This is a genomic window from Pseudomonas rhodesiae (genome assembly GCF_013285305.1).
GTDB classification, from domain to species: Bacteria; Pseudomonadota; Gammaproteobacteria; order Pseudomonadales; family Pseudomonadaceae; genus Aquipseudomonas; species Aquipseudomonas rhodesiae.
In genome coordinates, this window is record NZ_CP054205.1 from 5,216,396 (window position 1) to 5,274,066 (window position 57,671).

The 57,671-nt window shown below is 61.0% G+C and carries 54 protein-coding genes (1 of these 54 cut by a window edge); 27 read left to right on the top strand and 27 right to left on the bottom strand.

Annotated features, from left to right (window positions below; all coding sequences use genetic code 11):
• Positions 1-129 precede the first annotated feature (129 nt).
• Both HRH33_RS23590 and HRH33_RS23595 read right to left on the bottom strand, forming a co-directional pair.
• Positions 130-891: a YdcF family protein gene (locus tag HRH33_RS23590; RefSeq protein ID WP_167418192.1), complete on the bottom strand. Its 762-nt coding sequence runs from the start codon at positions 889-891 to the stop codon at positions 130-132.
• A gap of 99 nt (positions 892-990) precedes the next feature.
• Positions 991-1,308 (bottom strand): hypothetical protein, encoded by a 318-nt coding sequence (locus tag HRH33_RS23595; protein WP_094065985.1) that lies wholly within the window; start codon positions 1,306-1,308, stop codon positions 991-993.
• Between the two features lie 262 nt (positions 1,309-1,570).
• Between HRH33_RS23595 and leuS the strand changes: the two genes are divergently transcribed.
• The 5 genes from leuS to HRH33_RS23620 all read left to right on the top strand — a co-directional run bounded on the left by leuS (position 1,571) and on the right by HRH33_RS23620 (position 7,618).
• Positions 1,571-4,177, top strand: coding sequence for a leucine--tRNA ligase (leuS, locus tag HRH33_RS23600; RefSeq protein WP_167418191.1), 2,607 nt, complete (start codon positions 1,571-1,573; stop codon positions 4,175-4,177).
• Between the two features lie 88 nt (positions 4,178-4,265).
• Positions 4,266-4,877: an LPS-assembly lipoprotein LptE gene (locus tag HRH33_RS23605; protein WP_094065983.1), complete on the top strand. Its 612-nt coding sequence runs from the start codon at positions 4,266-4,268 to the stop codon at positions 4,875-4,877.
• 39 nt (positions 4,878-4,916) lie between these two features.
• Positions 4,917-5,954, top strand: a complete 1,038-nt coding sequence (gene holA, locus HRH33_RS23610) for a DNA polymerase III subunit delta (RefSeq protein WP_167418190.1) — start codon at positions 4,917-4,919, stop codon at positions 5,952-5,954.
• Between the two features lie 112 nt (positions 5,955-6,066).
• Complete coding sequence (gene arfA / locus HRH33_RS23615; RefSeq protein ID WP_003176285.1) at positions 6,067-6,231, top strand: alternative ribosome rescue factor ArfA; 165 nt, start codon at positions 6,067-6,069, stop codon at positions 6,229-6,231.
• Between the two features lie 61 nt (positions 6,232-6,292).
• Positions 6,293-7,618 (top strand): lytic murein transglycosylase, encoded by a 1,326-nt coding sequence (locus HRH33_RS23620; protein WP_167418189.1) that lies wholly within the window; start codon positions 6,293-6,295, stop codon positions 7,616-7,618.
• A 553-nt stretch (positions 7,619-8,171) separates the two neighbouring features.
• Here the strand turns inward: HRH33_RS23620 and HRH33_RS23625 are convergent.
• The 13 genes from HRH33_RS23625 to HRH33_RS23685 form a co-directional block, all read right to left on the bottom strand.
• Complete coding sequence (locus HRH33_RS23625; RefSeq protein WP_167418188.1) at positions 8,172-9,092, bottom strand: S66 peptidase family protein; 921 nt, start codon at positions 9,090-9,092, stop codon at positions 8,172-8,174.
• A 152-nt stretch (positions 9,093-9,244) separates the two neighbouring features.
• Entirely contained in the window at positions 9,245-10,246 is a 1,002-nt protein-coding gene (lipA, locus tag HRH33_RS23630) for a lipoyl synthase (protein ID WP_162276709.1), read from the bottom strand.
• Between the two features lie 26 nt (positions 10,247-10,272).
• Positions 10,273-10,920 carry a lipoyl(octanoyl) transferase LipB gene (gene lipB / locus HRH33_RS23635; RefSeq protein WP_034100909.1) on the bottom strand — a complete coding sequence of 216 codons (648 nt, stop codon included), beginning with the start codon at positions 10,918-10,920 and terminating at the stop codon, positions 10,273-10,275.
• Positions 10,920-11,195, bottom strand: a complete 276-nt coding sequence (locus HRH33_RS23640; RefSeq protein WP_034100910.1) for a DUF493 domain-containing protein — start codon at positions 11,193-11,195, stop codon at positions 10,920-10,922. The genes lipB and HRH33_RS23640 overlap by 1 nt, the downstream gene beginning before the upstream one ends.
• 84 nt (positions 11,196-11,279) lie before the next feature.
• The gene (locus tag HRH33_RS23645; protein ID WP_034100911.1) at positions 11,280-12,437 is read right to left on the bottom strand and encodes a D-alanyl-D-alanine carboxypeptidase family protein; all 1,158 of its coding nucleotides are present in this window, start codon (positions 12,435-12,437) and stop codon (positions 11,280-11,282) included.
• Positions 12,438-12,622: 185 nt separating this feature from the next.
• Positions 12,623-13,621 carry a septal ring lytic transglycosylase RlpA family protein gene (locus HRH33_RS23650; protein ID WP_034139421.1) on the bottom strand — a complete coding sequence of 333 codons (999 nt, stop codon included), beginning with the start codon at positions 13,619-13,621 and terminating at the stop codon, positions 12,623-12,625.
• Complete coding sequence (gene mltB / locus HRH33_RS23655; protein WP_094065980.1) at positions 13,621-14,631, bottom strand: lytic murein transglycosylase B; 1,011 nt, start codon at positions 14,629-14,631, stop codon at positions 13,621-13,623. Before mltB ends, HRH33_RS23650 begins: the two co-directional genes overlap by 1 nt.
• Positions 14,632-14,648: 17 nt before the next feature.
• Positions 14,649-15,752, bottom strand: a complete 1,104-nt coding sequence (gene rodA, locus HRH33_RS23660) for a rod shape-determining protein RodA (protein ID WP_015886065.1) — start codon at positions 15,750-15,752, stop codon at positions 14,649-14,651.
• Between the two features lie 31 nt (positions 15,753-15,783).
• A complete protein-coding gene (mrdA, locus tag HRH33_RS23665; RefSeq protein WP_034100915.1) occupies positions 15,784-17,682 on the bottom strand; it encodes a penicillin-binding protein 2 in 1,899 nt (632 codons plus the stop codon).
• A 15-nt stretch (positions 17,683-17,697) separates the two neighbouring features.
• Positions 17,698-18,165, bottom strand: coding sequence for a 23S rRNA (pseudouridine(1915)-N(3))-methyltransferase RlmH (rlmH, locus tag HRH33_RS23670; protein ID WP_003176297.1), 468 nt, complete (start codon positions 18,163-18,165; stop codon positions 17,698-17,700).
• A 9-nt stretch (positions 18,166-18,174) separates the two neighbouring features.
• On the bottom strand, positions 18,175-18,669 hold the full coding sequence (gene rsfS, locus HRH33_RS23675; RefSeq protein ID WP_034100916.1) for a ribosome silencing factor: 495 nt from the start codon (positions 18,667-18,669) through the stop codon (positions 18,175-18,177).
• Positions 18,670-18,738: 69 nt separating this feature from the next.
• Positions 18,739-19,383: a nicotinate-nucleotide adenylyltransferase gene (gene nadD / locus HRH33_RS23680; protein WP_034115210.1), complete on the bottom strand. Its 645-nt coding sequence runs from the start codon at positions 19,381-19,383 to the stop codon at positions 18,739-18,741.
• The gene (locus HRH33_RS23685; RefSeq protein WP_167418187.1) at positions 19,383-20,648 is read right to left on the bottom strand and encodes a glutamate-5-semialdehyde dehydrogenase; all 1,266 of its coding nucleotides are present in this window, start codon (positions 20,646-20,648) and stop codon (positions 19,383-19,385) included. Before HRH33_RS23685 ends, nadD begins: the two co-directional genes overlap by 1 nt.
• Positions 20,649-20,822: 174 nt before the next feature.
• Here HRH33_RS23685 and HRH33_RS23690 point away from each other — a divergent pair, with 174 nt between their 5' ends.
• Together HRH33_RS23690 and HRH33_RS23695 are read left to right on the top strand one after the other, a co-directional pair.
• Positions 20,823-21,506 (top strand): DNA-3-methyladenine glycosylase, encoded by a 684-nt coding sequence (locus tag HRH33_RS23690; RefSeq protein ID WP_167418186.1) that lies wholly within the window; start codon positions 20,823-20,825, stop codon positions 21,504-21,506.
• A 30-nt stretch (positions 21,507-21,536) separates the two neighbouring features.
• A complete protein-coding gene (locus HRH33_RS23695) occupies positions 21,537-22,853 on the top strand; it encodes a bifunctional DedA family/phosphatase PAP2 family protein (protein WP_167418185.1) in 1,317 nt (438 codons plus the stop codon).
• On the opposite strand, the gene HRH33_RS23700 is transcribed toward HRH33_RS23695, so the two are convergent.
• The 3 genes from HRH33_RS23700 to HRH33_RS23710 are packed head-to-tail and all read right to left on the bottom strand — an operon-like array spanning position 22,850 to position 24,537.
• Positions 22,850-23,440, bottom strand: coding sequence for an LON peptidase substrate-binding domain-containing protein (locus tag HRH33_RS23700; RefSeq protein ID WP_034139426.1), 591 nt, complete (start codon positions 23,438-23,440; stop codon positions 22,850-22,852). The two genes, HRH33_RS23695 and HRH33_RS23700, sit on opposite strands and share 4 nt — an antisense overlap.
• Positions 23,441-23,461: 21 nt before the next feature.
• The gene (locus HRH33_RS23705; protein ID WP_034100922.1) at positions 23,462-24,178 is read right to left on the bottom strand and encodes an LrgB family protein; all 717 of its coding nucleotides are present in this window, start codon (positions 24,176-24,178) and stop codon (positions 23,462-23,464) included.
• Positions 24,175-24,537 (bottom strand): CidA/LrgA family protein, encoded by a 363-nt coding sequence (locus HRH33_RS23710; RefSeq protein ID WP_034139427.1) that lies wholly within the window; start codon positions 24,535-24,537, stop codon positions 24,175-24,177. Before HRH33_RS23710 ends, HRH33_RS23705 begins: the two co-directional genes overlap by 4 nt.
• Positions 24,538-24,740: 203 nt before the next feature.
• On the opposite strand from HRH33_RS23710, the gene HRH33_RS23715 reads away from it, so the two are divergent.
• From HRH33_RS23715 to HRH33_RS23725, 3 genes are all read left to right on the top strand, one after another.
• Positions 24,741-25,196: a MaoC family dehydratase gene (locus tag HRH33_RS23715; protein ID WP_034100924.1), complete on the top strand. Its 456-nt coding sequence runs from the start codon at positions 24,741-24,743 to the stop codon at positions 25,194-25,196.
• A 105-nt stretch (positions 25,197-25,301) separates the two neighbouring features.
• Positions 25,302-27,020 carry a C13 family peptidase gene (locus HRH33_RS23720; RefSeq protein ID WP_167418184.1) on the top strand — a complete coding sequence of 573 codons (1,719 nt, stop codon included), beginning with the start codon at positions 25,302-25,304 and terminating at the stop codon, positions 27,018-27,020.
• A 29-nt stretch (positions 27,021-27,049) separates the two neighbouring features.
• Positions 27,050-27,691 (top strand): oxidoreductase, encoded by a 642-nt coding sequence (locus HRH33_RS23725; RefSeq protein ID WP_034100926.1) that lies wholly within the window; start codon positions 27,050-27,052, stop codon positions 27,689-27,691.
• 57 nt (positions 27,692-27,748) lie between these two features.
• Here the strand turns inward: HRH33_RS23725 and HRH33_RS23730 are convergent, their stop codons facing one another.
• Genes HRH33_RS23730 through HRH33_RS23745 form a run of 4 tightly spaced genes read right to left on the bottom strand, consistent with a single transcriptional unit; the run spans position 27,749 to position 31,972 of the window.
• Positions 27,749-28,033: a YceK/YidQ family lipoprotein gene (locus HRH33_RS23730; RefSeq protein ID WP_034139431.1), complete on the bottom strand. Its 285-nt coding sequence runs from the start codon at positions 28,031-28,033 to the stop codon at positions 27,749-27,751.
• Positions 28,026-28,655, bottom strand: a complete 630-nt coding sequence (gene ubiX / locus HRH33_RS23735; protein ID WP_034100928.1) for a flavin prenyltransferase UbiX — start codon at positions 28,653-28,655, stop codon at positions 28,026-28,028. Before ubiX ends, HRH33_RS23730 begins: the two co-directional genes overlap by 8 nt.
• Positions 28,652-30,001: a UDP-N-acetylmuramate:L-alanyl-gamma-D-glutamyl-meso-diaminopimelate ligase gene (mpl, locus tag HRH33_RS23740; RefSeq protein ID WP_094065975.1), complete on the bottom strand. Its 1,350-nt coding sequence runs from the start codon at positions 29,999-30,001 to the stop codon at positions 28,652-28,654. The genes ubiX and mpl overlap by 4 nt, the downstream gene beginning before the upstream one ends.
• Before the next feature lie 57 nt (positions 30,002-30,058).
• Positions 30,059-31,972: a sigma-54-dependent Fis family transcriptional regulator gene (locus HRH33_RS23745; protein WP_167418183.1), complete on the bottom strand. Its 1,914-nt coding sequence runs from the start codon at positions 31,970-31,972 to the stop codon at positions 30,059-30,061.
• Between the two features lie 273 nt (positions 31,973-32,245).
• Between HRH33_RS23745 and exaC the strand changes: the two genes are divergently transcribed.
• From exaC to HRH33_RS23830, 17 genes are all read left to right on the top strand, one after another.
• Complete coding sequence (exaC, locus tag HRH33_RS23750) at positions 32,246-33,766, top strand: acetaldehyde dehydrogenase ExaC (RefSeq protein WP_034115221.1); 1,521 nt, start codon at positions 32,246-32,248, stop codon at positions 33,764-33,766.
• A 146-nt stretch (positions 33,767-33,912) separates the two neighbouring features.
• Entirely contained in the window at positions 33,913-35,346 is a 1,434-nt protein-coding gene (gene eat, locus HRH33_RS23755) for an ethanolamine permease (protein ID WP_034100934.1), read from the top strand.
• Between the two features lie 62 nt (positions 35,347-35,408).
• Positions 35,409-36,803, top strand: coding sequence for an ethanolamine ammonia-lyase subunit EutB (locus tag HRH33_RS23760; protein ID WP_034100935.1), 1,395 nt, complete (start codon positions 35,409-35,411; stop codon positions 36,801-36,803).
• Positions 36,800-37,636 carry an ethanolamine ammonia-lyase subunit EutC gene (eutC, locus tag HRH33_RS23765; RefSeq protein WP_167418182.1) on the top strand — a complete coding sequence of 279 codons (837 nt, stop codon included), beginning with the start codon at positions 36,800-36,802 and terminating at the stop codon, positions 37,634-37,636. The genes HRH33_RS23760 and eutC overlap by 4 nt, the downstream gene beginning before the upstream one ends.
• A gap of 89 nt (positions 37,637-37,725) precedes the next feature.
• A complete protein-coding gene (locus tag HRH33_RS23770; protein ID WP_167418181.1) occupies positions 37,726-38,184 on the top strand; it encodes a GNAT family N-acetyltransferase in 459 nt (152 codons plus the stop codon).
• Between the two features lie 386 nt (positions 38,185-38,570).
• Entirely contained in the window at positions 38,571-39,227 is a 657-nt protein-coding gene (locus HRH33_RS23775; RefSeq protein ID WP_123479421.1) for a DedA family protein, read from the top strand.
• A 6-nt stretch (positions 39,228-39,233) separates the two neighbouring features.
• Positions 39,234-40,049, top strand: a complete 816-nt coding sequence (locus HRH33_RS23780) for a M90 family metallopeptidase (RefSeq protein ID WP_034139435.1) — start codon at positions 39,234-39,236, stop codon at positions 40,047-40,049.
• Positions 40,050-40,158: 109 nt separating this feature from the next.
• The gene (ppa, locus tag HRH33_RS23785; RefSeq protein ID WP_003176323.1) at positions 40,159-40,686 is read left to right on the top strand and encodes an inorganic diphosphatase; all 528 of its coding nucleotides are present in this window, start codon (positions 40,159-40,161) and stop codon (positions 40,684-40,686) included.
• Between the two features lie 214 nt (positions 40,687-40,900).
• Positions 40,901-41,674, top strand: coding sequence for a LexA family transcriptional regulator (locus HRH33_RS23790; protein ID WP_034100940.1), 774 nt, complete (start codon positions 40,901-40,903; stop codon positions 41,672-41,674).
• A 450-nt stretch (positions 41,675-42,124) separates the two neighbouring features.
• Entirely contained in the window at positions 42,125-42,757 is a 633-nt protein-coding gene (gene ycaC / locus HRH33_RS23795; protein WP_034100941.1) for an isochorismate family cysteine hydrolase YcaC, read from the top strand.
• A gap of 250 nt (positions 42,758-43,007) precedes the next feature.
• Positions 43,008-47,624: an RHS repeat-associated core domain-containing protein gene (locus tag HRH33_RS23800; RefSeq protein ID WP_173603564.1), complete on the top strand. Its 4,617-nt coding sequence runs from the start codon at positions 43,008-43,010 to the stop codon at positions 47,622-47,624.
• 1 nt (position 47,625) lies between these two features.
• Complete coding sequence (locus tag HRH33_RS23805) at positions 47,626-47,940, top strand: hypothetical protein (protein WP_034100954.1); 315 nt, start codon at positions 47,626-47,628, stop codon at positions 47,938-47,940.
• A gap of 340 nt (positions 47,941-48,280) precedes the next feature.
• The gene (locus HRH33_RS23810; RefSeq protein ID WP_167418212.1) at positions 48,281-49,420 is read left to right on the top strand and encodes a Fic family protein; all 1,140 of its coding nucleotides are present in this window, start codon (positions 48,281-48,283) and stop codon (positions 49,418-49,420) included.
• A 74-nt stretch (positions 49,421-49,494) separates the two neighbouring features.
• Positions 49,495-49,737 (top strand): exodeoxyribonuclease VII small subunit, encoded by a 243-nt coding sequence (locus HRH33_RS23815; protein WP_003194556.1) that lies wholly within the window; start codon positions 49,495-49,497, stop codon positions 49,735-49,737.
• Positions 49,734-50,621: a (2E,6E)-farnesyl diphosphate synthase gene (ispA, locus tag HRH33_RS23820; protein WP_167418213.1), complete on the top strand. Its 888-nt coding sequence runs from the start codon at positions 49,734-49,736 to the stop codon at positions 50,619-50,621. Before HRH33_RS23815 ends, ispA begins: the two co-directional genes overlap by 4 nt.
• A gap of 111 nt (positions 50,622-50,732) precedes the next feature.
• Complete coding sequence (gene dxs / locus HRH33_RS23825) at positions 50,733-52,631, top strand: 1-deoxy-D-xylulose-5-phosphate synthase (protein ID WP_034115241.1); 1,899 nt, start codon at positions 50,733-50,735, stop codon at positions 52,629-52,631.
• 84 nt (positions 52,632-52,715) lie between these two features.
• Complete coding sequence (locus tag HRH33_RS23830) at positions 52,716-54,605, top strand: TonB-dependent receptor domain-containing protein (RefSeq protein WP_167418214.1); 1,890 nt, start codon at positions 52,716-52,718, stop codon at positions 54,603-54,605.
• A 7-nt stretch (positions 54,606-54,612) separates the two neighbouring features.
• On the opposite strand, the gene HRH33_RS23835 is transcribed toward HRH33_RS23830, so the two are convergent.
• The 5 genes from HRH33_RS23835 to thiL all read right to left on the bottom strand — a co-directional run.
• On the bottom strand, positions 54,613-55,401 hold the full coding sequence (locus tag HRH33_RS23835) for a cobalamin-binding protein (protein WP_167418215.1): 789 nt from the start codon (positions 55,399-55,401) through the stop codon (positions 54,613-54,615).
• Positions 55,398-55,817, bottom strand: a complete 420-nt coding sequence (locus HRH33_RS23840; protein ID WP_034100960.1) for a hypothetical protein — start codon at positions 55,815-55,817, stop codon at positions 55,398-55,400. Before HRH33_RS23840 ends, HRH33_RS23835 begins: the two co-directional genes overlap by 4 nt.
• A complete protein-coding gene (gene ribA, locus HRH33_RS23845; protein WP_034100961.1) occupies positions 55,814-56,431 on the bottom strand; it encodes a GTP cyclohydrolase II in 618 nt (205 codons plus the stop codon). The genes HRH33_RS23840 and ribA overlap by 4 nt, the downstream gene beginning before the upstream one ends.
• Before the next feature lie 128 nt (positions 56,432-56,559).
• Positions 56,560-57,288, bottom strand: a complete 729-nt coding sequence (locus HRH33_RS23850; protein ID WP_167418216.1) for a substrate-binding periplasmic protein — start codon at positions 57,286-57,288, stop codon at positions 56,560-56,562.
• 66 nt (positions 57,289-57,354) lie between these two features.
• Positions 57,355-57,671, bottom strand: partial view of a thiamine-phosphate kinase gene (gene thiL / locus HRH33_RS23855; RefSeq protein WP_034100963.1) — the 3' portion only. The gene runs 649 nt beyond the window's last position; 317 of the gene's 966 nt are visible here — the last part of the coding sequence; its start codon lies off the right edge, out of view; it ends in the stop codon at positions 57,355-57,357.

Below are 57,671 nucleotides of genomic sequence, written 5' to 3' on the forward strand. Positions count from 1 at the left end.
CGGCCTACATATCTTACAAACAAAAAGACGTCTGACTGCTTGCGCCATAAGGCCAGTTAGAACATTGCGTTCATACCGAAAACTGACCTTCTCTAAATCAGCCCAACGGCTGATTTCTTATGACGCAATTCAGCGATAAAACAATCGATACCCCACCTGCCCGACCGCTTCGTTAATCAACTGCCCGCTCTGCCACACCGATTTGAATTCCGGCATCCAACCGCCCAGAGGACGGGCATTATCCACCCCCAAAAAACCGACCGGGGCCGGTACGACGGTGAAACCGGCCTTTTCAAAGCTCCACACCGAGCGCGGCATATGCCAGGCCTGGGTGACCACGACCACGCGCTTGATACCCTCGGGCAATAGAATCTCGGCACTCATCTGCGCGTTCTCCCAAGTGGTACGGCTGCGTTCTTCCTTCCAACGCACCGTGACGCCAAAGTCATCCTGCATCGACACCGCCATCAACTGCGCTTCGCTGGGGGGCGTGCCGTAATGCAAACCTCCGGTGGTCAGTACCGGCAACCCTGACGCTTTGGCCAAGCGCGCGGCGTAACGCTGGCGTTCCAACCCGATGCCCGTAGGCTGATCGGCGCCCCACGCGGGATCGCCTCGCTCACGCCCGGAACCCAACACCACGATGGCGTCGGCGCGTTGGGCCAGGGTTGACCAGTCCTCACGAGCCAATGGCGGCTCGGTCTCAAGCGCACGGGCGCCCCACTCCACCATCACGGGCAGGCTGATCAACCACATACCGCCCAGGCCCAGGGCAAAGCAGCAACCGGCCAACTTCGGGCGGCTACGGCGAAACCACCAGCCAAGCGCCAGCAGCAGCAAGAGAATGCCGGGCGGCAGGAGCAGTTGTTTGATGAAATAACGAATAGGCATCGGGCATCTCCACAGATGCCCGAAGCCTAAGGTGTAACGGGGTCTAGCGGCAATCTAGAAAGTTGCACGGTGAAATGGTGCTGTTCAGGGGGGAGCGAACTACTTGCAGCGGGCGGACCGGAATCTCTCCGGGCCACGACCGGCCGGCAAATCCTTGAGCCACACCACCTTGGCAGACTGCGTGGGCTCCTTGACTGGCGGGGTTACCGCCATGGGAGGCGCACTGCACTTGTTGCGTTCCAGATAAGCCTTGATCAGTTCCAATTCCGCGCGGCTCAAACCGCGCAGTTCCAACTCCACAGGCCGCTCATCACGCAATCGGCCCGCAGTTCTCGCTGCATCCAATGCACGACCCAATCGGTCGATCAGTCCTTCGTAGATTTCCGGTTTCGTTGCGATTCGCTGCGATTCAACCATCCCCTCACCTCATTGAAGAAAGACTTGCTCCCCAATAAACAGCGTAGCCCCCGTGGCTGCGCCTGCCCGGCGCCGCGACAGACGGCCTTGGCCGCGCAATCAGGGTTTCCCTCGATAGAGTGGGGTCATGTATGCTACGGCGCTTCCTGTAACTCCACTTCCCGCAGGGTTTGGGCACGGATGCGGCGCTTTTGGGTGTCGATCTACCCGGACAATGCACCGAAGAGGATTAGGCCACCCCTATTCAGTTCAAAAAGTAGCCATGCACGAACAATATCAGCCCCGTGAAATAGAAAATGCCGCCCAAGCCTTCTGGGACGAGCAGAAGTCCTTTGAAGTCAGTGAACAGCCAGGCAAGGAGACTTTCTACTGCCTGTCGATGTTCCCTTACCCCAGCGGCAAGCTACACATGGGGCATGTGCGTAACTACACCATCGGCGACGTGATCTCCCGTTACCAGCGCATGCAAGGCAAAAACGTCCTGCAACCCATGGGTTGGGACGCCTTTGGCATGCCGGCGGAAAACGCCGCGATGAAAAACAACGTAGCGCCCGCCAAGTGGACCTACGAAAACATCGCCTATATGAAGACCCAGCTGCGCAGCCTGGGCTTGGCCGTGGACTGGTCCCGTGAAGTGACCACCTGCAAGCCGGACTACTACCGCTGGGAGCAATGGCTGTTCACGCGCCTGTTCGAAAAAGGTGTGATCTACAAAAAGAGCGGCACCGTGAACTGGGACCCGGTCGACCAGACCGTACTGGCCAACGAGCAGGTGATCGACGGTCGCGGCTGGCGTTCCGGCGCGCTGATCGAAAAGCGCGAAATCCCGATGTACTACTTCAAGATCACCGCCTACGCCGATGAGCTGTTGTCGAGCCTGGATGATCTGCCGGGCTGGCCGGAACAGGTCAAGACCATGCAGCGCAACTGGATCGGCAAATCCAAGGGCATGGAAGTGCAGTTCCCGTACAACGTCGACTCCATCGGCGAAGCGGGCACCCTCAAAGTGTTCACCACCCGTCCCGACACCCTCATGGGCGCGACCTACGTCGCCGTGGCCGCCGAACACCCGCTGGCCACCCAGGCCGCGCAGAATAACCCTGAGCTGCAGGCATTCATCGCCGAATGCAAAGGCGGTAGCGTGGCCGAAGCCGACGTCGCCACCCAGGAGAAAAAAGGCCTGCCGACCGGGTTGTTCGTCGAGCACCCGCTGACCGGCGAGAAGTTGCCAGTATGGGTCGCCAACTACGTGCTGATGCACTACGGCGATGGCGCGGTAATGGCCGTGCCGGCGCACGATGAGCGCGATTTCGAATTTGCGACCCAGTACAACCTGCCGATCAAAACCGTAGTGCGCACCAGCTCGGGCGACAGCAACCCGGCACCATGGCAAGACGCGTATGGCGAGCACGGCACCCTGATCAACTCCGGCGAGTTCGACGGCCTGGACTTCGCCGGCGCCTTCGACGCCATCGAAGTGGCGCTGATCAAGAAAAACCTCGGCGCTTCGCGCACCCAGTTCCGCCTGCGCGACTGGGGCATCAGCCGTCAGCGCTACTGGGGCTGCCCGATCCCGATCATCCACTGCGCCAGCTGCGGCGACGTGCCGGTGCCCGAAGATCAACTGCCCGTAGTGCTGCCGGAAGACGTGGTGCCGGACGGCGCCGGTTCGCCCCTGGCGCGCATGCCCGAGTTCTATGAGTGCAGCTGCCCGAAATGCGGCCAGCCGGCCAAGCGTGAAACCGACACCATGGACACCTTCGTCGAGTCCTCGTGGTACTACGCGCGCTACGCCTCGCCTCACTACGAAGGCGGCCTGGTAGAAAAAACCGCAGCCGACCATTGGTTGCCGGTCGACCAGTACATCGGCGGTATCGAACACGCCATTCTTCACCTGCTGTACGCGCGCTTCTTCCACAAGCTGATGCGCGACGAAGGCCTGGTCACCTCCAACGAGCCGTTCAAGAACCTGCTGACACAAGGCATGGTAATCGCCGAGACCTACTATCGCCGCGAAGCCAATGGCGCCTACACCTGGTTCAACCCGGCGGATGTAGAGCTGGAACGCGACAGCAAAGCCAAGGTCATCAGCGCCAAACTGATCGCCGACGGCCTGCCGGTGGAAATCGGCGGCACCGAGAAGATGGCCAAGTCGAAGAACAACGGCGTCGACCCGCAATCGATGATCGACCAGTTCGGCGCCGACACCTGCCGTCTGTTCATGATGTTCGCCTCGCCGCCCGACATGAGCGCCGAGTGGTCCGACTCTGGCGTGGAAGGTTCGCATCGCTTCCTCAAGCGCGTCTGGCGTCTGGCCCATACCCATGTCAGCCAGGGTCTGCCGGCCAAGCTGGACGTGGCCGCGCTGAACGACGAGCAGAAAGCCATTCGCCGCAGCATCCACCTGGCCATCAAGCAAGCCAGCCAGGACGTGGGCCAGAACCACAAGTTCAACACCGCCATCGCCCAGGTGATGACCCTGATGAACGTGCTGGAAAAAGCCCCGCAGGTTACCGAGCAGGATCGCGCGCTGGTACAGGAAGGCCTGGAGACGGTCACCCTGCTGCTGGCCCCGATCACGCCGCATATCAGTCACGAACTGTGGAGCCGCCTGGGCCACAGCGACGCGGTCATCGATGCGCGCTGGCCGGTACAGGATGACAGCGCCCTGGTGCAGGACACGTTGCAACTGGTCATCCAAGTCAACGGCAAACTGCGTGGTCAGATCGACATGCCAGCCAGCGCCAGCCGCGAAGAAGTCGAAGCGGCCGCGCGCAGCAACGAGAATGTGCTGCGCTTTACCGAAGGCCTGACGATCCGCAAAGTGATCGTTGTGCCAGGCAAACTGGTCAATATCGTCGCCAGCTAATCGGATCGGGCGCAGGGCTTGAGCCCTGCGCCGAACTAAACCTTCAGGGCCGCGATAAGGCCCGCCTGGTTTCAAGGGGAGCAACAAAATGATCAAACGCAACTTGCTGGTTATGGGCCTTGCCGTGCTGCTGAGCGCTTGCGGCTTCCAGCTGCGCGGCACGGGCACCAATGACCTGTCCATCAAAGAATTGGACGTCAGCGCCCGTAACGCTTATGGCGAAACCGTGACGCAACTGCGTCAGGTCTTGGAAAACAGCGGCGTGCATGTCTACACCGGCGCGCCCTACAAGCTGGTACTGGTGGACGAGAAAGAAACCCAACGTAACCTGAGCTACGCCAGCGCAGGCCGTGCGTCGGACATCGAACTGAGCACCGTGCTCAGCTTTGAAGTGCAGGGCCGTGACCACCTGCCGTTGATGGATGACAAGATTCAGATCCAGAAGGTAGTGAGCCACGACGGCAACAACCTGGTGGGTTCGGATTCGGAAGTCGTTCAAGTGCGCAAGGAAATGCGTCGCGACCTGGTTCAACGCATGATGTTGCGCCTGCAACTGCTCACACCTGAACAGCTGGAAGTGCTGCAACGCACCGCTGACGACAAGGCCAAGGCGGAAGCCGACGCGCTTAAAGCGGCACAAGAGTACGAAGACAACACGCCGAAACAATCGCCTGTCGAAGTACCGGTACCAGTTGAGTAAGCCAGACGGGGCGCCCCTGGCGCCCCGTTCGCCCTGCCTATGAAACTCGCTCCCGCCCAACTCGCCAAACACCTGCAAGGTGGCCTCGCGCCTGTCTACATTGTCAGCGGTGACGACCCGCTACTGTGCCAGGAAGCCGCCGACGCCATTCGCACGGCTGCCCGCCAGCAAGGTTTCGATGAACGCCAGGTCTTCAGCGCGGATGCCAGCTTCGACTGGGGCACCTTGCTGCAAGCCGGTGCGAGCATGTCGCTGTTCGCCGAAAAACGCCTGCTGGAACTGCGCCTGCCTTCAGGCAAGCCCGGCGACAAAGGTGCCTCTGCCCTGATGGAATACTGCGCACGCCCCGCCGAGGATACGGTGTTGCTGATCAGCCTGCCCAAACTCGACGGCAGTGCGCAGAAAACCAAATGGGGCAAGGCGTTGGTGGAAGGCGCGCAGACCCAGTTCATCCAGATCTGGCCGGTGGACAGTAACCAATTGCCGCAATGGATTCGTCAGCGCCTGTCCCAATCGGGCCTGGCGGCGACTCAAGACGCGGTCGAGCTGATCGCGGCCCGGGTTGAAGGTAACTTGCTTGCCGCCGCCCAGGAAATCGAGAAGCTCAAGCTGATGGCCGAAGACGGGCAGATCACTGTCGAAACCGTGCAAAGCGCCGTGGCCGATAGCGCGCGCTTTGATGTGTTCGGGCTGGTGGATGCGATTCTCAACGGCGAACCTGCCCATGCCCTGCGCATGCTCGAAGGGCTGCGCGGCGAAGGGGTGGAGCCGCCGGTGATTCTCTGGGCCCTGGCCCGTGAGTTGCGGGTACTGGCCAATATTTCCCTGCAATACAGCCAAGGTACGCCGCTGGAAAAATGTTTCAGCCAGGCACGACCACCGGTATGGGACAAACGCAAACCCCTGATGAGCAAAGCCCTGCAACGGCACTCGGCGCAACGTTGGGCGCAGCTTCTGCTCGAAGCACAGCGCATCGATGCGCAAATCAAGGGACAAGCGGCCGGTTCGCCATGGATGAGCCTGAGTCGCTTGGCGCTGCTGATGTCCGGGCAACGCCTGACACTCCCCGCCGAATAGCCCTCCCATCTGTGGACCGCGTTAACATTTCAAAAACCTTGTCGGGCTTTACAGCGGCCAAACTTCGGCAGATGATTTGCGCCGTTGTAACCACCTACCGAGAGTACCGACCATGAGCAAAAAGCCATCCAAGCATGGCCCCAATAAGGCCAAATCCATCATCGCCCAGCCACTGTTCCGCAGCCGTCAGGAACGCGCCGGCAAGGGCAAAGGCAGCTACCGCCGCGAAGCCTTCCAGTCTAATAGCTGGGAGGCTTCTTACTTTCTGGCTGCCTGAAGGCAAGCGCCCCTCTGGCATGATAAGGTCTGCACCTGATTTGTAATCCCTGGACCTGTGCATGCCCTCTAGCCTTTCCCGTCGTTGGCACCTGCGCCAATTGATCGCTGCCTCCAGCCTCATTCTGCTCGTCGCCTGCGCGGAAAAACCTACCGCCGCCGACGCCCAGCCCTTGCAGACGCTTCAGCCCGCCCCTGTGGTAGCGCCCGCCGTTGTGGCTCCGCTGGCCGTGGACAACCTGGATATCCAACCGACCCAGACCTTCGCCGAATGGCAGGCTGGCTTTCGTGCAGAGGCGCTAAAGGCCGGTATCACCCCCGCTGTTTTCGATACTGCCTTTGCCAACGTCACGCCTGATATGGCGGTGATTCGCGCCGACCGCAGCCAGCCGGAATTTTCTCGCCCGGTGTGGGAATACCTCGACGGCGCCCTGTCGCCGGTGCGCGTGCGCAATGGCCAGGCGCTGCTGATCAAGTACGCCGATATTCTGCAACGCATCGAGCAACGCTACGGTGTCGACCGTCAGGCGCTGGTCTCGGTGTGGGGCATGGAGAGCAACTTCGGCCAGTTCCAGGGTAACAACTCGGTGATCCGCTCCCTGGCGACCCTGGCCTACGAAGGCCGCCGACCGGCGTTTGCCCAGGCACAATTGCTGGCGGCCCTGCAGATCATCCAGCATGGCGATATCGCAGCCGACCAGATGAAAGGCTCCTGGGCCGGGGCCATGGGCCAGACCCAGTTCATTCCCACCACCTACAACACCCACGCCGTGGACTTCGACGGCGACGGCCGCCGCGATATCTGGAACAGCCCGGCCGACGCCCTCGCCTCCACCGCGCACTACTTGCAAAGCTCCGGATGGCAGAAAGGGCAGCCGTGGGGCTTTGAGGTCAAACAACTGCCAAGCAACTTCGATTACGCCCTGGCCGACGGCGGCACGCGCAAGACCGTTGGCGAATGGCTGAAACTGGGCCTCCAGTTGCCGCCGGGCGCCAGCATGCCGCCCAATGTCGACCAACTGTCCGCCGCCCTGCTGCTACCTGCGGGCTACCGTGGGCCGGCGTTCCTGGTGCTGGACAACTTCCGCGCCATACTCAAGTACAACAACTCGTCGTCTTATGCACTGGCGGTTGGCCTGCTGTCCGAACGGTTCGGCGGTGGCGGTGTGATTCGTGGCGATTGGCCCAAGGATGAACTGCCCCTGAGCCGTTCACAGCGCATTGAGCTGCAAACGGTACTCAGCGCTAAAGGCTACGACGCGGGCAACCCGGACGGCATCATCGGCGCCAATACCCGCAAGGCCATTCGCGCGGCGCAACAGGCACTGGGCTGGCCGGCGGATGGGTATCCGACGGTGAAGTTGCTGGAGTCGCTGCAAAACCACTAGATCGGCTGATGGCGGCTAATGCTATCGGGGGCAAGCCCCCTCCCACAGTTGACCGAGTTGTCATGTCGATCACTGATCAATGTGAGAGGGAGCTTGCCCCCTCCCACAGCTGACCGAGTTGTCATGTCGATCACTGATCAATGTGAGAGGGGCTTGCCCCCTCCCACAGCTGACCAAGTTGTCATGTCGATCACTGATCAATGTGAGAGGGGCTTGCCCCCTCCCACAGCTGACCAAGTTGTCATGTCGATCACTGATCAATGTGAGAGGGAGCTTGCCCCCTCCCACAGCTGACCAAATTGTCATGTCGATCACTGATCAATGTGAGAGGGAGCTTGCCCCCTCCCACAGCTGACCAAATTGTCATGTCGATCACTGATCAATGTGAGAGGGAGCTTGCCCCCTCCCACAGCTGACCGAGTTGTCATGTCGATAACTGATCAATGTGAGAGGGGCTTGCCCCCTCCCACAGCTGACCGAGTTGTCATGTCGATCACTGATCAATGTGGGAGGGGGCTTGCCCCCGATGGCGGTTTAGCAAGAGACCCCAGATTCAGAGTGTAAAGACCACATCCTGCTCCAACATCACCCGCTGCTCCCCCGCATCCAGCCGCACCCACGCGCCCATCGGCAGGGTCAGGTTCGGATCGCAATGTCCACTGCGCCAGCCGGCCAGCACCGGAATGCACAACGGTTCAAATGTCTGTTTGAGCAGGCGCTGCAGCGCGACGTTATCCACTCCCGCCACGTCCCCGACCAGCACCCCAGCTACCTGAGCCAACTTGCCCGCCAGGCGCAAATGCGTGAGCAGACGATCGATGCGGTAGATCGGCTCGTTGACGTCTTCGATAAACAGGATGATGCCCTGCGCGTCGATTTCGTAAGGCGTGCCCATCACCGCCGCAATCATCGACAGGTTGCCCCCCAGCAAGCGCCCACAGGCGATGCCAGGCTCAATGGTGGTCAGCGGGTAGGCCGCAGGGTGCGTGATGAGGTTGCCCGCGCCCAGTTGACCACGCAGCAGGCTGAACAGTGAGGACTCGGTGGGTTGCTGCTTGTCGCCCAACAGGTCGGCATTGAGCATTGGCCCATGAAACGTCACGAAGCCCGCGTAGCGGTTGATGGCCAGGTGCAAGGCGGTGATGTCGCTGTAGCCGACGAAGGGTTTGGGGTTGGCGCGCAGCAGGTCGAAGTCCAGACAGTCCAACAGCCGTGGCGTGCCATAGCCGCCCCGCAGGCAGAAGATCGCATCGATTTCAGGGTCGGCGAAGGCGGCGTGCAGGTCATGCAAGCGCACCTCATCGCTGCCGGCAAGGTAGCCGTCGCGCTCATACACCCCTGGGAAAATCCGCAGGTCGTAGCCGCGGGTGCGCATCCATCGGCTGGCCTTTTCAACGTCCAGCGCTGCGGGGCCGGCGGGAGCGATCAGGGCGATGGTGCCTTCAGAACGAAGGGCTGGAACGGCGGTTGTCATACACAACTCTCCCTGGTTAACGCACAACGAAATGTGGGAGAGGGCTTGCCCCGATAGCGGTGGATCAGCCAGCACATGAGTGACTGACCTATCGCTATCAGGGGCAAGCCCCCTCCCACATAAGCCCCTCCCATTCCGGATTTAAACTCCGATCAGGAGATCAGGCTTGCCTTGACCAGCTTGGCCTGCTCGTCGGCGTGGTACGAAGAACGCACCAGCGGGCCCGATGCCACGTTTTTGAAGCCCATCTTGTAGCCTTCCTCGGCGAACCAGGCGAAGGTGTCCGGGTGCACGAAACGCTGCACCGGCAAGTGGTTACGCGATGGTTGCAGGTACTGGCCCAAGGTCAGCATGTCGATGTCGTGTTCGCGCATGCGCTTCATGACTTCGATCACTTCTTCATCGGTCTCGCCCAGGCCCAGCATCAGGCCGGATTTGGTGGGGATGTGCGGCATCATCTGCTTGAACTTCTGCAGCAGGGTCAGCGACCACTGGTAGTCCGAACCGGGACGCGCGGCCTTGTACAGGCGTGGCACGGTTTCCAGGTTGTGGTTGAACACATCCGGCGGCTCGGCGGCAGTGATTTCCAACGCCACGTCCATACGGCCACGGTAGTCCGGCACCAGGGTTTCGAGCACAACGTTCGGCGACAGTTTGCGAATTTCGCGAATGCAGTCGGCAAAGTGCTGGGCACCGCCGTCACGCAAATCGTCGCGGTCCACCGAAGTGATCACCACGTACTTGAGTTTGAGGTCGGCGATGGCGATGGCCAGGCTTTCCGGCTCGTTGACGTCCAGTGGCTTCGGCCGGCCGTGGCCGACGTCGCAGAACGGGCAACGGCGGGTGCAGATGTCACCCATGATCATGAACGTGGCGGTGCCGCCGGAGAAACACTCACCCAGGTTCGGGCAGGAGGCCTCTTCGCACACACTGTGCAGCTTGTGTTTGCGCAGCAGGGCTTTGATACGGTCGACTTCCGGCGAGACAGGGATGCGCACGCGGATCCAGTCAGGCTTTTTCGGCAGTTCGGTGGTAGGAATGATCTTTACCGGGATGCGTGCAACCTTCTCGGCGCCGCGCAGCTTGACGCCGGCTTCCACCTTGGCACGCGGGGCCGGGGCCGGACGCTCGGTTACGTCCAGTGTCGGGATCATGGTTTGCACTGCATCAGTAGTCATAGTCAGTCGATTCCGCCCGTGAGGGTCGTCTGCTCAGCATAGTCGAGGTGTTTGACGAGCTGCGCGCGCAGCCGGGCACTTACCTCGGCAAATTTAATCGGTGTCACATGCTCGCTCAGCTGTGTCATCGCTAACCCGGCATAACCGCACGGGTTGATGCGCCGGAAGGGCGCCAGGTCCATGTCCACGTTCAGGGCCAGGCCATGAAAGGAACAACCGTGGCGAATCCGCAGCCCCAGGGAAGCGATTTTCGCGCCATCCACATACACCCCCGGAGCATCGGGCTTGGCCGCGGCGGTGACGCCGTAACTGGCCAATAGCTCGATCAGGCACGCCTCGATACGGCTGACCAGATCACGCACACCAAACCCCAGCTTGCGCACATCCAACAGCAGGTAAGCCACAAGCTGACCGGGGCCATGGTAAGTCACTTGGCCACCCCGGTCGACCTGCACCACCGGAATCTCCCCCGGCAGCAGCAGATGTTCGGCCTTGCCGGCCTGGCCCTGGGTGAACACCGGTGGATGCTCCACCAGCCAGACCTCATCCGGCGCCGAGGTGCCGCGCTCGTTGGTGAAGCGCTGCATCGCATGCCAGACGGGCTCGTAGGCCATCTGGCCAAGTTCACGAAAGCCCAGGACCTGCGACATCACAACACCATGTGTACGAAGCCGGTGGCCCGCAGTTCACTGTTGATGTTGTAGAGCTGGTCCTGATCCGTCGCCACGATGTGCAACTGGATCGTGGTGTATTTACCGTTGGTACTGGAGCGCTCGTCCACACGGTTGTCGTTGATCGTGGCGTGTTTACGCACGATGTCGAGGATCTTGTCTTTGTTGCCAACACCGGTATCGCTGATCACCTTGACGGGATAATCCGTCACCGGGAACTCGATCTTAGGCGCCTTCACTTCTTTATCGGTCATGGCAGAACGGCCTCGTAAGCGGTAAGCCGTGGCGACGGCAAAGCCCCGCGTCGGTTCAACGCGGGGCTTTGCAGGTGCACACAATCAGTTGAACAAGCCGTAGAAGAATAGACGGATGCTATCCCACACGCGGCGGAAGATACCACCTTCGTCGACGGCGTCCAGGGCGATCAGGTCGGCGCTGTGCACCACCTTGTCGTCCAGTTTCACTTCGACTTTACCGATCACATCGCCCTTGGCGATTGGCGCGACCAATTGCGGATTCATGGTCATGCTGGCAGCGAGCTTTTTCAGCTGGCCTTTAGGCATGGTCAGGGTCAGGTCTTCGGCCAGGCCGGCCTTGACTTGGGAAGCCGCGCCTTTCCACACCGGGGCGGTCGCCAGTTCAGCACCCTTCTGGTAGAAGGTCTGGGTTTCGAAGAAGCGGAAACCGTAGGTCAGCAGCTTTTGCGTCTCGGCCGCACGGGCCTGTTCGCTGTTGGTACCGAACACCACGGCGATCAGGCGTTGGCCGTCACGTACCGCCGAGGACACCATGCAGTAGCCGGCCTCTTCGGTGTGGCCGGTTTTCAGGCCGTCGACGGTCTTGTCGCGCCACAGCAGCAGGTTGCGGTTAGGCTGTTTGATGTTGTTCCAGAAGAACTCCTTCTGGGAGTAGATCGCGTAGTGCACCGGGTCGACGCGGATGATCGCGCGCGCCAGGATCGCCATGTCATGGGCCGACGAGTAGTGCTCTGGGTTCGGCAGACCGGTCGGGTTCATAAAGTGGCTGTTGGTCATGCCCAGATCGGCCACGGTTTTGTTCATCATGTCGGCGAACGCGTCTTCGCTGCCGGCGATGTGCTCGGCCAGGGCGACGCTGGCGTCGTTACCGGACTGGATGATGATGCCGTGCAGCAGGTCGCTGACGGTGACCTGGGAGCCCACCTTGATGAACATCCGCGAACCGCCGGTACGCCAGGCGTTTTCGCTGACGGTCACCGGGTCGTTTTCGCCGATCTGGCCGCGACGGATTTCCAGGGTCGCGATATAGGCGGTCATCAGCTTGGTCAGGCTGGCCGGCGGCAGGCGCTGGTCACCGTTGTTCTCGACCAGCACGTTGCCGCTGGCCGCATCCATGAGCACCCAGGCCTTGGCGGCCAGTTGCGGTGAAGCCGGCACCATTTCAACCGCCCAGGCGGCCGGGGTGATGATCAGCGAGATAAGCAGGCACGTGCGTTTGGCTAAGGTGGTGATGTTCATCCGTCTCTCGAAATTGCTTATGGAAACTTGCCCTCGCGGGCAAAACTTATTCAGACAGCCCGCTACCAGACTGTCGCGTGTTCGGTTGCCCGCTCACCCCTTGCTCCCGGGTTTTTATTGTTCAAACGAGCCAACAACCAGAGTTCAAGCCCGCGTACGTGCCTGAACCATCAATCCGTTACTGCTTACTCGGCGGTGACCACACTGGGTTGCCCCAGGTTGGCCAGACGCACACTGTTCTGCACTTGCGCCACCTCGCTCGGCGAGCCGATCGGGCCCATCCGCACGCGGTGCAGGGTTTGCTGGTTGCGCACGATGGAACTGATGAAGACCGGCGCATTGACCATGCTGCTGAGTTTGGACCTTAACAGTTCCGCCGCATCCGGGTTGGCGAAAGCGCCGACCTGCAGGTACTGCCCGCCCGCCAGGGAAGCACCCGGCGCGGCCTGGGGCACGGCCACGGTGTCCGGGGCGTGCTGTTGCGGTGGCGGCGTCCACTGTTCGACCTTGCCGGCCGATGCGGTGATCTGTGGTTGCGGGGTCTGCGGCTCGTTGAGCATCAACGGCGCTGGCTTGCCACGCTGAGCCCAATACTGCGCCGGATCGATGCCTTCGACCTTGACCCGCGCGGTGCCGGTTTCGGCGTAGCCGAGCTTTTTGGCTGCAGCGTAGGACAAGTCGATGATACGGTCCGAGTAGAACGGCCCACGGTCATTGACCCGCAGGATCACCGTGCGGTGGTTGTCCAGGTTGGTCACGCGTACATAGCTGGGCAACGGCAAGGTCTTGTGGGCCGCGCTCATGCCGTACAGGTCATACACTTCGCCATTGGCGGTGTTCTGGCCATGGAACTTGGTGCCGTACCAGGAGGCCGTGCCGGACTGCACGTAGGTCTTGGATTCTTGCAGCGGAAAATAGGTCTTGCCCAGCACGGTGTACGGGTTGGCCTTGTAGGGGCCGGTGTGCAGGGTGGGCGTGGCATCCGGGATTTTCGAGACATCCACATCCCACCACGGCGCGCCGTCTTTGTGCGCGCGGTTGATGTCCAGGCCCGGTTGGGATCGAACCACCGCGCCGCCGGACTTCTGCGTCGGCGCGCGGCTGGTGGAACAACTGACAACCAGCAAGGACAACGCGGTGAACGCCACCAGCTTGAGCGGTTTATTGAACGGCGATGCCCGCATTACTTGTTGCCCCGTGCTTGGACCAGCATGTCTGACAGCTGATGCACGGCCATGGCGTACATCACACTGCGGTTATAACGCGTGATTGCGTAGAAATTCTTCAGGCCCATCCAGTATTCAGGGCCATTTTCGCCTTCCAGGCGGAATGCCGTTACCGGCGTGTCATCGTGTGGCGCATTCTGACTCGACCAACCCAGCGCCCGCAACTCCCCGACGGTCTTGGCCGGCTCAATCCCCTGGGTCAGGCCGTCGTCGGCGCGCTCCCCGGTGACATCCGCGCGGACCACCACCGGCTCGCCGGCAACCCAGCCGTGGCGCTTGAAGTAGCTGGCCACGCTGCCGATGGCATCGTCGGGATTGCTCCAGATATTGATGTGGCCGTCGTTGTCGAAATCCACCGCGTAGGCGCGAAAGCTGCTCGGCATGAATTGCGGCAAGCCCATCGCTCCGGCGTAGGAGCCCTTGAGGGTCAATGGATCGACCTGCTCTTCGCGGGCCAGCAGCAGGAATTCGCGCAGTTCCTTGCGGAAGAAGTCGGCACGGGGCGGGTAATCGAAGCCAAGGGTCGACAACGCGTCGATCACCCGGTAGCTGCCGGTGTTGCGCCCGTAGAAGGTTTCGATGCCGATGATCGACACAATCACTTGGGCCGGCACACCGTATTCCTGTTCGGCGCGGGCCAGGGCGGCCTCGTGCTCGCGCCAGAAGTCCACACCGCGGGCCACGCGGGCGTCGGTGAGGAACATCGGGCGATATTCTTTCCACTGTTTCACACGTTCAGCGGGGCGGGAAATGGCGTCGAGGATCGCCTGCTTGCGCTGCGCCTCGCGGAACACGCCCATCAACTGCTCACCGGCGAAACCGTAGTCGCGGGTCATTTCACCGACAAACTCGGCGACCTGAGGTGAACCATCGTAGTCACCGGCCAGGGTCTCCTGCGTTGCCCCCAGCAGCCCGATCAGGCCCATCCAGGACGCATGCCGAGTCGCCCAGCCGCGCATTACTTGCATTGACATCTTCACCTTATTCAAACCTGTGCGATCCACTTGCGATGCGTATGAATCGACATCAAAACCCCAAACGCTGACAGCAATGTCACCAGCGAAGTTCCGCCGTAGCTAATGAATGGCAACGGCACCCCAACCACCGGTAACAGGCCACTGACCATACCGATGTTGACGAAAACGTAAACAAAAAACGTCATGGTCAGCGCGCCGGCAAGCAATTTGCCGAACAGCGTCTGCGCTTGCGCGGTAATCACCAGGCCACGCCCGATCAACAACAGGTAGATCAGCAGCAACGCGCAGATCCCCACCAGGCCGAACTCTTCGCCCAGCACCGCGATGATGAAATCGGTGTGGCTCTCGGGCAGAAAGTCCAAGTGCGACTGGGTGCCCAGCAACCAGCCTTTGCCGAAGACCCCACCCGAACCGATTGCCGCCTTGGACTGGATGATGTTCCAGCCGGTGCCCAAGGGATCGCTTTCCGGATCGAGGAACGTCAGGATCCGTTGCTTTTGATAGTCGTGCATAAAGAAGAACCACATCGCCACCGCCACCGGCACCGCAGCGGCCAGCACGCTGAGGATCCAGCGCCAGCGCAACCCGCCCATAAACAGCACGAACGCGCCGCCAGCCAGGATCAGCAGTGAGGTGCCGAGGTCGGGCTGGCGCACAATCAGGATAAACGGTACGCCGATCAGGATCAGGCTGATGCCTACGTGTTTGAGCTGCGGCGGCAGGGTGCGCTTTGACAGGTACCAGGCGATGGTCGCCGGCATCAGGATCTTCATGAATTCCGACGGCTGGAAGCGAATCACCCCTGGGATATTGATCCACCGCGTCGCGCCCATGGCGTTGTGGCCCATCACGTCCACCACCACCAACAGCAACACCCCCGCCACATAGCCCAGCGGCACCCAGCGCGCCATGAAGCGCGGCTCCAACTGAGCGATCACCACCATCGACAACAGGCCCAGGCCGAACGACGACGCTTGTTTGATCAGCAGGTCCCAGTTCTTGCCACTGGCCGAATACAGTACAAACAGACTGCCGGCCGCGAGGGTCAGCAACAGGATCAGCAACGGGCCGTCGATGTGCATGCGTTGCAGCAACGTCGCACGGCGACGCATCACATCCTCGCTGGAGAGGATGCGGTCAAAATTACTCTTCACTGGCCGTAACCTCGGGGCTTGAAGGGGGGCCGCCATATTCAGGCTTGAGCCTGCCGTCCTCGGCCAGAAGCCAGGCGTCCATCACCTGGCGCACCACGGGCGCGGCGACGCCGGAGCCGGACTCGCCGTTCTCAACCATCACCGCCACCACGATTTTCGGGTCGTCCGCCGGCGCAAAACCGACAAACAAGGCGTGGTCGCGGTGACGTTCCTGAACCTTGGAACGGTCGTATTTCTCGCCTTGCTTGATCGCCACCACCTGGGCGGTACCACTCTTGCCGGCGATGCGATATTGCGCACCGATCGCCGCCTTGCGCGCTGTGCCGCGCGCACCGTGCATCACCTGCTGCATGCCGTGGTTGACCTTGGTCCAGTCCGACGGGTCGCGCAGCACAATGTCCGGGATCGGGTTGTCATCCACCGGCTTCTCGCCTTCGATGGTCTTGGCCAGGTGCGGACGGTTCCACACGCCCTTATTGGCCACCAGCGCCGTGGCCTGAGCCAGTTGCAGCGGCGTGGCCTGCATATAGCCCTGGCCGATCCCCAGGATCAGGGTTTCCCCCGGAAACCACGCCTGGCGGCGGGTCGCGCGCTTCCACTCCCGCGATGGCATCAAGCCTGGCGATTCTTCGAACATGTCCAGGGAAACTTTCTGGCCGAGGCCGAACTTGCCCATGTAGGCCGACAGCCGATCTATGCCCAGCTTGTGGGCAAGGTCATAAAAGTAAGTGTCGTTGGAGCGCATGATTGCGGTGTCCAGGTCGACATAACCGTCACCGGTACGGTTCCAGTTACGGTACTTGTGATCGTAATTGGGCAGCATGTAATAACCGGGGTCGTACACCCGGCTGGAAGCGGTCACCACGCCAGCGTCCAGGCCGGCAATCGCCACCGCCGGTTTGATGGTCGAACCCGGTGGATACAAACCACGCAGCACACGGTTGAACAACGGCCGGTCGATGGAATCACGCAGCTCGGCGTACGCCTTGAAGCTGATACCGGTCACGAACAGGTTCGGGTCGAAGCTGGGTTGACTGACCATGGCCAGCACTTCGCCCGTCTTCGGGTCCAGCGCCACCACCGCGCCGCGTCGGCCGCCCAGCGCCATCTCGGCCGCTTCCTGCAGCTTGATGTCCAGGCTCAGTACGATGTCCTTGCCCGGCACCGGGTCGGTACGCTTGAGCACGCGCAGCACACGGCCGCGGGCGTTGGTTTCAACTTCTTCGTAACCCACCTGGCCATGCAGCTCGGGCTCGTAGAAACGCTCGATGCCGGTCTTGCCGATATGATGGGTGCCGCTGTAATTCACCGGATCGAGGGTTTTCAGCTCTTTCTCGTTGATGCGCCCCATATAGCCGACGGAGTGAGCAAAGTGCGGCCCTTGCGGGTAGTGCCGCACCAACTGTGCCACCACTTCCACCCCCGGCAGGCGGAACTGGTTCACCGCGATCCGCGCGATCTGCTCTTCGGTCAGCTCGAACAGAATCGGCACCGGCTCGAATGGCCGGCGCCCCTGTCTCATGCGTTTCTCGAAGATCACCCGGTCTTCCGGCGTCAGTTGCAGGACTTCGACGATCACGTCGAGCACTTGCTGCCAATCGCCGGAACGTTCGCGGGTCATGCTCAGGCTGAAGCTGGGCCGGTTATCCGCCACGACAACGCCATTGCGGTCGAAAATCAGCCCACGGGTCGGCGGAATCGGCTGCACATGCACCCGGTTGTTTTCCGACAGCGTGGAGTGATAGTCGTACTGGATCACCTGCAGGAAATACAGGCGCGCAATCAACACTCCGATCAGCGCCACCACCATGATCGCGCCAAACACCACGCGCGCACGTACCAGACGTGCGTCTTTCTCATGGTCCTTGATGCGGATCGGCTGAGTCATCGGGAGGGGCGCAGACTATTTGTGGTAAGGGTGCCCGGACAGAACTGTCCAGGCGCGATACAGCTGTTCACCGATCAGAATCCTTACCAACGGGTGCGGCAACGTGAGTGCCGACAGCGACCAGCGCTGGTCCGCCCGCGCGCAGACTTCCGGCGCCAGCCCTTCGGGGCCACCGACCATGAAGTTGACCGTGCGCGAGTCCAGGCGCCAGCGATCCAGCTCCACCGCCAACTGCTCGGTGCTCCAGGGTTTGCCGTGCACTTCGAGGGTGACGATACGCTCATTGGGGCCGACCTTGGCCAACATGGCTTCGCCTTCCTGACGGATAAAGCGCGCCACGTCGGCATTCTTGCCCCGGGTGTTGAGCGGTATTTCCACCAGTTCCAGCGACAACTCGGCGGGCAGACGCTTGGCATACTCGTGCCAGCCTTCTTCCACCCACTTGGGCATGCGTGAACCGACAGCAATCAGACGCAGGCGCACAGCCGTTCCTTATTCCTGGTCTTTGTTGAGCTTGTCGAAGTGAGCGTGGCCCACTTCCGGGCTGTGGTGCTTGCCATCGGCGGCACGGCTCTGCTCGGCGCCTTTCCACAGACGCTCCAGGTCGTAGAACTGGCGAGCGTTGGAGGTCATCATGTGGACGATCACGTCGTCCATGTCCAGCAGCACCCAATCGCTGTCGCCCTTGCCTTCTTCACCCAACGGCTTGACGCCCTGGGCTTTGACGGCTTCGCGCACTTTGTCCAGCATCGCGCCGATCTGGCGGTTGGAGGTACCGGTGGCGATGATCATGTAGTCGGTGATGCTCTGCTTGTCGCGCACGTCCAGCACCTGGATGTCCTGGGCCTTCACGTCCTCCAGGGCCGCCACGGCGACTTTCACCAGCTCTTCGCCGACCAGTTCCGGACCGGTGTGGGCTTCTACCGGCAGAGGGGCGCTTTTGAACGTGCCTTTGCGCTTAACTTTGCTTACGTCTTTGTTGGTCATATAAAACTCGTTTTGCTCGTATGTTCGGGCGCTCGCTGTACGACTGTTCGTACCTTCAAGCACGCCTTTTCAGTTCGACGCACGGTAAAGCCCGTGCGCATCGATGTAGGCCAGGACCGCGTCAGGCACCAGGAACCGTACCGACTTACCGCTGGCCAGCAGTTGACGGATCTGGGTGGCGGACACCGCAAGCGGGGTCTGCCAGACGAATGCAATATTCCCGTTCGGCCCGGTCAGGGCCAAGGGGTCACTTACCGACCGCGCGGCCAGCAGGTTGCGCAAGGCATCCGGCGGTTCGCTGTCGGCATCCGGGCGTTGCAAAACCAGGATGTGGCAATGCTGGAGGAGATCCTCCCAGCGATGCCAAGAGGGCAGGCCGCAAAATGCGTCCCAGCCCAAAAGCAGAAACAACTGGTCGTCCGCGGCCAGTTCGGCGCGCATCAGTTCCAGGGTGTCGACAGTGTAGGACGGTTTATCGCGCTTGAGCTCGCGGTCGTCCACCACCAACGGTGCAATGCCTTCCACCGCCAGACGCACCATTTCCAGACGCTGCTGGGGCGACACTTGCGGCGTGTCGCGATGGGGCGGCCGGAAATTGGGGATCAGGCGCAGTTCATCCAGCGCCAGCGCGTCCGCCACTTCCAGAGCGCTGCGCAGATGGCCGATGTGCACAGGGTCGAAGGTACCGCCGAGCAGCCCAATGCGCTTAGCCATCAAGTGCGCACGTGCCCGTCGCCGAACACCACGTACTTCTCGCTGGTCAGGCCTTCCAGGCCCACCGGGCCGCGTGCGTGGAGCTTGTCGGTAGAAATCCCGATCTCCGCGCCCAAGCCGTACTCGAAACCGTCGGCAAAGCGCGTCGAGGCATTGACCATCACCGAAGCGGAGTCCACTTCGGTGAGGAAGCGCCGGGCATCGCTGAAATGCTCGGACACGATCGCGTCGGTGTGCTTGGAACCGTAAGTGTTGATGTGCTCGATGGCCTGATCCAGGTCGTCGACGATGCGGATCGACAGGATCGGCGCAGTGTATTCGGTGTACCAGTCCTGCTCGGTGGCTTCGATCACGTCCGTGCCCAGCAACGCGCGGGTACGCTCGCAACCGCGCAGTTCCACGCCCTTGTCGCGGTAGATCGCGGCCAACGGCGGCAATACGCGCTCGGCGATGCCGGCGTGCACCAACAGGGTTTCCATGGTGTTGCACGGCGCGTAGCGATGGGTCTTGGCGTTGTCGGCGATGCGGATCGCCTTGTCGATATCGGCCGCAATGTCGATGTACACATGGCACACGCCGTCCAGGTGCTTGATCACTGGCACCTTGGCATCGCGGCTCACGCGTTCGATCAGGCTTTTGCCGCCGCGCGGCACGATGACGTCGACGAATTCCGGCATGGTGATCAACGCACCAACGGCGGCGCGGTCGGTGGTTTCCACCACTTGCACCACTTCGGCCGGCAACTCGGCCACGGCCAGGCCCTGCTGGATGCACGCGGCGATGGCACGGTTGGAATGGATAGCCTCGGAACCGCCGCGCAGGATGGTGGCGTTGCCGGATTTGAGGCACAGGCTTGCGGCGTCGATGGTCACGTTCGGACGCGACTCGTAGATGATGCCGATCACGCCCAGGGGCACGCGCATCTTGCCCACCTGGATGCCGGACGGCAGGTAACGCATATCGCGGATTTCACCGATGGGGTCAGGCAGCTTGGCTACCTGACGCAGGCCTTCGATCATGTCGTCGATACGCGCCGGGGTCAGTGCCAGGCGGTCCAGCAGGGCCGGCTCCAGGCCATTGGCGCGGCCGTTGGCCAGATCCTGTTCGTTGGCGGCGGTCAGCTCGGAGCGCGAGGCATCCAGAGCGTCGGCGGCCGCCAGCAGGGCGCGATTTTTCTGCGCAGTGCTCGCACGGGCGATCAACCGCGACGCCTGGCGGGCAGCGCGACCCAGGCGGGTCATGTAGTCAAGAACGGACTCAGTCATGGTCGGGGAGTCTTGGCAAAGAGGAAAGCGGCAGATTATAGCCGTGACGCCGCCCGACTGACAGCGGTGAGGGGCGGATGGTCGAAATGAACTGTAAAAACCTGAGCTTCAGCCGTAATTAAGGTGGGAGTTGTTATCATCCGGTCACATTTAGCCGTAATAACTGCCGACGCCATGCCCAGTTCCGCTCTTCCAACCCCCGCCAGCGCCCTGCCCGACAGCTTCTTCGACCGCGATGCGCAAGTGCTCGCGCGTGAATTGCTCGGAAAAGTCATTCGCCACCGAGTCGGCGAAACCTGGCTTTCGGCGCGAATTATCGAAACCGAAGCTTATTACGCGGCCGAAAAGGGCAGCCACGCGTCCCTCGGTTACACAGAAAAGCGTAAGGCTTTGTTTCTGGATGGGGGGCACATCTACATGTATTACGCCCGTGGCGGCGATTCTCTGAATTTCAGCGCCCATGGCCCAGGCAATGCGGTGCTGATCAAATCCGCCTATCCATGGGTCGACGAAATCGCCAGCCCAGCCAGCCTGGCGCAGATGCTGCTGAACAACCCGGACGCCAAAGGTCTGCCCCGCCCTTCGCACAAGCTGTGCGCGGGCCAGACGCTGTTGTGCAAGGCGCTGGGGCTGAAGGTGCCGATGTGGGACGCCAAACGGTTTGACCAAGAACTGCTTTACGTCGAAGACGTCGGCCAGACCCCGACGCAGATCATCCAGACCACCCGCCTGGGCATCCCCAGCGGGCGTGACGAACACCTGATGTACCGCTTCGTCGATGCTGGCTACGCGCCTTATTGCACGCGGAACCCGTTGCGCCGAGGCCAGGTCGAAGGCCGCGACTATTTTTTGCTGTGAATTCCCAAGAACACCGATGGAGTGGATTGTATGGGCCAATGGCTCGATAGCATTACTGGCTGGCTGAGCATCAACCCTCAATGGCTGGCCGTGGCGGTGTTCATCGTCGCGTGCGTGGAGTGCCTGGCGATTGCCGGCTTGATCGTACCGGGCACGGTGCTGCTGTTCGCTATCGCCGCCTTGGCCGGTAGCGGCGCGCTGTCCTTGAGCGAGACGCTGCTGCTGGGTTTCCTCGGCGGCTTGCTCGGCGACGGGGTTTCCTACTTTCTGGGACGACATTTCCATCAGAACATACGGCGTTTGCCCGGCTTACGTCATCACCCCGAATGGATGAACGGCGCCGAGACCTACTTTCACAAATACGGGATCGCCAGCCTGCTGGTCGGCCGTTTTATCGGCCCGCTACGCCCCATGCTGCCGATGGTGGCCGGCATGTGCGACATGCCGTTCCCGCGTTTCGCCGGGGTGAGCATTCTGGCGGCGGCGGGTTGGTCGGTGGCCTATTTGCTGCCGGGCTGGGCGACCGGCGCCGCGTTCCGCCTGCCGTTGCCGCAAGGGTTCTGGCCGGAAGCGGCGGTGGTCGCAGGGTGCCTTGCGGTCGTGATCGGGCTAAGCCTGAATAGCAGCCTGCGGGGGCATCGTCGCGCCACGTTATGGATAGGCGGCGCCAGCCTGACGTTATTGATCGCGCTGTTTATCGGCTATCACTCGCTGGACAATTTTGACCATGGCCTGAGTGCGCTGGTGCAGGAGCATCGCAGCCCTTGGCTGGATGAAGTAATGGTGCGGATCACTCAACTGGGCGAATTCAAAAAAATGTTTTTCGCAAGTGCGGTGTTTACCGGCTTGCTGGTATTGGCGCGGCAATGGCGCCACGCGCTGTTTGTCGGTGCCACGCTGGCGGGGTCTGCGCTTATCAATACCGGGACCAAACTGTTTTTCGCCCGCGGCCGCCCGGAAATCCTCACAGACCCATTGACCAGTTTCAGCATGCCCAGCGGCCATGCGTCCGGCGCGTTCGCGTTTTTCCTGGCGTTGGCGGTCTTGGCCGGTCGCGGTCAGCCCACACGGCTGCGCCTGACCTGGATGCTGCTGGGCTGTATTCCGGCGGCGTTCATCGCACTGTCGCGGGTCTACCTCGGCGCCCATTGGCCCACGGACATCCTCGCCGGCACGTTGCTGGCAATGACGGTGTGCGCGTTCAGCCTGGGGCTTAGCGAATATCGAAGCCCCTTGCCCGCCATGCCACGGAAAACTTGGTGGCTGCTACTACCGGCGCTGGTGGCGGTGCTGAGTTTTATCGCGCTGGCCGGCACATCCCATGCCCTGTTGCGCTACGCCTATTAAGTGAACAGCTCGCCCTGAAGTTCGTCGAGCAGGAACTGGATCATATCCAGGCGCTGTTGCGGACTGTCCATTTCCAGCAGCTTGATCTTGTCGTCATCGGTGAACGGCAGCAAATACGCCAGCTGATTGGCCAACGCTTGTTGGCCCTGAGCGTTGGTGTCCATGTCCAATGAGGCGACCATCGGGTGTTCGGCCAGGACCTGAAGCAAGGCCAGCAGGTCTTCGTCCTCTTCTTCCAGGGCGCTGTCCGGTTGCTCATCCAGCCAGCGCACCTCGCCCACCAGCAACTGGTCTTTCTGCACCGTGACGTCAGACACATGAAAACGTCGCCCGCCCTCAACCCGAATGCCCAGCAGGCCGTTGTCCTGCTGTTTGAAGTCGCGGATCAGCGCTTCACAACCGACCACCGCGTAAGCGTCCGTCATATCGTCGGCACTGGCTTCTCCAAGGATGCACACCACCCCGAAACCTTCGCCCTTCTTCATACAGCGCCCGATCATATCGAGGTAGCGCGCCTCAAAGATCTGCAAGTCGAGCGTGCAGCCAGGAAACAGCACGGTATTGAGTGGAAACAGCGCCAGACTCATAAAGCGTTCCTTAAACCCGGTTTAAACAATGACCGACACGGCCAGCGGCAGGAACACCGCCGTAGCCACGCCCATCAAACTCATGGCAAGCGCCGCGAAGGCGCCACACTCTTCGCTTTCCTGCAAGGCCACTGAAGTACCGACGGCATGGGCGGTCATGCCCAGGGCCATGCCACGCGCCTCGGCGCTGTGAACGCCCAGACGCGACAACAACGCCGGGCCGACCATCGCGCCGACCACGCCGGTGATCAACACAAATACCGCCGCCAGCGCCGCCACGCCGCCGATCTGCTCGGCCACCAGCATGGCGATCGGCGACGTCACCGACTTGGGCGCCATGGTCATCAGCACCATGTGTTCGGCGCCAAACCACCATCCCAGCAGCACGCACAGACCGGTGGCGAAGACCCCACCTATCACCAGCGTAGTAAAAATCGGCCAGAACAATTGGCGAATCCGCCGCAGATTCAGGTACAGCGGCACCGCCAGGGCCACCGTCGCCGGGCCCAAGAGGATGCCCATGATCTCGGTGCTCTTGCGGTACTCGGCGTAGCTCAGGCCACAGCTGAGCAACACACCGATCACCAGCAGCATCGACACCAACACCGGTTGCAGGAAGATCCAGCGGGTTTTCTCGAAGCCCGCCAGCACCAGTTGATAGGCGCCCAGGGTGATACCGATCCCGAACAAGGGATGATGAATCACTGCCGTCCAGGCTCCGTGCCAGTCGAAGATCATTGGCCCTCCTCCTCACTGGCATGCCGCTTGGCCAAACGCTCCATCATCACGCCGATCACGGCCATGGCAATTACCAGCGACAACACGAGGGCGCCGACAATAGCCCAGAAATCCGCAGCGATAGCCTTGGCATACACCATCACCCCGACTGCGGGTGGCACCAGCAGCAACGGCAGGTAGCGCAACAGGCTGCCGGCGGCCAGGCTCAGGGGCTCACCCACCTCGCCGCGCCACACCAGAAAGCCCAGCATCAGCAGCAGGCCGATGATGGGCCCCGGCAGAACCGGCAACAGCAAATGATTGAGCGCCGTGCCGATCAGTTGAAACAGCACCAGCCACGTCAGGCCACGTAACAGCATCCGTCCTCTCCCCTTTAGAACCCGCCCGCATTATAAGCACGCTGGCGCTATGCCCAGGCATTCGCCATAAGCATGGTGGGTTGACCGAGCTGATGGGCCATGATGATCTACAGTGGATCTCTGTCACCCATAAAAGCCCCGCCGCCACTGGATAAACACATGGCTGTGCCGGGCATAAAACCGATGAACCAAGGAGAGACGCAATGCCCTATGTACCCGTAGCGCAGCTCAACGATTATGTCGGCAAGGAACTGGGACGTTCCGAATGGCTCACCATCGACCAGGCCCGTATCAACCTGTTCGCGGAGGCCACCGGCGATCATCAGTTCATCCACGTCGACCCGGTCAAGGCCGCGCAGACGCCGTTCGGCAGCACCATCGCCCACGGGTTTCTGTCGCTGTCACTGATGCCGAAGTTGATGGAAGACATCCTGATCGTGCCAGAAGGCCTGAAAATGGCGATCAATTATGGCCTCGACAGCGTGCGCTTCATCCAGCCGGTGAAAGTCAATTCCAAGGTACGCCTGAACGTCACGCTCACGGACGTCACCGAGAAAAAGCCCGGCCAATGGCTGTTCAAGGCCACCGCCACCCTGGAGATCGAAGGCCAGGAAAAACCTGCTTACATTGCCGAGTCCCTGTCGCTCTGCTTCGTATAAGGGTTTGCCTGTGGTGAGGCACGCACACTCACCACAGGGTATGTAAATTTATGTATGAAACTCGCAGCTGCGGCATACTCGGCGCTCAATTATCCGGATCCCGCTATGCGCCCACTCGCCCCCCTTGCCCTTGTCCTGTTGCTCACCGCTTGCGGAGATGGCGAATCGCTGTTGCCGCCGGATGCGCGCCTGCCCGATGGCGGCCGTTACCGGGGCGATGTGGTCAATGGTTTGCTGCAAGGCCAGGGCCGCGTGGATTACCCCAACGGCAGTTGGTACGCCGGCACGTTCGACAAGGGCCAGTGGCACGGTCAGGGTGAATGGCATGGCAGTAACGGCGAGGTCTATAAAGGGCAGTTCAAGCAGGGCCTGTTCGACGGCCAAGGCAGCCTGAACACCGCTGGCAGCCAGTATGTGGGCGGGTTCAAGAACGGTCGTCGCCATGGCGAAGGCACCCTCAAAGAAGGGCAGATGACCTACCGTGGCGAGTTCAAGGACGACCAATATTCCGGCCTCGGTCGCCTGGAACTGGCCGACGGTAGCCAGTATCAAGGCCAGTTCGCCCACGGCAAACCCAATGGCGAAGGCCAGCGCAACGACGACAGCGGCAACCAGTTCAGCGGCCATTTCGTCGATGGCCAACTGGAAGGCAACGGCACCTTCAACAGCGCCGATGGCGACATTTACATCGGCCAATTCAAACAGAACCAGCTCAACGGCAAGGGCCGTTACGAAAACGCCGATGGTGACGTATGGATCGGCCAGTTCAAGGAAGGCGCGCTGACCGGTAAGGGCGAGTTGATCGGCGCGGATGGCAGCCACTATGTCGGCGAGTTCGCCGACTGGCGCTTTAGTGGACAAGGCCGCCTGAACCTCACCGACGGCAGTTTCTATATCGGTGGCTTCGACAGCGATAACTACCAGGGCCGTGGCACCCTCGTACTCACCGACGGCACCGTACAGGCCGGCACCTGGGTCAACGGCATGCGCGTACGCGACGCGGAGGGCAAGTTATTACCCGACCCGTTGGAAATCGGCGTTCTGGCCCAAGGCCATCTGCTCGATGCCGCTCTCGCGGCCGTACCGGCCTCCACCTCCGCCGTCGAGCTGTACACCCTGGTGTTGGCCGGTGACGGCAAACAGAGCGTGTTCCTGCGCGAAGCCGATTACGTCAGCAATCTACTGGCGATCCGCTTTGGCGCACGCGGGCAGATTCGCCTGGTCAATCACCGCGACCACATTGCCGACCGCCCGCTGGCCACCCGCGAGAGCCTGCGCCGCTCCGTACAAACCCTGGCAGATCGCACTGGGCCGGAAGACCTGGTGTTCATCTACCTGACCAGCCACGGCACCCATGAACACGAACTGGTCCTGGACCAACCGCGCATGGAGCTGGCCGACCTGCCCGCCGACGAACTGGCGGCCGTAATGGCGCCGCTGAAAAACCGCGACAAAATTATTGTGATTTCCGCCTGTTACTCCGGCGGGTTCATCCCCGCGCTGAAAGACGACCGCACCCTGATCATGACGGCGTCGCGCGCCGACCGGGTGTCCTTCGGTTGTTCCGAAGAAGCCGACTTCACCTACTTCGGCGACGCCCTCTTCGCCCAGGCGCTCAACCAGACCGACGATTTGCAACAGGCCTTCAAGCTGGCCCAAGGGCATGTGAGCGAACGCGAACAGGCGGACAACTTCGAAGCGTCCGAGCCGCAGATCTGGGCTCCCAAAGGCGTGATCGCCCATTGGCAACTCTTGCGTAAACAGCAGGCACGAAAGGCGCTCGAAAGCGTCTCAATGAATAGCAAGGAAGCCAAAGGCAACTAAGCTGAACCGTGTAACAAGGGGGAAACACCATGTACCTGACGCCTCAGCATATTTTGCTTGCCGGAGCCTCCGGCCTAACGGGCGAACACCTGCTCGACCGCCTGCTCAACGAACCCACCGTCACCCGTGTACTTGCGCCCAGCCGCAAACCGTTGGCCGAACATCCGCGCCTGGAAAATCCAGTGGGCGACCCGGCGGTGTTCCTGCCCCGGCTCAGCGGCCAGGTAGACATTGCTTTCTGCTGCCTGGGCACCACCATCAAGCAAGCAGGCTCCGAAGAAGCGTTCCGCGCGGTGGACCTGGACATGGTGGTGGCTTTCGCCAAGCGAGCCCGGGAAATGGGCGCGCGGCACCTGATCGTGATCAGCGCGATTGGCGCCGATCCGAAGTCTTCGATCTTCTACAACCGCGTGAAAGGGGAAATGGAAGAAGCGCTCAAAGCTCAGGACTGGCCACAACTGACCATCGTGCGCCCATCGTTGCTGCTGGGCGAACGCCTCAAACCGCGCCTGGCCGAACAACTGGCCGGTCCGCTGTCGCGTCTGATTCCGGGTAAATACCACGGCATCGAAGTGTGCGAACTGGCCCGCGCCATGTGGCGCTTGGCGCTGGAAGAGCAAGACGGGGTGCGGGTGGTGGAGTCGGACGAACTGCGCAAGCTCGGTAAATAACCCCAAATAAGGGAGGGGGGGGGTTGCCCCCGATGGCGGAGGGGCTGTAAACCCAGGTTAAAGCCCGCCCGTGGCGTTGAACCCCACCCCCAGCACCGTCAACACCGACAGTGGCAACAGCAAGGTGTCGAGCAACGCACTGGCCGGCAGGTCGATGCCGGGATAGCTCGGCGCCTCGGCCCCAAACCGGTCCTTGGCGCAGCAGCCGCCATTCATCGCATATAAATCCAAACGCGTGCCGGCATACACCACCGGCGCGTTCGGCTTGGCTGCGTCCAACGTGCGCGCCGTGGCGCAGCCGGTCAGGTGCAACGCCAGCAGCACCAGCAGCGCCTTATTCATCGCTGCTCAAATGGTGCTCGCCCCACCGCGGCAGCATGTCCTGGGGGATATTCAACAGGTTGAGAATGCGCGCCACTACAAAATCCACCAGATCATCGATGGTTTGCGGCTGGTGATAGAAGCCCGGCGACGCCGGCAAAATCGTCACGCCCATATTCGATAGCTTGAGCATGTGCTCCAGGTGAATGCTCGAATACGGCGCCTCGCGCGGCACCAGAATCAGTTGGCGCCGCTCCTTCAAGGTCACGTCCGCCGCGCGCTCGATCAAATTGTTGCAGGCGCCGGTGGCAATCGCCGACAAGGTGCCGGTAGAACACGGCACCACCACCATCGCCGCCGGGGCACCGGAGCCCGAGGCCACCGGCGACATCCAGTCTTCCTTGCCGTAGACCTTGATCTGCCCCGCCGCCGCACCGGTGTACTCGGTGAGAAAGGCTTGCATCGATTGCACCTTGGCGGGCAGCGCCACATCGGTCTCGGTGGCCAGCACCAATTGCGCGGCTTTGGAAATCAAGAAGTGCACCTCCCGGTCCTCGCGCACCAGGCAATCGAGCAAGCGCAAGCCATAGGGGGCGCCGGATGCGCCAGTCATCGCCAGGGTGACGCGTTCCGGCCCGCTCATTTCAGAGCCTCGGCCAGTTTGCCATGCAGGCCGCCGAAACCACCGTTGCTCATGACCACCACATGGGTGCCCGGCGTGGCTTTTTGTTTGACGAACGCAATGATGCCTTCGATGGAGTCGCACACTTGCGAAGGCACTGTGCACTGCGCGGCAATGGCCGGCAGGTCCCAGCCGAGGTTGGCCGGGGCGTACCACACGGCCTGGTCGGCATCATTGACGCTTTCCGGCAAGCCGTCGCGGTGGGCGCCGAGTTTCATGGAGTTGGAGCGCGGTTCGACAATGGCGATGATCGGCGCATCACCGACCTGTTTGCGCAGGCCGTCGAGGGTGGTGGCAATGGCCGTCGGGTGGTGGGCAAAGTCGTCGTAGATGGTAATCCCATTCACGTCGGCGACTTTTTCCATCCGGCGCTTCACGCTTTTAAATGCGCTCAACGCCGCAATGCCCATGGCCGGAACCACGCCCACATGCCGCGCCGCCGCCAGGGTCACCAATGCGTTGGCCACGTTGTGCTGACCGGTCATGCCCCAATCGACAACACCTTGGGCCTCGCCTTCGAACAGCACCTCAAATCGCGAGCCGTCGTCACTGAGCAACTTGACCTGCCACTGCCCGCCGACACCGGTGGTTTGCACAGGGGTCCAGCAGCCCATATCGATCACTCGCTGCAGGGCCGGTTCGGTGGTCGGGTGGATCACCAGCCCCTCGCTCGGAATGGTGCGCACCAAATGGTGGAACTGCCGTTCGATCGCCGCCAGATCGGGGAAGATATCCGCGTGATCGAATTCCAAATTGTTCAAAATCGCCGTGCGCGGACGGTAGTGCACGAACTTGGAACGCTTGTCGAAGAAAGCGCTGTCGTATTCATCCGCCTCGATCACGAAAAACGGGGTCTCGCCCAGACGCGCCGATACCGAGAAGTTCTGCGGCACGCCGCCGATCAGGAAGCCCGGGCTCATGCCCGCATGCTCCAGCACCCAGGCCAGCATGCTGCTGGTGGTGGTCTTGCCGTGGGTGCCCGCAACAGCCAATACCCAGCGACCTTGCAACACATGGTCCGCCAGCCACTGCGGGCCGGACACATAAGGTAAGCCTTTATTGAGCACGTACTCGACCGCCGGATTGCCACGGGACATAGCGTTGCCGATCACGACCAGGTCCGGGACCGGCTCGAATTGCGCCGGGTCGTAGCCTTGGGTCAACTCAATGCCCTGAGCTTCCAGTTGCGTGCTCATGGGTGGGTAAACATTGGCATCGGAGCCGGTGACATGATGGCCCAGCTCTTTGGCCAGAACCGCCATCGAGCCCATGAACGTGCCGCAAATACCGAGAATATGAATGTGCATAGTCGACCTCGTAAAACATCGAGGCAGGTTAGCGTAGGGTGGGGAAATTCGCACTCTTTAGCTGATAGCCTGGCGGGCGATCCCGTGTCTGCGCAGCTTTCTATAAAGGGTATTGCGGCTGATACCGAGCTGCTGCGCCGTGAGTGTCATATGCCAGCGTTGTTGCTCCAGCACGGCCAGTAACGCCAGGCGCTCGGCATCGTCCAACGGTGACTCCAGCTGCGCCGCCTCGGTCAGGGCCTGCGGGTGGGCCTGACGGATCGCGACAGGCAGATCTTCCAGGCCCACACGTCCGTTGTCACACAGCGCCGCCAGCGTGCGCAGCACCGTACGCAGTTGCCGCACATTCCCCGGCCAGCTGAAACCCAACAGTGCCGAGCGCGCCGCCGCATCCAACACTATTGTCTGCCCATGCGCCTCCTGCGCCAGGAGAAACTCCAGCAACTGCGCCTTATCGCTGCGTTCACGCAACGGTGGCAGGCTGACTTCCAGACCGTTGAGCCGGTAATACAAATCTTCGCGAAAGCTACCGTTCCGTACGCGCTCCGACAGGTTTCGGTGAGTGGCACTGATGATGCGCACGTTCACCGCCTGGGGCTCGCCACCAATGGGCACCACTTGGCGGTCTTCCAGCACCCGCAATAGCCGGGTTTGCAGGGCCAGCGGCATGTCTCCGATTTCATCCAGAAACAGCGTGCCACCGTCGGCCTGCTGCAATTTGCCGGGCATGCCTTCTTTGCGTGCACCGGTAAAGCTGCCACCGCGATAACCGAACAGTTCGCTTTCGATCAGGCTTTCCGGGATCGCCGCGCAATTGAGGGCGATAAAGGCCTTGTCGACGCGCTGGCTGGCGTGGTGGACGGCTTTGGCGAAGGCTTCCTTGCCGGAGCCGGTTTCGCCGTTGATCAGCAACGGCACGTCGCGCTCGAATACCCGCAGCGCCTTGCGAAACCCCTCCTGCAACGACGGGTCGCCCAGGCAGATATCGGGCTGGCGCGCAGGTTGCGGGGCTGGGTTCGGCGCAGGCGCCAGCACGGCCGACACGCGGCGCGGCTGGCCACGCAAGGCGGCGAACAAATGCCGCCCCTCCCGCGTGCGCAGGGGCCAACTGGCAGTGGCCGTAGCGCTGGCGCGACAGAGTAGTTGATCCAGGGAACACTCGAAAAAGGCCTCCACCGGTCGCCCCAACAACCCGTCGCGCACTTGCCCCAGCAGGTTCAAGGCGCTCTGGTTGACCGCGCATATGCGTCCTTCGCCATCGAAGGCCAGCAAGCCTTCGCTGAATAACCCCACGGACTCGGCCTGCAAATGAAAACGCAACAGCCAGTGCTGCTCAAAGTGACGCAGGAAGTAACAGCTTTCGATCATCTTGGCCGACAGGTTCACCAGCGCCATGGTGTGGAACTGGCTCTGGCGCGACACCGCCTCGCGAGCCGATGACACATCCAACACTGCCAGCAGCTCGCCGTGGGGGTCGAACACTGGGCTGGCCGAACAGGTCAGCCCGGTGTGCCGGCCGCGAAAATGCTCATCCCGATGAATCGTCAAGGGTTGACGTTCAACCAGGCAGGTGCCGATGCCATTGGTGCCTTCGCTGGCCTCACTCCAATCGGCACCGAGCCACAACCCGGCGCGCTCGAAAACCCTACGCTCGGAGGGCGCGGTGACACAGTTGAGGATCACTCCGCGCGCATCGGTCAGCAGCACCGCGTGGCCGGCACCTGAGAGTTGTTGGTGCAGGCTGTTCATCTCGCTGCCGGCGATTTGCAGTACTTGCTGCAGACGCTCACGGCTTTCGAGCAGGCGGCCGTGTTCGAGCACGGTGGGAGCGATGGTTTGCGCAGGGTCGAGGTGGTAATCCTCCAGGCACCGCAGCCAGGAACGAGCGATGGAAGGATCGCTCGATGGGTCGCGGCCACGCGCCACTGTCAGGACCTGCTGGGCATGGCGACTGAAATGATCGTTGTGCATGTTCTTATTATTCTCCCGGCGTGAGAGCGTCCAGCATCCTCCAGCCCTGTGATGGATGCAATCCCGAGTCGGCCCACTGGTCATAAGCTGTACCGTTTATGGCACAAACTGTCACACCCGCTGTATCGCGCGTGCCACAGCAACCCTTTGCAACAAACCCCAACCCCTTGATTTACCTGGCCCACAACGCAGTGGCCCAACCTTTGCTCTACGCTTTACCAAGCGCTTGAGCGCTGCACTCCAATAAACATAAAAAGCCAGGAGATACCCACCATGCGTTACGCACACCCCGGTACTGAAGGCGCGATCGTTTCGTTCAAGGCCAAGTACGGCAACTACATCGGTGGCGAGTTCGTTGCGCCGGTCGATGGCAACTATTTCACCAACACCTCGCCGGTCAACGGCAAGCCTATCGCCGAATTCCCCCGCTCCACTGCCAAGGACATCGATAAAGCGCTGGACGCCGCCCATGCCGCCGCCGACGCCTGGGGCAAAACCTCAGCCCAGGACCGCTCGCTGGTGCTGCTGAAAATCGCCGATCGCATCGAGCAGAACCTCGAACTGCTTGCCATCACCGAGACCTGGGACAACGGCAAAGCCGTGCGTGAAACCCTCAACGCCGACATCCCCCTCGCTGCCGACCACTTCCGTTACTTCGCCGGCTGCATCCGCGCCCAGGAAGGCACCAGCGCCGAGATCAATGAGCACACCGCGTCCTATCACTTCCATGAGCCGCTGGGCGTGGTCGGTCAGATCATTCCTTGGAACTTCCCACTGCTGATGGCCGCCTGGAAACTCGCCCCGGCCCTTGCCGCCGGTAACTGCATCGTGCTCAAGCCGGCCGAGCAGACGCCGCTGGGCATCAACGTGTTGATGGAAGTGATCGGCGACCTGCTGCCACCGGGCGTGCTGAACGTGGTGCACGGGTTCGGCAAAGAAGCCGGCGAAGCCCTGGCCACCAGCAAGCGCATCGCCAAGATCGCCTTTACCGGTTCAACCCCGGTGGGCTCGCACATCATGCACGCGGCGGCCACCAACATCATCCCGTCCACCGTCGAACTGGGCGGCAAGTCGCCGAACATCTTCTTCGCCGACATCATGAAAGCCGAACCGTCGTTCATCGAAAAGGCCGCTGAAGGCTTGGTGCTGGCATTCTTCAACCAAGGCGAAGTCTGCACCTGCCCATCCCGCGCGCTGGTGGAAGAGTCGATCTACGACGATTTCATGAAAGTGGTGATGAAGAAGATCGAGCAGATCAAACGCGGCGACCCGCTGGACACCGACACCATGGTCGGCGCCCAGGCGTCCGAGCAGCAGTTCGACAAGATCCTCTCGTACCTGGACATCGCCAAGGGCGAAGGTGCGCAACTGCTGGCCGGCGGCCAGGTCGAGAAACTCAGCGGCGACATGGCCGGCGGTTACTACATCCAGCCGACCCTGCTTAAGGGCACCAACGAAATGCGCGTGTTCCAGGAAGAAATCTTCGGCCCGGTGGTGAGCATCACCACGTTCAAGGACGAAGCCGAAGCCCTGGCAATTGCCAACGACACCGAGTTCGGCCTGGGTGCCGGCGTGTGGACCCGCGATATCAACCGCGCCTACCGCATGGGCCGGGCGATCAAAGCAGGCCGCGTATGGACCAACTGCTACCACCTCTACCCGGCGCACGCCGCGTTCGGCGGTTACAAGAAGTCCGGCGTGGGCCGTGAGACTCACAAGATGATGTTGGATCACTACCAGCAGACCAAGAACTTGCTGGTGAGTTACGACATTAATCCATTGGGCTTCTTCTAACTCACAACACCCTCCCATCTTTGAAATGCCATCAACTGTGGGAGGGGGCCTGCCCCCTCCCACATTTAGATATTTATAAGTACTTGCGAATACATCCGGCCCACAGAGGCCGAGTTAAAAACAATAACAATGAAAGGTACTTTTCCATGCCTAGCGAACCCACTGGATCTTCTGTCGACTTCGAAAAAGTCGACACCGACTACTTCCAACAACGCGAACTGAAAAAAGGCGCCGCCGGCTGGGTACTGCTGGTGGGCCTCGGCGTTGCCTACGTGATCTCCGGCGATTATGCCGGCTGGAACTTCGGCCTGGCCCAAGGCGGCTGGGGCGGCATGTTCCTCGCAACTTTACTGATGGCCACCATGTACTTGTGCATGTGTTTTTCCTTGGCCGAACTGTCCTCGATGATCCCCACCGCCGGCGGTGGCTACGGCTTTGCCCGCAGCGCTTTCGGGCCCTGGGGCGGGTTTCTCACCGGAACGGCCATCCTGATCGAATACGCAATCGCCCCGGCCGCTATCGCGGTATTTATCGGCGCCTATTGCGAGTCGCTGTTCGGCATTGGCGGCTGGATGATTTATCTGGCGTTCTACATCCTGTTTATCGGCATCCATATTTTCGGCGTCGGCGAAGCGCTGAAACTGATGTTCGTGATCACCGCCATTGCGGCGATTGCCCTGGGCGTGTTCCTTGTGGCTATGGTGCCGCACTTCAACATGGCCAACTTGCTGGATGTGCCGGTGACCGAAGCCAAGGGCGCCAGCACCTTCCTGCCCTTCGGCTACGTCGGGGTATGGGCGGCAATCCCTTATGCGATCTGGTTTTTCCTCGCCGTGGAAGGCGTACCGCTGGCCGCTGAAGAAACCAAGAACCCCAAGCGCGACCTGCCCCGTGGCCTGATCGGCGCCATTGTGGTGCTCACCAGTTTTGCCCTGCTGATTCTGGTGATCGCACCGGGCGGCGCCGGCACCTATGCGCTGGTCAAATCGGGTAACCCGTTGGTGGAAGCACTGGCGTTGTCCTACGGCGGCTCGACCTGGATGGGCAGCTTCGTCAATCTGGTCGGCCTGGCCGGGCTGATCGCGAGCTTTTTCTCGATTATCTACGCCTATTCGCGGCAGATTTTCGCGCTTTCCCGCGCCGGCTACCTGCCGCGCAAGCTGTCGCAAACCAACAAAAGCAAGGCGCCGGTACTGGCGCTGGTGATCCCCGGCATCATCGGGTTCGGCCTGTCCCTCACTGGCCAGGGCGATCTGCTGATCCTGGTGGCGGTGTTCGGTGCGACGATTTCCTATGTGTTGATGATGGCCGCGCACATCACCCTGCGCGTGCGTCGCCCCAAAATGGAACGTCCTTACCGCACGCCCGGCGGCATTTTCACGTCCGGCGTCGCGCTGGTACTGGCCTGTGTGGCCGTGGTGGCGGGCTTTCTGGTGGATCCGCGGGTGGTGATTGGCGCGGCGATCATCTATGGAGTATTAATTGCTTACTTTGCTTTCTACAGCCGGCATCACTTGGTAGCAGGCACGCCCGAAGAAGAATTCGCCGCGATCCAGGCCGCAGAGGCCGCCTTGCACTAAGCCGTAAACCTCGACGCGGGCGCTGTTCATTCATTTGGCCCGCGTCGTCAAGGAGACACTGTATGGCAAGCTTTTCCCACGCGGTCGGTGCACAAACCTACCGCTTTGATAGCCTCAAAGACGTAATGGCCAAGGCCAGCCCCGCCCGTTCCGGGGACTTTCTGGCCGGCGTGGCCGCGCAGAACGACGGCGAGCGGGTGGCGGCGCAAATGGCGCTGGCAAATATCCCGTTGAAACATTTCCTTGAAGAAGCGCTGATTCCCTACGAAAGCGATGAAGTCACCCGTCTGATCATCGACACCCACGACAAACAGGCATTTAGCGCAGTCAGCCACCTGACCGTCGGCGGCCTGCGCGACTGGCTACTGAGCGACGCCGCCGACGAACAATCCCTACGCGCCCTGGCGCCCGGGCTGACGCCGGAAATGGCCGCCGCCGTGTCGAAGATCATGCGCGTGCAGGACCTGGTGCTGGTGGCGCAGAAGATCCGCGTCGTCACCCAGTTTCGCGGCACCATGGGCCTGCGCGGGCGCTTGTCGACGCGCCTGCAACCCAACCACCCCACGGACGAACCGGCGGGCATCGCCGCCAGCATTCTCGACGGCCTGCTCTACGGCAACGGCGACGCCATGATCGGCATCAACCCGGCCACCGACAGCATCGCCTCGATCTGCGCGATGCTGGAGATGCTCGACGCGATCATCCAACGCTACGAGATCCCCACCCAAGCCTGTGTGCTGACCCACGTCACCACCTCTATCGAAGCCATCAACCGTGGCGTGCCCCTGGACCTGGTGTTTCAGTCGATTGCCGGCACCGAGGCGGCCAACGCCAGTTTCGGCATCAGCCTGAGCGTGCTGCAGGAAGGTTACGAGGCGGGTTTGAGCCTCAAGCGCGGCACCCTGGGACAAAACCTGATGTATTTCGAAACCGGCCAGGGCAGCGCCTTGTCAGCCAACGCGCACTTTGGCGTCGACCAGCAAACCTGCGAAACCCGCGCTTACGCGGTGGCGCGGCATTTCAAGCCGTTTCTGGTTAACACCGTGGTCGGCTTTATCGGCCCGGAATACCTGTACAACGGCAAGCAAATCATCCGCGCCGGCCTTGAGGATCATTTCTGCGGCAAGCTATTGGGCGTGCCGATGGGCTGCGACATCTGCTACACCAACCACGCCGAAGCCGACCAGGACGACATGGATACCCTGCTGACGCTGCTGGGCGTGGCCGGGATCAACTTCATCATGGGCATCCCCGGCTCCGACGACATCATGCTCAACTACCAGACCACCTCCTTCCATGACGCGCTATACGCCCGGCAGACCTTGGGGTTAAAACCGGCACCGGAATTTGAACAGTGGCTGGCGAAAATGGGCATTTTCACGCAGGCCGACGGTAAGGTGCGCTTCGGCAGCAGCCTGCCACCGGCTTTTCGCCAAGCCTTGGCGCAACTGGGATGAAGGAGCCTACCGTGCAACGCGACCTGCCCGACAACCCCTGGCTGGAACTGCGCCGCCTCACCCCGGCGCGCATTGCCCTGGGCCGCACCGGCACCAGCATTCCCACCAGTGCGCAACTGGATTTCCAGTTCGCCCACGCCCAGGCGCGCGACGCGGTGCACCTGCCGTTCGACCATGCGGGCCTGAGCCAGCAACTGGCCGAACGCGGGCGTGACAGCTTGTTGCTGCACAGCGCCGCCACCGACCGCCACAGCTACCTGCAACGCCCGGACCTGGGCCGCCGCTTGAGTGATGAATCGGCCCAGGCCCTGCGCGCGCATGCCCAGGCCAATCCGGGAGGCGTGGACCTGGCAGTGGTGGTGGCCGATGGTTTATCGGCATTGGCGGTGCATAAACACACCTTGCCGTTTCTGACACGCCTGGAGGAACAAACCCACGCCGAGGGCTGGTCGTTATCGCCGGTGATACTGGTGGAACAGGGCCGTGTGGCCGTGGCCGACGAGATCGGGCAATTGCTCGGCGCCAAAATGGTGGTGATCCTGATCGGCGAACGACCGGGGCTCAGCTCACCGGACAGCCTGGGCCTGTATTTCACCTACAACCCCAAGGTCGGCCTCACCGATGCCTACCGCAACTGCATCTCCAACGTGCGTTTGGAAGGGCTGAGTTACGGCATGGCAGCGCATCGCCTGCTTTACTTGATGCGAGAGGCGTGTCGACGGCAGCTGTCGGGGGTCAATCTCAAGGACGAGGCGCAGGTTCAGACGATCGAGTCGGACGATCCGGACCTGATGAAAGGGAATTTTCTGCTCAGCTCACCGGATGACCAATAGCGGCACGATTGCGCTTTTTGGCGCCATTAGGCAGCATCCGGTCACGGCCGCTTGTGTGGTCATACCCCATTTGGAAGTTGAGGCCTGGCATGCGGATTACTCAAGCGACCCTGGAACACTTGGACCTGTTGACCCCCTTGTTCGTCAAATACCGCGAGTTCTATGGGGCGCTGCCCTACCCGGACTCGTCCCGGGCCTTCCTGGAAAAACGCCTGCGGCGCAAGGAGTCGGTGATCTACCTGGCGCTGGCCGATGACGACGACAAGAAGCTGCTTGGGTTTTGCCAGCTGTACCCGAGCTTTTCGTCGCTGTCGCTCAAGCGGGTGTGGATCCTCAATGATATTTATGTGGCCGAAGACGCACGTCGCCAATTGGTGGCGGACAACCTGATGCGCACGGCCAAGAAAATGGCCAAGGAGACCCACGCGGTGCGGCTGCGGGTGTCCACCAGCAGTGATAACCAGGTGGCGCAAAAAACCTACGAGTCGATGGGTTTTCGCGAGGACACCGAATTCAAGAACTACACGTTGCCGATCAGCGAAGACTGATGCCCGGATAGACACACTGTTAACGAGGGCAAGCCCTCTCCCACATTGATCTTATTGTCATGGCGGGTTTGCGACCGGTTCTGCGGGTGTAAATGCAGGGAAACGCTCCGAGCCAGGTGCCTTGACACTACTCCAATGTGGGAGGGGGCTTGCCCCCGATGACGGTCTGACTGCCCCACCACTTTCGCGAACACGCTGAATTGGTGGCAATCTGCAGACCGGGCTCCACGACATCCCCCGCTACAAAAGCCACACGCTTTTCACCTCCCGATCCGTATAATGCGCACCTTTCAGGGTTGTAAGAATCGCGGCATACACTTGTAGCCTTACTTACCCGAGCTTCCGCACAGGCCTGCTGAGTCGGGCCGTTCACACAGGTGCCATCCATGGATTTCAACCCGCTCGACCTTATCCTGCATCTCGATGTTTACCTCGATCTGCTGGTCACCAATTACGGTCCGTGGATCTACGCCATTCTGTTTCTGGTGATCTTTTGCGAGACCGGCCTGGTGGTCATGCCCTTCCTGCCGGGCGATTCGCTGCTGTTTATTGCCGGTGCGGTGGCGGCCGGCGGCGGTATGGACCCGGTGTTGTTGGCCGGCCTGTTGATGCTGGCGGCGATCCTTGGCGACAGCACCAACTATGTGATCGGGCGAACCGCCGGCGAGCGTTTGTTCAGCAACCCGAATTCGAAGATCTTCCGCCGCGACTACTTGCAAAAAACCCACGATTTCTATGACAAGCACGGCGGCAAAACCGTGACCCTGGCGCGCTTCCTGCCGATCCTGCGCACCTTTGCGCCGTTCGTCGCCGGCGTCGCCAAAATGCCGTACGCCCGCTTTTTCGGCTTCAGCGTGCTGGGTACCGTGCTGTGGGTCGGCGGCCTGGTGACCCTCGGGTACTTCTTCGGCAACGTGCCGTTTATCAAGAAAAACCTGTCGCTGTTGGTGGTGTTCATCATTCTGCTGTCCCTGGTGCCGATGATCATCGGCGTGTTTCGCAGCCGCTTTGGCCGCACCAGCTCCGAAGCCAAACAGCAGTAACCGGCGATGTGGTCCCTCAGCGCCTGGCGTCGTCGGCGCCTGCTGGCCAAGCACCCGATTGCCGACGACACGTGGCAGCGGGTGCGCCATCACCTGACCTTCCTCGACGGCATCAGCGCCGAGCAGGACCAGTGGCTGCGTGAAGCCTGCGTGGTGTTCCTCGCCGAAAAACACCTCACCGCCCTCCCCGGCGTCGACTTGCATCAGGAACAACGCCTGCTGCTCGCCGCCCAAGCGCAATTGCCGCTGATGAACCTTGGCGACCTCGATTGGTATCAGGGCTTCCACGAAATCGTGCTGTACCCCGACGACTTCCTCAGCCCGCAACGTCATCGCGACGCCAGCGGCGTCGAGCACGAGTGGGATGGCGAGCACAGCGGCGAAGCCTGGCAACAAGGCCCGGTGATCCTTGCCTGGCCCGGCGTGCTAGCCAGCGGCCAGTGGGAAGGCTACAACCTGGTGATCCACGAACTGGCGCACAAGCTCGACATGCTCAACGGCGACGCCAACGGCCTGCCGCCGCTGCACAGCGACATGCGCGTGCAGGAGTGGGCCAGCGTGATGCAAAGCGCGTTTGATGACCTCAATCGCCAGTTGGACGCCCACCCCGATGCCGAAACGCAGATAGACCCGTACGCGGCGGAAAACCCGGCGGAGTTCTTTGCCGTTACCAGCGAATATTTCTTCAGCGCCCCGGATTTGCTGGTCGACAGTTATCCCCAGGTATACGCCCAACTCAGCCGCTTCTATCGCCAGGATCCCCTGGCCCGCCTGACCCAACTGCAAGCCGCTGACCCGCGCTATCAGCCACAAGGCGAATGACCGTACGACGTCTGGCGCATGGCATCGGCGTCAGAATGTGCCTATAATCGCGGCCACTTTTAGGCCAATCCGGCCAAGTTTCTTGGCCAACTAACGGGGGCAACGCCCAATGAGCTACAGCAAGATTCCGGCTGGCAAAGACCTGCCGAACGACATCTACGTCGCCATCGAGATTCCGGCCAACCACGCGCCGATCAAATACGAAATCGACAAAGACAGCGACTGCCTGTTCGTTGACCGTTTCATGGCCACCCCGATGTTCTACCCGGCCAACTACGGTTTTATCCCCAACACCCTGGCTGACGACGGCGACCCCCTCGACGTACTGGTCGTAACCCCTTACCCGGTTACCCCTGGCTCGGTTATCCGCGCACGCCCAGTCGGCATCCTGAACATGACCGACGACGGCGGCGGCGATGCCAAAGTCATCGCAGTGCCTCACGACAAACTGTCCCAGCTGTACGTGGACGTGAAGGAATACACCGATCTGCCGCCACTGCTGCTGGAACAGATCAAACACTTCTTCGAGAACTACAAAGACCTCGAAAAAGGCAAATGGGTGAAGATCGACGGTTGGGGCAACGCAGACGCCGCCCGTGCCGAGATCATGAAGTCGGTGGCTGCCTACAAAGGCTGATACCGAATCCTCATTGCCTGAGTCCATCAGAAAAAGCCCCGTTCATTCGGGGCTTTTTTTTGGAAAAAATAAACGCATAGTTCAACAAACAGCAACTAACGTTTAAGTGCGCAATAAAAATGAAAAAATAGGCCACAACTAAGCAAAAACCTACAAGTGCAAATCAACGCATGGTTTATTTGATTAGTTTTCTCGGCCAGTAAACTCTGCGTTTATGAATAAATCAGGTGATCGTTTAAAAGCGCTACTGCGGGAAGTTCATCTTTCCGCTTCCGACTTCGCCAAGAACCGCGGTGTCACACCTCAACATGTGAACAACTGGTTCAAACGCGGCGTGCCCATGGGCCGACTCAATGAGATCGCAGAACTGCTCTGTGTCTCCAGCCGTTGGCTACGCACCGGCGAAGGCCCCAAACACCCACCGGCCAACTTCCTGCTGGAAGGCCCCGGTACACGGAAAGGACTCCCCACCCGCGAAGAAAGTGGCAAATACCTCACAGGCCCCGCCTGCCCGCCGGAAAAACTGGATGTGGAAATCCCCCTCCACCCCACCTTCACTTCAACCGAACGTATTCGCATCTCTGTGCACGCTCTCAAAACCCTCAACATCAACCCCGACCGCGCGCTGGGCGCCTACATGGTCGACAACAGCATGATCGACATCATCCAGCAAGGCGCCACCCTCGCCATCGACAAAGGCCGTACCCAAATCATTGACGGCGAAATCTACGCCGTCGAACACGACGGCATGCTACGCATCAAATACCTCTACAACCGGCCTGGCGGCGGTTTGCGCATGCGCAGTCACAACGCCAGCGAACACCCGGATGAATACCTCACCCACGAGGAACGCTTCGAACAGAACTTCGAGATTGTAGGCTGGGTGTTTTGGTGGTCCACCCTCAACAACCGCCGCCCTCCGGTACCGCTGGATGAGCACCTATTAGGCTGGGAAGGCTCTAAATCGGACACGGAGGTGGGCAACTGAGAGGAATGTGGGTATCATCCGTCGCACATTTGGCAGGGGTAGCCCAAGGCTATCCACCCTGCTCGGCGAAGCGGAGGAGTTCCCGCGGATGCCCCTACTATTCAGCCCGACGCCATGTGGGCTGAGCGATTTGAAGGCTGGTAAGGTTTGTCAAAAACAAATTGAAGCAGTCCCCGAGAAGCCGGCCACAAGCCGGCTTTTTAATGTCCGTAAGAAACGCCCTCCTATAGTCGCAACCACCGCGACGCCGCCACTGCGAACACCTGTCACTCAGTCTCCCTTCAACGCTCGACTCTTCATCGGCAGCACTGTCGAACAAGATTTGCCATCGTCCTATTTAAGTTGACAGAAAGACATATTCCAGCCGGTTTATCACATTCTAAGCACCCATTAATCTGTGCCCATGTTGAACGCAACGCCCAACCAACCTAAACAAAAAAGGATTCAACCATGAGCACTGCAACCTACAACCGCCTCAACAAAGACGACGCCATCGTACTGCTGGTCGACCACCAGACCGGTCTGATCTCCCTGGTGCAGGACTTCTCACCCAACGAGTTCAAGAACAACGTGCTGGCTTTGGCCGACCTGGCGAAGTTCTTCAACCTGCCGACCATCCTCACCACCAGCTTCGAACAGGGCCCCAACGGCCCGCTGGTGCCGGAGCTGAAAGAGATGTTCCCGGATGCGCCTTACATCGCCCGTCCTGGTCAGATCAATGCGTGGGACAACGAAGATTTCGTCAAGGCAATCAAAGCCACCGGCCGTAAGCAAATCATCATTGCCGGTGTGGTCACGGATGTCTGCGTAGCGTTCCCGACCTTGTCGGCGCTGGCGGAAGGGTTTGAGGTGTTTGTGGTAACCGATGCATCCGGCACGTTCAACACCACGGTGCAGCAAGCGGCGTGGAGCCGGATGACACAAGCCGGTGCACAGTTGATGAACTGGTTCTCGGTGGCTTGTGAGCTGCATCGCGACTGGCGTAACGATATCGAAGGGCTGGGCAATCTACTGTCCCAGCGTATCCCGAACTATCGCAACTTGATGAATGGGTATGCGGCGCTGACGGCGCATCAGAAGTAAGCCAGCCTTAGCGTGCGATAAGCCTGCCCTGAAAAGCAGGCTTTCGTTATTCAACCGAGCTTCCAACTTTGAGAACCACAGCGCACTGCTCTTCAATCAGCATAATCGCCATTTGAAGTAGCCCCCAACTGTGATTGGGGCTGACTATTGCGCGACCTTCATAAGCCCTTTCTGATTTTCCCCACCGTTCATCCAGCCGCTTTTTACTGCGGCAGACTCCGACGCCTTGCCCTCTGCCGAGACGTCACGGATGACCCACGCTTCCCACATTGCCTCTATCGAACATGAGCTGGATGGCTTTCATCAGAGCCTGGTGACTTATCGCCAGCAGATGGGCGCCTGGTATTCGCGGACGGTGGATTCGGTGAGCCATGCGGCAGATATGCCGTCGTTGCTGGGGATGGATCGGGTGTTGCGCGTCGGTGACTCGCAGACAACCGTAAGCATGAGCGACGCTAACTTTATCGGCAGTGTTGCCGTGTGCCAGTTGGGCGGCGAGCTGAAGATAGAGAGCAAATTCGACTCAGTGTATGACGTGCCGATTGGCGACATTCCGGTCGAGGTGATCAGGCTGGATGACGGCAGTTCCACGCGGGTCATGTTGGATGAGCACGGCAAGGGCTCACACCACTGCGCCGCTGGCGGGCGCTATCAGGTTCGGGTACAGGGCGGTGTTTCCCAGGAGCAGGTTGACGCGTTGTTCGCCTCCTACGCCGGGCTGATGGCGGACCTGGAGCGGTGGCTTCGCGAACAGTGGCAAGGCTTCAAGCCGCATTGGCAGCAGTCCACGGCCAGTGCGATTGGCAGCGGCGTGCTGGCGGGCAGTTGGGCCGCGATCCGGGACGTGTGGGACAGCATCAAGCTGGTGCAGGCGATTCTTGAAAACCCGTTGAAGTACGTCGAACAGCTGGGAGCCGAAGCGGCCAAGCTGGCACAAATCGCCACCGATGCGCCCAAGGTCATGGAACAGGCGATGTTGCTCGCCAGTGATGAGGCGGCGCTGTTCCTGCTGGTGCGCACGGCGATGATCTGGTTGGGCGCATTGCCGCCCAGTGAGATTGCGCAAGTGGCCGCTGGGTTTGTGGTGTCGCTGCTGATTGACCTGGTGATTGGCGCGGTGCTGACCATCGCATTGCCGGCGGCGGCTGTGGCGTATTTGAGCCTGCGGTTGGCCAGGTATGGCGCACAGATTGTTAAAGCGGCTGTTGGTTTTGTTCAGAGCGTGCTGGCGATTCTGACGAGGTTCATGCAGGCGGTGGATCGCTACAAAGCGGTAGCGGTTCGCGGCGTGGTCGGCGGAGTGAAGCAAGGCACGCTGCAGATGCGCTGGCGGGCGCGGCAGAACGCGGTGCTGAAGCAAAAAGAGCCTGTGGATGATGCACCGCTCGTGGCGACAAATCCTAAGGGCGATGCGGCGGCTTCTGCGGATAAAACCGTCACTAACGGCTGCCCCGTATCGATGGTCACCGGCGAGGAATTGCTGACCCTGACTGATGGCACGTTGGATGGGATTTTGCCGTTTGAATGGACACGCCTGTATCGCACCAGTGCGGTGGAAGTCGATTTAGGACTGGGGTTTGGCTGGAGCCACGGCCTGGCACAGCGGCTGCTGGTTTCAGGCGATTCGGTGGTGTGGACCGACCATGAAAATCGCTCTATCTCGTTTCCAATCCCCACCGTTGCGAGGCCGGCAATCACCAATAGCCTGGCCGAAGCAGCGATCTATCTGGGGGCTTCGCCGGATGAGCTGGTGCTGGCCCAGGCATCGCGGTTCTACCACTTTCGCGACGGTGTGCTGACAGCGATCAGCGATGCGTATGACAACCGCCTGCGAATTTTCCGCGACGTGCTCGGACGTATCGAGCGGGTGGATAACGGGGTGGGTCGCTCGTTGTTTCTGCGCTATGGGAGCGGGCGCATTGTTGCGGTGGATTATCAGATTCAGCGCGCCGAAGGCCGTGGTCCGTATGCCTGGACGACTGAGCAAAACGTCGTTTCCTACGCCTATGACGACCTGGGCCGACTGGTCTCGGCGACCAATGCCGTCGGCGAAAGCGAGGTGTATCGCTACGACGATCAGCACGTCATTGTGGAACGCGGCCTGGCCGGTGGGGCGAGTTTCTTCTGGGCGTGGGAACGCTCCGGCAAAGCGGCGCGCTGTGTGCGGCACTGGGCCAGCTTCTCGCAGATGGACACGCGCTATGTGTGGGGCGATGACGGCCAAGTCACGGTGCACAACGCCGATGGCAGCCAGGAAATCTATGTCCACGACGACCGTGCGCGATTGGTGCAACGCATCGATCCCGATGGCGCGCAGCACTTCAAATCCTACGACGCTAAAGGCCGGCTGACGGTCGAGCAGGATCCGCTGGGCGCGGTGACGGCCTACCAGTACGACGAGGCCGGACGGCTGGTGGCGCTGTTTCCCGGCGAAGATGAGCCCACTACCTACGAGCATGACCACGGTTTCGTACGCGTGGTGCGCCGGGGTGAAGCGGTCTGGAAATACGAGCGTAACGATCAGGGCGATGTCATTCGTAAGATCGATCCTGACGGTCACGTTACCGACTACAGCTACAACAAACATGGGCAACTGACCGGCGTCTGGTACCCGGACCACAGCTGCCATCGCTTGGTGTGGAATGAGCGCGGGCAACTGGTTGAGGAGCAGTTGCCCAATGGTGGCATCAGGCGCTATCGCTACGACGACCTGGGCCGCGAGGTGGCGCGCGAGGATGAACATGGCGCGCTGACCCAGTACCAGTGGGACGCTGTGGGTCGGCTGACTCGTCTGACCCTGCCAGGCGGTGCCACCCGCGAATACAGCTACAACCCCTACGGAAAAATCACCGCCGAACGCGACGAACTCGGCCACGTCATCCGCTACGACTACGCTGACGGCCTGCACCTGATCAGCCGTCGCCTGAATGCCGATGGCACTCAGGTCCAGTACCGCTATGACAACGCCCGATTACTGCTCACCGAAATCGAAAACGAGGTCGGCGAGACCTACCGACTCAACTATCACCCCAACGGGCTGATCCAACAGGAAGTCGGGTTTGATGGGCAGCGCACCGCTTACGTTTACGACCTCAACGGCAACCTGCAGGAAAAGACCGAATACGGCGACGACGGCAGTCAGCTCGTCACTCGTTACGAACGCGACCACGCCGGACGCCTGGTACGAAAAATCCTGCCCGATGGCCAAACCGTCGATTACACCTACGACCGCCAGGGCAATCTCCTCAGCGTCGACGACGGCCACTGGGCGCTGGCCTACGAGTATGACCGCCAAAACCGCCTCACCGCCGAACACCAGGGCTGGGGCACCCTGCGCTATGGCTACGACGCCTGCGGCCAGCTCAAGCACCTGCGCCTGCCGGATAACAACCGCGTGGCCTTCAACCGCGACAAGGGCGGGCACCTTGCGACTGTTGAATTGAATGGCAAAACCCTGACCTCGCACCTATTCAACGCCGGTCTGGAGCACCAGCGTCAACAAGGCCAACTGCTCAGCCACTATCACTACGACGACCAACAGCGCCTGCACGCCCACGCCGTCACCCACCAGAGCCACCCGCTGCTGCAGCGCCAATACGACTACGACCGAGCCGGCAACCTCACCCGCCTGCTCGACACCCGCAAAGGCGAACACCACTACCGCTACGACCCGCTGCAACGCCTGACCCGCGCCAATCATTCCCACGACGTGCAGGAACGTTTCGCCCACAACCCGGCCGGCAACCTGCTGATGCAAAACCGCCCCGGCCCCGACATCGTCGCCGGCAACCGCCTGCTGATCCAGGGCGACCGCCACTACACCTACGACGCCTTCGGCAACCTGACCCAGGAACGCCGTGGCAAAGGCCAGCAACTCGTCACCGAATACCGTTATGACAGCCAGCACCGGCTGATCGAAATCACCCGGCCCAACGGCCAAACCGCCCGTTACCGCTATGACCCGTTTGGCCGGCGTATCAGCAAAACCGTCGACGGCCTCACCACCGAATTTTTCTGGCAAGGCGACACACTTATCGCCGAACACCAAGCGGGCCGCCACCGCAGCTACCTCTACGAACCCGACAGCTTCCGGCCGCTAGTCCTACTGGAAGGCTTCGGTCCAAAAGAAACACAGCCCTACCACTACCAACTCGACCACCTCGGCACACCCCAGGAACTCACCACCCCCGAGGGCGATATCGCCTGGTCCGCCCACTACCGCGCCTACGGTGAAATCGCCCGCCTCGACGTAGGCAAACTCGACAACCCACTGCGCTTCCAGGGCCAGTACTTCGACGAAGAAAGCGGCCTGCACTACAACCGCCATCGCTACTACAATCCGGATATTGGTCGCTACCTGACGCCAGACCCGGTGAAGTTGGCGGGTGGGATCAATGGGTATCGGTATGTGCCTAACCCTACGGGGTGGGTGGATCCGCTGGGACTGAGTACATGCCCAGGGAATAAAGAATGTAAACCATCGTTGAGTGTTGACGAGCCTGTACCGCGACACAATGATGGACAGCCAAGCCTACCCACTGCCCACTCTCATTTTCCAAGCGATCCTAATGATTTAACAGACGTGCTAGGAGTAGCGCCAAAAGTCTCCACGACAAAGCATGGCACTCAGCGAATGGAGTGGAAACCTAACAGTAATACCCGGATTAGATTTGAGAGCCATCCGGGAGATGAGGGTGTATTCGTACAGAGACATCACGGCGAGCACTATCACATAGAGCTAAAGCCCAACGACTTCAGTTGGAAACAGGCTGAAAAAAACAGTCTAGTAATGAAAGTACTACCACATAATTACGAAGAAGGGCACGGAACCGGATTTTTGCCGGGTGAAAAACATCCAGGAAGCTGACATGAAAAAATTCCCTGTGGCAGATGGAACAATTGAAAAACTGATATGCAACCGCAATACATTGATAATGGAGTTTACAGACTGGCAGGAAAGACGATGGGAGATAACCTTCAACGATCTAGTTGCCTTTCAAGGCTTAGGCGCTGTCGGCACCGAAATATGTGATATGTACGAAGAGGAAAACACATGGCTCTCGCAAGAAGCAACCAGACTAGAACCTGGCGAAACTGGAATAACTTACTGTTTTACATCGAGTAATGGCGGAGAAAAAATTCTTCTCGTAGTTGCTGGCAGCTATAGCGCACAAGAGATATGACATTTTCCTGAAAACTCGTCAGTGATAAAAACTGATTCACCTGAACCCCGTCACAACTAAGAGCTACACAGGACTGTTTTTCTTCTAGCCTAATGCACGCACCAGATAAAGAACCTTTTATCACCCTTATCAACGGCGCAACTAAAACCACAGTGAACTCACTCAGGGCGCAGATGAAAGAAGTGAAATGAAGATACAGGTAACTGATATGGATTTCATGGTGCACTTACGAACACACCCACCACCAGCCTAGACCCTGAGCCAAATCCGAAGCACAATCGGCTCACCAAATGAGCCGAATAACCCCTTTATTCGGCTCACGCACCCCAGGCATTCAACCATGGCTCATCCGCACTGGATCTGGCAACACGCCGACTGGCCGCACTTCCACTGGCAACCCGGTCGCCTCGCGCCGTTGCTGCGCGATTGCGGACAAGCCCAGGGCAAGTTGCTGGGCATGCTCGGCTCCGTCAGCCAGCCAGTCAGCGCACAGAATGAACTGGATGCGCTGCTGCAAAATATCCTGACGTCCTCGGCGATTGAGGGTGAACAGTTGAATGTCGGCTCGGTGCGCTCGTCCCTGGCAAGGCGGATGGGCCTGGAAGCGATGGAAGACGGTCAGGTAAGCCGCCGCAGCGAAGGCCTCGCCGAGTTGATGATGGATGCCACTCAACAATTCACCCAGCCGTTTACCCTCGCCCGCCTATTGAAATGGCATCACTTATTGTTCCCGGTCCCGGAAGCGGGCTATACCGCTCGAGCGCTCAATATTGGATCCTTGAGGGGAGATGAGCCAATGCAAGTCGTGTCGGGCCGGCTTGATCGGCCGACCGTGCATTTCGAGGCCCCGCCACGTCTGGGACTGGAGCAGGCACTGGCGGATTTTCTGGAGTGGTTCGAAACCAGCCGCGATCAGCCGGAACTGGACCCGCTGGTACGCGCCGGCGTCGCGCACTTCTGGTTTGTCACACTGCATCCCTTCGATGACGGCAATGGTCGCCTGACACGCGCTATCACCGATTTGGCACTGGCCCAGGGTGAACACCAGGCCATCCGTTTCTATGCCATGTCAGCCAGCATCCTCGAAGACCGCACCGGCTACTACAACGCACTGGAATCCAGCCAGAAGGCCTCACTGGATATCACTGACTGGCTGGAGTGGTTCCTTAAAACCCTGTTACGCAGCGTGCAGCAGGCAATGGCGCGGATTGACCGAGTGCTGGGAAAGAGTCGGTTCTGGCAGCAACACCGCGACCTCCCTTTGTCTGCTGAACAGATCAAGGTTCTCAATCGACTGCTCGACGGTGGTGAGAAGAGCTTCGAACACGGCATCAGCGCGGCGCAGTACCAAGCGGTGGCAAAGGTCTCCAAGGCGACAGCGACGCGACACCTGGCTGACCTGCTGGAAAAAAACTGCTTGGTTCGTCTGCCCGGAGGCGGCCGCAGCACGCGTTATCAGGTCAATACAGCAGGCAAGTGACACCCCGCTCATTTGCCCAGAATCCCCATGTCTGCTAGTGTCGCGCCGGTTTACCGTCTACCGGAATAGCCGCCATGGCCCGCAAAAAAGTTGCACTCGATTTCGAACAATCCCTCGCTGACCTGCAAGCTCTGGTCGAGCGTCTGGAGAACGGCGAGTTGTCGCTGGAGGACTCGCTGACAGCGTTTGAGCAAGGCATCGGCCTGACCCGCGACTGTCAGAGCGCTTTGGCGCAGGCGGAGCAGAAGGTGCAGGTGTTGCTGGAACGTGACGGGGAGTTGGCCGAAGAACCTTTCGACGCGGAACAGCCGGAATGATCGACGCGTATCAGGCCAGTAGCCAAGCCCGGGTGAATGCGGCGCTGGAACCCTTGTTCGTAGCGCCAAGCCCGGAAATGAATCGCCTCTATGAAGCCATGCGTTACAGCGTGATGAATGGCGGCAAGCGCGTGCGCCCATTGCTGGCGTACGCAGCCTGTGAAGCGCTGGGCGCGCCGGCCGAGCAGGCCAATGGCGCCGCGTGCGCGGTGGAGTTGATTCACGCGTATTCCCTGGTACATGACGATTTGCCGGCCATGGACGACGACGATCTGCGTCGCGGCCAGCCCACCACTCATAAAGCCTTCGATGAAGCCTATGCCATCCTGGCCGGTGATGGCCTGCAAAGCCTGGCGTTCAGCGCATTGCTGGACCCGCGCCTGAGCAGCGTCAACGCCGAAATCCGCCTGCGCATGGTCACCACACTGGCGCAGGCTGCGGGCCCGGCCGGGATGGTCGGCGGGCAGGCCATCGACATGGGCTCGGTCAGCCTCAAGCTGGATCAAAAAGCACTCGAACACATGCATCGCCACAAGACCGGTGCGCTGATAGAGGCCGCCGTGCAGTTGGGCGCGCTGGCCAGCGGTCGTGCGCAGCCTGCGCAATTGGCAGCCTTGCAAACCTACTCCCAGGCCATCGGCCTGGCTTTCCAGGTGCAGGACGACATTCTCGACGTGGAAAGTGACACCGCCACCCTGGGCAAACGCCAGGGCGCCGATATCGCCCGGGACAAGCCGACCTATCCTGCGCTGCTCGGGCTCGACGCTGCCAAGGTCTACGCCCTGGAACTGCGTGACCAGGCCCTGGCGGCCCTGCGACCTTTCGACGCGGCGGCCGAGCCGTTGCGTAATCTGGCGCGGTATATCGTCGAACGCCGCCACTGATAACCACGGCCATTACGGCCGCATATCGGCCAAGTTCGGCGCTCCGCGTGGGCAGTTTGCGATGCTTGAGGTAAACTGCCGCCTCTTTCTATACCTATAACGATTCGCCTGATGCCCACGACGTTTCAAGAGATTCCCCGCAAGCGCCCGTCCACGCCCCTGCTCGACCGTGCTGCCACGCCGGACGGCCTGCGTCGTCTGGGTGAAGCCGAGCTGGAAACCCTGGCCGATGAATTGCGCCTGGAATTGCTCTACACGGTCGGTCAGACCGGTGGGCATTTCGGTGCCGGCCTGGGCGTCATCGAGCTGACCATCGCCCTGCATTACGTGTTCGACACCCCGGACGACCGGCTGGTGTGGGATGTGGGCCATCAGGCGTATCCGCATAAAATCCTCACCGGCCGTCGCGAGCGCATGAGCACGCTGCGCCAGAAGGACGGCGTCGCCGCCTTCCCGCGTCGTTCGGAGAGCGAGTACGACACCTTTGGCGTCGGCCACTCCAGCACGTCCATCAGTGCGGCACTGGGCATGGCGATTGCCGCCCGCCTGCAAAACAGTGATCGCAAAGCGATTGCCGTGATCGGCGATGGTGCACTGACCGCCGGCATGGCGTTCGAAGCGCTGAACCACGCGCCGGAAGTGGACGCCAACATGCTGGTGATCCTCAACGACAACGACATGTCGATCTCGCGCAATGTCGGCGGCTTGTCCAACTACCTGGCCAAGATTCTTTCCAGCCGTACGTATGCCAGCATGCGCGAAGGCAGCAAAAAGGTACTCTCGCGTCTGCCCGGCGCGTGGGAAATTGCCCGGCGCACCGAGGAATACGCCAAGGGCATGCTGGTGCCCGGCACCTTGTTCGAAGAACTGGGCTGGAACTATATCGGCCCCATCGACGGCCACGACCTGCCGACCCTGATCGCCACGCTGCGCAATATGCGTGACCTCAAGGGCCCGCAGTTCCTGCATATCGTCACCAAAAAAGGCAAAGGCTTCGCCCCGGCGGAAGTCGACCCGATCGGTTATCACGCGATCACCAAGCTCGAACCGCTGGACGCTCCCGCCGCCGCGCCGAAAAAGGCCAGCGGGCCGAAGTATTCCGGGGTGTTCGGCGAGTGGCTGTGCGACATGGCCGCCGCCGACTCGCGCCTGGTGGGCATCACTCCGGCGATGAAGGAAGGCTCGGATCTGGTGGCGTTCAGCGAGCGTTTCCCGCTGCGCTACTTCGACGTGGCGATTGCCGAGCAGCACGCGGTGACGTTCGCCGCCGGCATGGCCTGCGAAGGCGCCAAGCCAGTGGTCGCGATCTATTCCACCTTCCTGCAGCGCGGTTACGACCAATTGGTGCATGACGTCGCGGTGCAGAACCTCGACGTGCTGTTCGCCATCGACCGCGCCGGCCTGGTGGGCGAAGACGGCCCGACTCACGCCGGCAGTTTCGATTTGTCCTACCTGCGCTGCATCCCAGGCATGCTGGTGATGACCCCGAGCGACGAAAACGAATTGCGCAAGATGCTCAGCACCGGCCATCTGTACAACGGCCCGGCTGCGGTGCGTTACCCACGCGGCAACGGCCCGAACGCCGTGATCGAAAAAGACCTGGAGCCCATCGAGATCGGTAAGGGCGTCGTGCGTCGCCAGGGCAGCCAGGTGGCGTTCCTGGTATTCGGCGTGCAATTGGCCGAAGCCTTGAAAGTCGCCGAGAAGCTCGACGCCACGGTGGTCGACATGCGCTTCGTCAAACCTCTGGATGAAGCGCTGGTGCGCGAGATCGCTGGCAGTCACGAGTTGCTGGTCACGGTGGAAGAAAACGCCATCATGGGCGGCGCCGGTGCAGCGGTCAGCGAGTACCTGGCGCGGGAGAATATCCTCAAGTCGGTGCTGCACCTGGGCTTGCCGGATGTGTACGTCGAGCATGCCAAGCCGGCGCAGATGCTGGCCGAATGCGGGCTGGATGAGGCCGGGGTTGAAGCCTCTGTGCGCAACCGCATGGCGCTGCTGGGCCTGTAGAAACCGGGACCAAAGGAATGTGGGAGGGGGCAAGAGCCCCCTTCCACATTTGATTTGTGCCCTCCTCAACGCCATGGACAGCCCATGAAACACCTGTACTTTGCCTTGCTGCTCCTGCCCTCCCCGCAATTGCTCGCCGACACCCGCGACGATGCGCTGAAACTCCCCGATATCGTCATCAGCACCAACCGCCAGGTCCAGGCGCGCAATGACAGCAGCGCCGCCAACACGGTGTTCACCCGCGACGATATCGACCGCCTGCAACCGACCAGCCTTACCGACCTGCTCAACCGCGTGCCTGGCGTGCAAGTGGCGCCCACCGGCGGGCGCGGCAGTTTGCCGGGGATCTACCTGCGCGGCACCAAGTCCGCCCAAAGCCTGGTGCTGGTGGACGGCCAGCGCATCGCCAATACCACCTCCGGCGATAGCGGCCTGCAATACCTCAGTGTCGATCAGATCGAGCGCGTGGAAGTGCTGCGCGGCTCGCGCTCGGTGATCTACGGCAGCGATGCAATTGGCGGGGTGATTCAAGTCTTCACCCGACGCAACGCCGAGCAAGGCTTGCAGCCACGTCTGACCTTGGGCTTTGGCAGTCTTCAGACCTGGCAGCGCAGCCTCGGTCTGTCAGGCGGGGATGAACACACGCGGTTCAACCTGGGCGCAAGCCTGGATGAAACCGCCGGCATCAACTCGACCCACGCGTCCTTTCCCACTGACGGCGACCACGATGCTTACCGTAACCAGTCCCTCAGTCTTAACCTCAGCCATTCATTCAGCGAGGCGCTGGAGGCGGGTTTCAACCTGCTCGATAGCCGTGGCAAGTCGGAGTACGACAACAGTTTCGGCCGCTACGACGCCGCCAGCGGCCAGACGCTGGGGCAAAAGCCCTACACCGATTACACCGTCAGCAGTGCCAGCGGTTACCTCGATGCCACGTTCAACCCGCGCTGGCAGTCACGCCTGGAACTGGGCCACAGCGAGAACCGCGACACCAAGCGTGACACCCTCAGCGACGACTTCAGTGTGTTCAACACCTACCGCGACTCGGTCAACTGGCAGAACGACCTGACCCTGGACGAACACAACAGCCTGATCCTCGGCGGTGACTGGTATGAAGACCGCTTCCACGGCTCCACCGCGTTCAGTGAAAACAGGCGCTGGAACCGCGCGGCCTTTGTGCAGCATCGGTTTCACAGTGAGTGGTTTTCCACGGAACTGGGCCTGCGCCGTGACCAGAATCAGCAGTTCGGCGCGCAGAACAGTTGGAGCGGCACGCTGACCTTGCCGATCAACCCCGACAATGATGTATTGCTGAGCTACAGCGAAGGCTTTCGCGCCCCCACCTTCAACGACCTGTATTACCCCGACACGCGGTACAGCAACCCCGACCTGCAACCCGAAACCTCCAAGAGCTACGAACTGCAGTGGCGCAGCCAGCTCAGTGACAGCACACGCCTGGAGGCCTCGCTGTACCGCACGGACTTGAGCGACGCAATCATCCTCGACAGCACGGGCAAGCCGCAGAATGTGGCGTCGGCGCGTATCAACGGCATGGAAGCGGCACTCAAGCAGGACCTGTTCGGCTGGCAGGGCAATCTGGGGTTGTCGATTATCGACCCGCGCGACCGTAGCACAGGCCACACCCTGGCCCGTCGCGCACGTCGCACGTTGAGCCTGGACCTGGACCGGCAATTCGATCAGCTCGGCCTCGGCGCCAGTTGGCAGGCAATCAGCAGCAGCTATGACGATGCCGACAATGCACAACGCCTGGGCGGTTATGCGTTGCTCGGGCTGCGCAGCCGTTGGGCGATCAACCGGGAAGTGGCGCTGTCGCTGAAGGTCGACAACCTACTGGACAAGTCCTACGCGCGGGCGCGTTACAGCTATGACGATCCGATGTTTATCAACAATCAGGATTACCGCGAAGAAGGTCGGGTATGGCTGTTCGGTGTGACCTGGACTCCGGAAATCTGAGGCTCAGTCACAGGTCCGGCGCAATTACCTGGCACAACCGCCCCACCGCCTCCAGCATCTGCCCGCTGGGCCGCTCCAGGCCTTTATCGGGCACCTGCCGTACGCGATCGGCCATGGTTGGCCAGGCTTTCCAGGCGTCCATTTGCGTTTGATCGCTGACCAGAATCAGCTCGGGATTGCGCTGCAACACCGACTCGATACTGACTTGCGGCGCCGGCAGTTTGAGGTCGTCGAACACATTGCGTGCGCCGCAGACCGTCAACGCGTCGCTGATGATCTGCCCACCGCCCACGGTGTACAGCGGCGAGTTCCACACCTGGTAAAACACTCGTAAAGGTTCGGCACGCCGGTAGCGCTGACGCAGCTCGGCCAGGCGCTGGCGCAACGGCTCGGCCAATTGCCGGCCGGCGTCGACACGCCCAAGCCGCTCGGCGATGGCCTGAACCTGGGTGGTGAGTTGTTCGAGATTGTGGGGTTCGGCGACGTACACCGGGATATTCAAACGCTGCAACTGCGCGCGCTGGGCCGGGCCGACGCTGCCGGGCCACAGTAGGATCAGGTCCGGCTTGAGGCTGAGCAGGCGTTCCATGTCCAACTGCCCGTAACGCCCCACGGACGGCACCTGCGCCAATGCCGCCGGGCGCTCGCCACCGTCGAGCAGGCCCACCAGCAGGTCGGCGGCACCCAGTTCCATCACGATTTCCGACAGCGACGGCGCCAGGCTGACCACCCGCTCGGCCGCCAGGGCCTGGGCACTCAGCGCCAACACCAGCAGCGCCAGCCAGCGGCGCATCATCCCAACTGACGCGGGATGCGGTAGAGGTAAAACAGCACCATCGTCGACAGCGCCAATAGAAACAACGGCACCGCCTCCAGGCCGACGAACACCGCCAGCGCACCGATCCACGCGGGCAGCGCGGCCACCAGCAGCGCCGTACGGCGACGGGCCGCCAAGGTGATCCAGGCGCCGGGTTCTTCGGCGGTGTCGAGGGCTTTGGAGGTGGCGATCAACGCGTGTTTATAGCCGTTGAAGTAGCGCAGGCTGAGGAACATCGAGGCCACACCCGCGATAAAGAAAGGCATGGCCAACACCGGCAGCAAGGATTCAGCCTGGCCAAACACCAGGTTGATCACAAACAAGGGCAACAGCGCCAGGGCCAGATACTGCCACCAGTTGACGGACAGCCGACGCTTGACCTGGCCCCGAGTCACGCGCGGTCTACCTCACCTTGATGCTCGTTGCCCATCATGTGGTCGAGCTTGCTGGCCTTGGTCGCCAGGTAGAGCTTGTTGTGCGGGTTTTGCCCCGTGTGCAGCGGCACGCGCTCGGCCACGGTGATGCCCATGTCGGTCAAGGCCTTGACCTTGCGCGGATTGTTGGTCATCAGGCGCAGGGATTTGACCCCCAGGTGCTCAAGCATCGGCAGGCAGATCGCGTAGTCACGCTGATCGGCCGCGAAACCCAGACGTTCGTTGGCTTCCACAGTATCGGCGCCGCCATCCTGCAATTCGTAGGCGCGGATTTTGTTCAGCAGGCCAATGCCACGGCCTTCCTGACGCAAATACAGCAACACGCCACGACCTTCCCGCGCGATGGCCTGCAGCGCGGCTTCGAGCTGCGAGCCGCAGTCACAGCGCTGGCTGAACAACGCATCGCCGGTCAGGCACTCAGAGTGCAGACGGCCGAGCACGGGCTCGCCATCGGCGATGTCGCCCAGGCTGAGCACAACGTGCTCGCGCCCGGTGGCTTCTTCAAGAAAGCCGCTCATGGTGAACGTGGCAAAAGGGGTAGGCAGCTTGGAAGCGGCGACGAAAACGACGGGCACCGTGTGCTCCTGATTTCAGATTTCACAGAGGCGGCATTGTAACAGCAGGTTCTGACAGACGCTTAAGCTGAATTCTCGCTGATAAAGATCAATCGGTTCGATTGGCCTTCAACTCGGTTCTATGCAGGTCAGAACGGATAGGGCTGTTTCCAGTGCTGGAAAATCGGTTTGAGTTCGCCACTTTTCACCAGCGAGTCCATACGCCGATCAAATACGGCGCGCAGGCCGCGTCCGTGCTCGTTGTCGGCAAAGCCCACGTAGAGGGGCAGTTGAGTCAGGTGGGTCAACCGAAAGATCGACGGGTCTTGCGCCTGATTGAGGACTTCCTGTGCTTCGGTAAAGGCATCAATGTAGAAGTCGGCTCGTCCGTGTTGCAGCATCGGCAAAATACCGTCGCGCCGACGTATCTGGTTAAAACGTCGTACACTCGGCAAGTACGCTTCGTATTTGTAGCCATGCACCCAGGCCAGGCGATACTCCCCCAGCGTGGCCAGGCTCGGCGCCTTGGAAGTGGCCAGGCCGAGGGCGTAAATGGGGTCGGAATCGTAGTGCCAGCGGGGATACAGCACATCCTTGACTTCGTCACGGTACGAACCGACCCAGCCATCCACCTCGCCGCGCTGGGCCAGGCCAACCGCTCGGGTGTAGGGCTCGGTGCGGGTTTGAACAGTGAATCCCGCCGGCTCGAAAACCTTGCGCATCACGTCCCAGGCAAGGCCGCTGCCGTCGGCATTGGTGTAGCCGTCCCACGCCTCACTGGCCAGCGTAACCTTGGCAGGTGACACGGGAGTCTCCTGCGCCTGCAACAGCGTCGCGGCGAAGCACAGCAGTGTCAGCAACCAGCGGCGTACACCCATGGGGGCGACCTCCTACAGAGCCTTGCATCAGGGATTACGCTATTGAGGGTAGCCCAGGCCGCCGCTTCAGGGTGCATCGCGAAAATGTTGGTAGCCGCGCACGGCGGGTGTGATGTCCTGGCCATTGGCGTCAAGCAGGGTCACTCCCTGGCCTGCCTCGACCCGGCCGATCACATGAATTGGCCAGCCGTCGCCCAGCAACGGCGCCAGCTGCGCGGGCGGCAGAGTAAAAGCCAGCACATAGTCGTCGCCACCGCTCAGGGCGGCCACCCGCGCCTGCTCGTCACCCACGAATGCCAAAAGAGCTTTGGACAATGGCAGCGCCTGCCGCTCAATGACCAGGCTGACAGCCGAGGCTTTGGCGATATGCCCACAATCGGCCA

Coding starts and splice junctions, on each gene's coding strand:
- ubiX (WP_034100928.1), bottom strand. CDS start 28,655: ATGAGCGGGCCGGAACGCGTCACCCTGGCGATGACTGGCGCATCCGGC.
- mltB (WP_094065980.1), bottom strand. CDS start 14,631: ATGCAAGTAATGCGCGGCTGGGCGACTCGGCATGCGTCCTGGATGGGC.
- leuS (WP_167418191.1), top strand. CDS start 1,571: ATGCACGAACAATATCAGCCCCGTGAAATAGAAAATGCCGCCCAAGCC.
- nadD (WP_034115210.1), bottom strand. CDS start 19,383: ATGGCTAAGCGCATTGGGCTGCTCGGCGGTACCTTCGACCCTGTGCAC.
- HRH33_RS23685 (WP_167418187.1), bottom strand. CDS start 20,648: ATGACTGAGTCCGTTCTTGACTACATGACCCGCCTGGGTCGCGCTGCC.
- mpl (WP_094065975.1), bottom strand. CDS start 30,001: ATGCACATTCATATTCTCGGTATTTGCGGCACGTTCATGGGCTCGATG.
- HRH33_RS23790 (WP_034100940.1), top strand. CDS start 40,901: ATGAATAAATCAGGTGATCGTTTAAAAGCGCTACTGCGGGAAGTTCAT.
- HRH33_RS23730 (WP_034139431.1), bottom strand. CDS start 28,033: ATGAATAAGGCGCTGCTGGTGCTGCTGGCGTTGCACCTGACCGGCTGC.
- HRH33_RS23625 (WP_167418188.1), bottom strand. CDS start 9,092: ATGACAACCGCCGTTCCAGCCCTTCGTTCTGAAGGCACCATCGCCCTG.
- HRH33_RS23720 (WP_167418184.1), top strand. CDS start 25,302: ATGCGCCCACTCGCCCCCCTTGCCCTTGTCCTGTTGCTCACCGCTTGC.
- HRH33_RS23715 (WP_034100924.1), top strand. CDS start 24,741: ATGCCCTATGTACCCGTAGCGCAGCTCAACGATTATGTCGGCAAGGAA.
- HRH33_RS23645 (WP_034100911.1), bottom strand. CDS start 12,437: ATGAACATCACCACCTTAGCCAAACGCACGTGCCTGCTTATCTCGCTG.
- eutC (WP_167418182.1), top strand. CDS start 36,800: ATGAAGGAGCCTACCGTGCAACGCGACCTGCCCGACAACCCCTGGCTG.
- HRH33_RS23835 (WP_167418215.1), bottom strand. CDS start 55,401: ATGATGCGCCGCTGGCTGGCGCTGCTGGTGTTGGCGCTGAGTGCCCAG.
- HRH33_RS23805 (WP_034100954.1), top strand. CDS start 47,626: ATGAAAAAATTCCCTGTGGCAGATGGAACAATTGAAAAACTGATATGC.
- HRH33_RS23710 (WP_034139427.1), bottom strand. CDS start 24,537: ATGCTGTTACGTGGCCTGACGTGGCTGGTGCTGTTTCAACTGATCGGC.
- HRH33_RS23810 (WP_167418212.1), top strand. CDS start 48,281: ATGGCTCATCCGCACTGGATCTGGCAACACGCCGACTGGCCGCACTTC.
- exaC (WP_034115221.1), top strand. CDS start 32,246: ATGCGTTACGCACACCCCGGTACTGAAGGCGCGATCGTTTCGTTCAAG.
- holA (WP_167418190.1), top strand. CDS start 4,917: ATGAAACTCGCTCCCGCCCAACTCGCCAAACACCTGCAAGGTGGCCTC.
- ycaC (WP_034100941.1), top strand. CDS start 42,125: ATGAGCACTGCAACCTACAACCGCCTCAACAAAGACGACGCCATCGTA.
- HRH33_RS23850 (WP_167418216.1), bottom strand. CDS start 57,288: ATGGGTGTACGCCGCTGGTTGCTGACACTGCTGTGCTTCGCCGCGACG.
- arfA (WP_003176285.1), top strand. CDS start 6,067: ATGAGCAAAAAGCCATCCAAGCATGGCCCCAATAAGGCCAAATCCATC.
- HRH33_RS23705 (WP_034100922.1), bottom strand. CDS start 24,178: ATGATCTTCGACTGGCACGGAGCCTGGACGGCAGTGATTCATCATCCC.
- rodA (WP_015886065.1), bottom strand. CDS start 15,752: ATGCGTCGCCGTGCGACGTTGCTGCAACGCATGCACATCGACGGCCCG.
- HRH33_RS23690 (WP_167418186.1), top strand. CDS start 20,823: ATGCCCAGTTCCGCTCTTCCAACCCCCGCCAGCGCCCTGCCCGACAGC.
- HRH33_RS23760 (WP_034100935.1), top strand. CDS start 35,409: ATGGCAAGCTTTTCCCACGCGGTCGGTGCACAAACCTACCGCTTTGAT.
- HRH33_RS23815 (WP_003194556.1), top strand. CDS start 49,495: ATGGCCCGCAAAAAAGTTGCACTCGATTTCGAACAATCCCTCGCTGAC.
- HRH33_RS23605 (WP_094065983.1), top strand. CDS start 4,266: ATGATCAAACGCAACTTGCTGGTTATGGGCCTTGCCGTGCTGCTGAGC.
- rsfS (WP_034100916.1), bottom strand. CDS start 18,669: ATGACCAACAAAGACGTAAGCAAAGTTAAGCGCAAAGGCACGTTCAAA.
- HRH33_RS23780 (WP_034139435.1), top strand. CDS start 39,234: ATGTGGTCCCTCAGCGCCTGGCGTCGTCGGCGCCTGCTGGCCAAGCAC.
- HRH33_RS23830 (WP_167418214.1), top strand. CDS start 52,716: ATGAAACACCTGTACTTTGCCTTGCTGCTCCTGCCCTCCCCGCAATTG.
- HRH33_RS23745 (WP_167418183.1), bottom strand. CDS start 31,972: ATGCACAACGATCATTTCAGTCGCCATGCCCAGCAGGTCCTGACAGTG.
- HRH33_RS23800 (WP_173603564.1), top strand. CDS start 43,008: ATGACCCACGCTTCCCACATTGCCTCTATCGAACATGAGCTGGATGGC.
- lipB (WP_034100909.1), bottom strand. CDS start 10,920: ATGTCGCAGGTCCTGGGCTTTCGTGAACTTGGCCAGATGGCCTACGAG.
- HRH33_RS23725 (WP_034100926.1), top strand. CDS start 27,050: ATGTACCTGACGCCTCAGCATATTTTGCTTGCCGGAGCCTCCGGCCTA.
- HRH33_RS23590 (WP_167418192.1), bottom strand. CDS start 891: ATGCCTATTCGTTATTTCATCAAACAACTGCTCCTGCCGCCCGGCATT.
- HRH33_RS23620 (WP_167418189.1), top strand. CDS start 6,293: ATGCCCTCTAGCCTTTCCCGTCGTTGGCACCTGCGCCAATTGATCGCT.
- lipA (WP_162276709.1), bottom strand. CDS start 10,246: ATGATCCCGACACTGGACGTAACCGAGCGTCCGGCCCCGGCCCCGCGT.
- HRH33_RS23695 (WP_167418185.1), top strand. CDS start 21,537: ATGGGCCAATGGCTCGATAGCATTACTGGCTGGCTGAGCATCAACCCT.
- eat (WP_034100934.1), top strand. CDS start 33,913: ATGCCTAGCGAACCCACTGGATCTTCTGTCGACTTCGAAAAAGTCGAC.
- mrdA (WP_034100915.1), bottom strand. CDS start 17,682: ATGACTCAGCCGATCCGCATCAAGGACCATGAGAAAGACGCACGTCTG.
- HRH33_RS23595 (WP_094065985.1), bottom strand. CDS start 1,308: ATGGTTGAATCGCAGCGAATCGCAACGAAACCGGAAATCTACGAAGGA.
- HRH33_RS23700 (WP_034139426.1), bottom strand. CDS start 23,440: ATGAGTCTGGCGCTGTTTCCACTCAATACCGTGCTGTTTCCTGGCTGC.
- ispA (WP_167418213.1), top strand. CDS start 49,734: ATGATCGACGCGTATCAGGCCAGTAGCCAAGCCCGGGTGAATGCGGCG.
- HRH33_RS23650 (WP_034139421.1), bottom strand. CDS start 13,621: ATGCGGGCATCGCCGTTCAATAAACCGCTCAAGCTGGTGGCGTTCACC.
- HRH33_RS23770 (WP_167418181.1), top strand. CDS start 37,726: ATGCGGATTACTCAAGCGACCCTGGAACACTTGGACCTGTTGACCCCC.
- HRH33_RS23775 (WP_123479421.1), top strand. CDS start 38,571: ATGGATTTCAACCCGCTCGACCTTATCCTGCATCTCGATGTTTACCTC.
- dxs (WP_034115241.1), top strand. CDS start 50,733: ATGCCCACGACGTTTCAAGAGATTCCCCGCAAGCGCCCGTCCACGCCC.
- ppa (WP_003176323.1), top strand. CDS start 40,159: ATGAGCTACAGCAAGATTCCGGCTGGCAAAGACCTGCCGAACGACATC.
- HRH33_RS23640 (WP_034100910.1), bottom strand. CDS start 11,195: ATGACCGATAAAGAAGTGAAGGCGCCTAAGATCGAGTTCCCGGTGACG.